The organism is Kiloniella sp. (assembly GCF_048259265.1).
GTDB lineage: Bacteria > Pseudomonadota > Alphaproteobacteria > Kiloniellales > Kiloniellaceae > Kiloniella.
Map to the genome: position 1 here is coordinate 57175 of NZ_JBLXHT010000014.1, position 42454 is coordinate 99628.

Annotated in this window: 39 protein-coding genes (1 of these 39 cut by a window edge); 25 read left to right on the top strand and 14 right to left on the bottom strand. The window is 47.1% G+C overall.

Annotated features, from left to right (window positions below; genetic code table 11):
• From xdhC to ACN0QW_RS17840, 5 genes are all read right to left on the bottom strand, one after another.
• Nucleotides 1-393, bottom strand: the 5' end (the start) of a protein-coding gene (xdhC, locus tag ACN0QW_RS17820; protein WP_417433393.1) for a xanthine dehydrogenase accessory protein XdhC. Its footprint begins 618 nt before the window's first position; 393 of the gene's 1011 nt are visible here — the first part of the coding sequence; the start codon lies at nucleotides 391-393; its stop codon lies off the left edge, out of view.
• Complete coding sequence (gene xdhB / locus ACN0QW_RS17825; protein ID WP_417433395.1) at nucleotides 393-2732, bottom strand: xanthine dehydrogenase molybdopterin binding subunit; 2340 nt, start codon at nucleotides 2730-2732, stop codon at nucleotides 393-395. The genes xdhC and xdhB overlap by 1 nt, the downstream gene beginning before the upstream one ends.
• 4 nt (nucleotides 2733-2736) lie before the next feature.
• The gene (gene xdhA / locus ACN0QW_RS17830) at nucleotides 2737-4260 is read right to left on the bottom strand and encodes a xanthine dehydrogenase small subunit (RefSeq protein ID WP_417433397.1); all 1524 of its coding nucleotides are present in this window, start codon (nucleotides 4258-4260) and stop codon (nucleotides 2737-2739) included.
• 5 nt (nucleotides 4261-4265) lie between these two features.
• On the bottom strand, nucleotides 4266-4619 hold the full coding sequence (uraH, locus tag ACN0QW_RS17835; RefSeq protein WP_417433399.1) for a hydroxyisourate hydrolase: 354 nt from the start codon (nucleotides 4617-4619) through the stop codon (nucleotides 4266-4268).
• Between the two features lie 178 nt (nucleotides 4620-4797).
• Complete coding sequence (locus ACN0QW_RS17840; protein ID WP_299377628.1) at nucleotides 4798-5730, bottom strand: LysR family transcriptional regulator; 933 nt, start codon at nucleotides 5728-5730, stop codon at nucleotides 4798-4800.
• Nucleotides 5731-5879: 149 nt separating this feature from the next.
• Here ACN0QW_RS17840 and ACN0QW_RS17845 point away from each other — a divergent pair, with 149 nt between their 5' ends.
• From ACN0QW_RS17845 to ACN0QW_RS17890, 10 genes are all read left to right on the top strand, one after another.
• Complete coding sequence (locus ACN0QW_RS17845; protein ID WP_417433402.1) at nucleotides 5880-6809, top strand: LysR family transcriptional regulator; 930 nt, start codon at nucleotides 5880-5882, stop codon at nucleotides 6807-6809.
• 107 nt (nucleotides 6810-6916) lie between these two features.
• Complete coding sequence (gene uraH, locus ACN0QW_RS17850) at nucleotides 6917-7264, top strand: hydroxyisourate hydrolase (RefSeq protein WP_417433404.1); 348 nt, start codon at nucleotides 6917-6919, stop codon at nucleotides 7262-7264.
• Between the two features lie 246 nt (nucleotides 7265-7510).
• Nucleotides 7511-8854, top strand: coding sequence for a uracil-xanthine permease family protein (locus tag ACN0QW_RS17855; protein ID WP_417433406.1), 1344 nt, complete (start codon nucleotides 7511-7513; stop codon nucleotides 8852-8854).
• Nucleotides 8855-8876: 22 nt separating this feature from the next.
• Complete coding sequence (locus ACN0QW_RS17860) at nucleotides 8877-10229, top strand: 8-oxoguanine deaminase (protein ID WP_417433408.1); 1353 nt, start codon at nucleotides 8877-8879, stop codon at nucleotides 10227-10229.
• Between the two features lie 94 nt (nucleotides 10230-10323).
• Entirely contained in the window at nucleotides 10324-11508 is a 1185-nt protein-coding gene (locus ACN0QW_RS17865) for a urate hydroxylase PuuD (RefSeq protein WP_417433410.1), read from the top strand.
• Nucleotides 11509-11568: 60 nt separating this feature from the next.
• Complete coding sequence (uraD, locus tag ACN0QW_RS17870) at nucleotides 11569-12084, top strand: 2-oxo-4-hydroxy-4-carboxy-5-ureidoimidazoline decarboxylase (protein WP_417433412.1); 516 nt, start codon at nucleotides 11569-11571, stop codon at nucleotides 12082-12084.
• On the top strand, nucleotides 12081-13022 hold the full coding sequence (gene puuE / locus ACN0QW_RS17875) for an allantoinase PuuE (protein WP_417433414.1): 942 nt from the start codon (nucleotides 12081-12083) through the stop codon (nucleotides 13020-13022). The genes uraD and puuE overlap by 4 nt, the downstream gene beginning before the upstream one ends.
• Before the next feature lie 157 nt (nucleotides 13023-13179).
• Nucleotides 13180-13803, top strand: a complete 624-nt coding sequence (locus tag ACN0QW_RS17880) for an ureidoglycolate lyase (RefSeq protein WP_417433416.1) — start codon at nucleotides 13180-13182, stop codon at nucleotides 13801-13803.
• 86 nt (nucleotides 13804-13889) lie between these two features.
• Entirely contained in the window at nucleotides 13890-16079 is a 2190-nt protein-coding gene (locus ACN0QW_RS17885) for a malate synthase G (RefSeq protein ID WP_417433417.1), read from the top strand.
• Between the two features lie 10 nt (nucleotides 16080-16089).
• Nucleotides 16090-16764, top strand: coding sequence for a hypothetical protein (locus tag ACN0QW_RS17890; protein ID WP_417433419.1), 675 nt, complete (start codon nucleotides 16090-16092; stop codon nucleotides 16762-16764).
• A 9-nt stretch (nucleotides 16765-16773) separates the two neighbouring features.
• Here the strand turns inward: ACN0QW_RS17890 and ACN0QW_RS17895 are convergent, their stop codons facing one another.
• Complete coding sequence (locus ACN0QW_RS17895) at nucleotides 16774-16890, bottom strand: hypothetical protein (RefSeq protein ID WP_417433421.1); 117 nt, start codon at nucleotides 16888-16890, stop codon at nucleotides 16774-16776.
• On the opposite strand from ACN0QW_RS17895, the gene ACN0QW_RS17900 reads away from it, so the two are divergent.
• Nucleotides 16841-16999 (top strand): hypothetical protein, encoded by a 159-nt coding sequence (locus ACN0QW_RS17900; protein ID WP_417433464.1) that lies wholly within the window; start codon nucleotides 16841-16843, stop codon nucleotides 16997-16999. The two genes, ACN0QW_RS17895 and ACN0QW_RS17900, sit on opposite strands and share 50 nt — an antisense overlap.
• A 188-nt stretch (nucleotides 17000-17187) precedes the next feature.
• On the top strand, nucleotides 17188-17874 hold the full coding sequence (locus tag ACN0QW_RS17905; protein WP_417433423.1) for a tetratricopeptide repeat protein: 687 nt from the start codon (nucleotides 17188-17190) through the stop codon (nucleotides 17872-17874).
• A 220-nt stretch (nucleotides 17875-18094) separates the two neighbouring features.
• Here ACN0QW_RS17905 and ACN0QW_RS17910 read toward each other — a convergent pair whose 3' ends face one another.
• The 5 genes from ACN0QW_RS17910 to dgcN all read right to left on the bottom strand — a co-directional run bounded on the left by ACN0QW_RS17910 (nucleotide 18095) and on the right by dgcN (nucleotide 22615).
• Nucleotides 18095-18337: a hypothetical protein gene (locus tag ACN0QW_RS17910; protein ID WP_417433425.1), complete on the bottom strand. Its 243-nt coding sequence runs from the start codon at nucleotides 18335-18337 to the stop codon at nucleotides 18095-18097.
• Between the two features lie 32 nt (nucleotides 18338-18369).
• Nucleotides 18370-19524 (bottom strand): alanine racemase, encoded by a 1155-nt coding sequence (alr, locus tag ACN0QW_RS17915; RefSeq protein ID WP_417433427.1) that lies wholly within the window; start codon nucleotides 19522-19524, stop codon nucleotides 18370-18372.
• Nucleotides 19525-19725: 201 nt separating this feature from the next.
• Nucleotides 19726-20574, bottom strand: a complete 849-nt coding sequence (locus ACN0QW_RS17920) for a D-amino-acid transaminase (RefSeq protein WP_417433429.1) — start codon at nucleotides 20572-20574, stop codon at nucleotides 19726-19728.
• A gap of 65 nt (nucleotides 20575-20639) precedes the next feature.
• Nucleotides 20640-21620, bottom strand: a complete 981-nt coding sequence (gene dgcA, locus ACN0QW_RS17925) for an N-acetyl-D-Glu racemase DgcA (RefSeq protein WP_417433431.1) — start codon at nucleotides 21618-21620, stop codon at nucleotides 20640-20642.
• Complete coding sequence (dgcN, locus tag ACN0QW_RS17930; RefSeq protein ID WP_417433433.1) at nucleotides 21617-22615, bottom strand: N-acetyltransferase DgcN; 999 nt, start codon at nucleotides 22613-22615, stop codon at nucleotides 21617-21619. Before dgcN ends, dgcA begins: the two co-directional genes overlap by 4 nt.
• Before the next feature lie 255 nt (nucleotides 22616-22870).
• On the opposite strand from dgcN, the gene ACN0QW_RS17935 reads away from it, so the two are divergent.
• Nucleotides 22871-23335, top strand: coding sequence for an Lrp/AsnC family transcriptional regulator (locus ACN0QW_RS17935; RefSeq protein ID WP_417433435.1), 465 nt, complete (start codon nucleotides 22871-22873; stop codon nucleotides 23333-23335).
• Between the two features lie 18 nt (nucleotides 23336-23353).
• On the opposite strand, the gene ACN0QW_RS17940 is transcribed toward ACN0QW_RS17935, so the two are convergent.
• Nucleotides 23354-24106 (bottom strand): substrate-binding periplasmic protein, encoded by a 753-nt coding sequence (locus ACN0QW_RS17940; RefSeq protein WP_417433437.1) that lies wholly within the window; start codon nucleotides 24104-24106, stop codon nucleotides 23354-23356.
• A 309-nt stretch (nucleotides 24107-24415) separates the two neighbouring features.
• On the opposite strand from ACN0QW_RS17940, the gene ACN0QW_RS17945 reads away from it, so the two are divergent.
• The 3 genes from ACN0QW_RS17945 to ACN0QW_RS17955 all read left to right on the top strand — a co-directional run bounded on the left by ACN0QW_RS17945 (nucleotide 24416) and on the right by ACN0QW_RS17955 (nucleotide 28216).
• Nucleotides 24416-25771 carry an NAD(P)-dependent oxidoreductase gene (locus ACN0QW_RS17945; RefSeq protein WP_417433439.1) on the top strand — a complete coding sequence of 452 codons (1356 nt, stop codon included), beginning with the start codon at nucleotides 24416-24418 and terminating at the stop codon, nucleotides 25769-25771.
• 96 nt (nucleotides 25772-25867) lie between these two features.
• Nucleotides 25868-27175: an NAD-dependent dihydropyrimidine dehydrogenase subunit PreA gene (gene preA / locus ACN0QW_RS17950; RefSeq protein WP_417433440.1), complete on the top strand. Its 1308-nt coding sequence runs from the start codon at nucleotides 25868-25870 to the stop codon at nucleotides 27173-27175.
• 90 nt (nucleotides 27176-27265) lie between these two features.
• Entirely contained in the window at nucleotides 27266-28216 is a 951-nt protein-coding gene (locus ACN0QW_RS17955) for a DMT family transporter (protein ID WP_417433442.1), read from the top strand.
• Nucleotides 28217-28342: 126 nt separating this feature from the next.
• Here ACN0QW_RS17955 and ACN0QW_RS17960 read toward each other — a convergent pair whose 3' ends face one another.
• Both ACN0QW_RS17960 and ACN0QW_RS17965 read right to left on the bottom strand, forming a co-directional pair.
• Nucleotides 28343-28978: a TetR family transcriptional regulator C-terminal domain-containing protein gene (locus tag ACN0QW_RS17960; RefSeq protein ID WP_299371640.1), complete on the bottom strand. Its 636-nt coding sequence runs from the start codon at nucleotides 28976-28978 to the stop codon at nucleotides 28343-28345.
• Nucleotides 28979-29013: 35 nt separating this feature from the next.
• Nucleotides 29014-29655, bottom strand: coding sequence for a TetR/AcrR family transcriptional regulator (locus ACN0QW_RS17965; protein ID WP_299371643.1), 642 nt, complete (start codon nucleotides 29653-29655; stop codon nucleotides 29014-29016).
• A gap of 558 nt (nucleotides 29656-30213) precedes the next feature.
• Here ACN0QW_RS17965 and ACN0QW_RS17970 point away from each other — a divergent pair.
• The 9 genes from ACN0QW_RS17970 to ACN0QW_RS18010 all read left to right on the top strand — a co-directional run bounded on the left by ACN0QW_RS17970 (nucleotide 30214) and on the right by ACN0QW_RS18010 (nucleotide 42099).
• Nucleotides 30214-31710, top strand: coding sequence for a CoA-acylating methylmalonate-semialdehyde dehydrogenase (locus ACN0QW_RS17970; protein ID WP_417433445.1), 1497 nt, complete (start codon nucleotides 30214-30216; stop codon nucleotides 31708-31710).
• A 92-nt stretch (nucleotides 31711-31802) separates the two neighbouring features.
• Nucleotides 31803-33053: a Zn-dependent hydrolase gene (locus ACN0QW_RS17975; protein ID WP_299371650.1), complete on the top strand. Its 1251-nt coding sequence runs from the start codon at nucleotides 31803-31805 to the stop codon at nucleotides 33051-33053.
• 15 nt (nucleotides 33054-33068) lie between these two features.
• Complete coding sequence (hydA, locus tag ACN0QW_RS17980; RefSeq protein WP_299371652.1) at nucleotides 33069-34523, top strand: dihydropyrimidinase; 1455 nt, start codon at nucleotides 33069-33071, stop codon at nucleotides 34521-34523.
• A gap of 252 nt (nucleotides 34524-34775) precedes the next feature.
• Entirely contained in the window at nucleotides 34776-35594 is an 819-nt protein-coding gene (locus tag ACN0QW_RS17985; protein WP_417433462.1) for an ABC transporter ATP-binding protein, read from the top strand.
• Nucleotides 35584-36513, top strand: a complete 930-nt coding sequence (locus ACN0QW_RS17990; protein WP_417433447.1) for an ABC transporter permease — start codon at nucleotides 35584-35586, stop codon at nucleotides 36511-36513. The genes ACN0QW_RS17985 and ACN0QW_RS17990 overlap by 11 nt, the downstream gene beginning before the upstream one ends.
• A complete protein-coding gene (locus ACN0QW_RS17995; RefSeq protein ID WP_417433449.1) occupies nucleotides 36510-37646 on the top strand; it encodes an ABC transporter permease in 1137 nt (378 codons plus the stop codon). The genes ACN0QW_RS17990 and ACN0QW_RS17995 overlap by 4 nt, the downstream gene beginning before the upstream one ends.
• Before the next feature lie 54 nt (nucleotides 37647-37700).
• Nucleotides 37701-38687, top strand: a complete 987-nt coding sequence (locus ACN0QW_RS18000; RefSeq protein WP_417433451.1) for an ABC transporter substrate-binding protein — start codon at nucleotides 37701-37703, stop codon at nucleotides 38685-38687.
• A gap of 255 nt (nucleotides 38688-38942) precedes the next feature.
• Nucleotides 38943-40334: a phenylacetate--CoA ligase family protein gene (locus ACN0QW_RS18005; RefSeq protein ID WP_417433453.1), complete on the top strand. Its 1392-nt coding sequence runs from the start codon at nucleotides 38943-38945 to the stop codon at nucleotides 40332-40334.
• A gap of 142 nt (nucleotides 40335-40476) precedes the next feature.
• Entirely contained in the window at nucleotides 40477-42099 is a 1623-nt protein-coding gene (locus ACN0QW_RS18010) for a bifunctional metallophosphatase/5'-nucleotidase (protein ID WP_417433455.1), read from the top strand.
• The last annotated feature ends 355 nt before the right edge of the window (nucleotides 42100-42454 follow it).

Genomic DNA, 42454 nt, shown 5'->3' on the forward strand with positions numbered 1-42454 from the left:
GACAACACGATCTGCGTTAAAACAGCCCCGTGTAGAAAAGGGTCCTGTTTCTTCCATAACCGCTAATTCTTTTACGTCACTCAGTTGTTCTTTCGTAAAAACTTCGATGAGCAACTTTACTGCTCCGCCACAACACTGCCCCAATTCTGGGCCAAGGGCATGTTGGCTGAAGTTTAGTAATGCTTTTTTGTTGCGCATGAGCTTTTGCGCGTCAGCCTGTGCGCGCCATTCAAGCGTGCCGCCGCCGATTGTGCCATGAAAGCCGCCATCTGGTCGAATAACCATGCGTGTTCCGGCTTCTCGCGGAGCAGAACCCAAGACCTCTGTCATGGTGACCATAGCGCAACAACCCACGTCTTCCAGATGTTTTGCGATGAGCGACCAGACTTTCATTATTCTTCTCCAGCCCTTTTGTCTCGTTTCTTCATATCTTGAACAGAACGAAGAATATTTTCTGGTGTGGCTGGCGTGTTTATTTGCGGCACCTGACCGGGAGAGAGTGAAGCGATGGCATTGGTTACGGCCGAGAAAACAGCCGTCGCCAACATGACAGGGGGTTCGCCAACGGCCTTTGATCTATAGATTGTATCTTCTCTGTTTCCTGTTGAATTCCATAAGTTTACACGGAAATCTTCAGGTATATCCGACGCTGTTGGGATTTTATAGGTCGATGGCGCGTGTGTTCGAAGACGTCCCTGATCGTCATAGACAAGCTCTTCAGTGGTCAGCCAGCCCATGCCCTGAACAAAACCGCCTTCGATCTGTCCTATGTCAATGGCCGGGTTCAGTGATTTTCCAACATCATGCAGAATATCGATCCGATCCACTTTCATCTCGCCAGTCAGCGTATCAATGGTAACCTCTGCGCAACAGGCACCATAGGCAAAGTAGAGGAACGGGCGGCCGTCTTTGGTATCTCTGTCCCACGTAATATGCGGTGTTGCATAGTATCCCGTTGACGATAGGGATACCCGTTCCAGAAAAGCCTGTTGTGTTAATTCCGCAAAGGCAATTTCTTGGTCACCAATTTTTACCTTGTTATGGGCAAAGCTGATGGCTGTTTTGTCAACTTGATAAAGCTTGCTCGCGAGTTCAATCAATCGCTCTTTGATGGTTTGGGCAGCTTGTTTCGCCGCCATACCGTTCATATCAGAGCCAGATGAAGCGGCTGTGGGGGCGGTATTGGGTACTTTATCCGTTTTGGTTGCCGTTATTCGGACGTGGTCCAGATCAATGCCAAATTCTTCGGCGACCACCTGGGCAACCTTGGTATAGAGACCTTGCCCCATTTCGGTGCCGCCGTGGTTCACCTGTACAGACCCATCGGTATAGACATGGACAAGGGCACCAGCTTGATTGAGGTGCTTAAGGGTAAAGGATATGCCGAATTTTACCGGATTAAGCGCGAGGCCTTTTTTGAGGAAAGGGCTTTTTTCGTTAAAGGCGGCTATTTCTTTGCGACGGTTGCGATAATCACTGGTGCTTTCCAGCTCCGACACAAGTTCATCAAGGATGTTATCCTGAACCTGCATGCCGAATGGTGTGATATTGCGATCTTCATCGCCATAGAAGTTGATCTTTCGCACGTCAAGCGGATCCATACCCAGCTTAATGGCAATGGTGTCCATCATACGTTCTGAAAAGACCATTCCCTGTGGACCACCAAAGCCACGAAACGCGGTATTGGAAACAGTATTCGTCATCACACGGCGGGACAGGATACGTGCTTGCGGATAGTAGTAGGAATTATCCGCATGAAACATGGTGCGATCATTCACGCCTAGGGACAGATCAGCAGAACAGCCACAGCGTGAATTGAATTCGACGTTTACGGCGGTTAGCTTTCCATGATCATCATATCCTGCTTGCCAGTTACAAGCTTGATCGTGACGTTTACCCGTCATGATCATATCGTCATCACGATCCAGACGCATCTTAGCCGGGCGTCCGGTGACATGGGCAACCAAGGCTGATAATGCGGCCCATTGTGCGGCCTGAGATTCCTTGCCCCCAAAAGCACCACCCATGCGGCGACATTCACACACAACAGCGGCATCATGAACGCCAAGCATTTTGGCAACGGTGTGCTGAATTTCGGTCGGATGTTGGGTTGATGAATGAACTAGTATCTCACCATCATCTCCAGGAATGGCCATAGCGATCTGACCTTCCAGATAAAAGTGTTCCTGTCCGCCAATATGGAAACTATCTGTGATTTTATTGGGGGAAGATGCAATCACTTCATCCGGCGAACCGCGTAAAAATTCGTAAGGAGGTAGGACGGATGCGTCTTTTTCAAGACCGTCTTCCACAGTCACCATAGGCGCCGTTTCTTCTATTTCGATCTTGGCCAGTCTTGCCGCTTTTCTTGCCGCTAAATGACTTTTTGCTGCGACGACAAAGATAACTTGCCCGTGAAAGAGGATGTGCCCATCCGCAAGGATCATGTCATCGCCCATTGCCGGGCTACAGTCGTTGACACCGGGAATATCTTTGGCTGTTAAAACCGCCACAACACCGGGGGCCGATTTTACGGCACTTAAATCAAGGCTTTTGATTTTACCGCAAGATGCCTGTGCATAGCCCGGGGCAAGATGAAGTGTGCCCTGTGGTTCACGAATATCGTCGATATAGAGCGCCGTTCCCTTGATGTGGCGTTCAGCACTATCGTGTTTGTTGTCTTTACCAACGGTGGCTGTTGAAACATTTGTATCAGGTGACTTATGTAGCATTTGGTTACACAGCCTCCCTTACATCAATGGCTCTTGCACCAATAACTCTTGTTTGATCGCTTTCATGGCCAATTGTCTCGTTCGAAACTTCATAAAGCGCTTTAATTAACAGACCTTTTGCTGCCTCCATTCGATAATCAGCAGACGCACGCATGTCTGAAAGCGGGGTGAAATCCTGTTCCAAGGTTTGAACTGCGGTTTCCCATGTTTCTGAAGTATTTAAGTCGATGCCTAGTAGGGCTTTCTCAGTATGCTCTGCTCGTTTGGGAGTGCCCGCCATTCCGCCATAAGCAATACGGGCCTGTGTTATTCTGTTATTATCAATGGTTATCTTGAACGCAGCGAGCAGGGCGGATATGTCTTGATCAAAGCGTTTGCTTATTTTGTAACTGCGAAAGATTTCATTCTCGGTAAGCTTTGGCACACGGATCTTGCTGACAAACTCGCCTTCTTCTCGGTCCTGCTTTCCATAGTCGATGAAGAAGTCCTCTAGATCGATCTCTCTGGTATCTGTTCCTTTTTGCAAGGATAGCTTGGCATTCAGGGCAATAAGTAACGGTGGACTGTCACCAATGGGTGATCCGTTTGCGATATTGCCACCAATGGTGCCAGATGCCCGAACCTGTGTTGATCCGATCCTGCGAATAATCTCGGTAACATCCGGATCAATAGTAGCGAGTACTTCCTGTGCATCGGCGTAGGTTACACCAGCACCAATAATAATTTCATTGGTGTCATGGGTAATTTTTTGCAGTTCAACAACGCGTCCAATATGAATGATCTTAGGAAGGTCTCTCAATTGTTTGGTAATCCACAGACCCACATCAGTTGCACCCGCGACGATCACCGCATCGGGATGTTTTTCGTAAATCAAGGCCAACGTTTTCGTGGATGCTGGCGCGGCAAAGAATTTTGCTTCATCCCCGATAAACAGATCTTCTTTGTCATCGAGTTCATTGAGTTTGGTTGTTCTTGCCTGTGCGTCTTTACGAAAGCGATCTTCAGCTTTCCCGGTACAGCTTTCCAAGGCGGCGTCAATGATAGGACGATACCCCGTACAACGACACAGATTTCCCGCGAGTTGATCGTTTATAGTGGTTCTGTCTGCTTTCATTTTCGCGTGGTAAAGCGTGAAGAGCGACATAACGATGCCGGGGGTACAGAAACCACATTGTGACCCGTGGTGGCGCAGCATTGCATCCTGAACAGGGTGGAGTTGTTGCGATCTTTTGGCCTGAGAGCCTTTAACCAGGGGTCCTTTAGAGAGATCATCGACAGTAATGATTTCCTTACCGTCCATCATACCTAGCAATTGAATGCAGCTGTTCACAGCCTGATATTGTAATTTCCCATCTTTCAGAGAACCGATTGCCACAGTACAGGCCCCACAATCGCCTTCACCGCACCCCTCTTTTGTACCGCATGATCCTTCTCTCAGTCGTAAATAATCAAGCAGGGTTTCATTGGGATCGATATTATTAAGTTCGATCAGTTCACCGTCGCGAAGGAATTTAACGTCTTGCCGCATAACTGTTAGCTCCCGCGATAGGTTGAATAGCCGAAAGGCGAAATAAGAAGGGGCACATGGTAATGAGCATCTTTGTCAGCAATTCCAAAACGGATTGGAATGATGTCAAGAAATAGGGGGTCGGGAAGGTTATCGGCTTGTGATTTTAAATAATCACCGGCCATAAATCTCAATTCGTATTGGCCGATTGTGAACTCGGCGTCGTCCAGCAATGGGCTATTGACCCGCCCATCATCGTTCGTTTGAACACGTTTCACAAAGTTACAGCTCGCACCTTCATGCTTCCAAAGTTCAATGGTCAAATTTTTTGCTGGAATACCACGGGCGGTATCCAATACATGTGTAGTCAGTCGCCCCATGCGACTTTACTCCCCTGAAAAATCACTGTTGTGAATTTACCGTCTTGTCTTGCACCGCTGGTTTCCAGCGTTTTTAACGAATACAAGCAAACGATTTTTATTATTTGAATAAGAGTATGACAGTGTTTGTGTGATCTAAAAAGAATAATGTTTAGATATCAGGGAGCTAAAAAAGGCATCAGATGATCGGGTGCTTTTTCAGATAATCGACGGCAAATTTTTCAAACATCTGGGTCGCTGGCGAAGGGGTTCTGCTTGATTGCCTGATGAGCATCAAGCGATCCATCGGCAGGTCGCGATCTGTCAGGGGCAAAAAGGTCAGAGCTCCTGATTTCAAGTGATGCTCGATGCCTATGCGCGTTTGAAAGGCGATACAGCGACCTTCCTGCGCCATTGCCGCCATAACTCGTAGTGAATTTGCTTCCAGAATTGGTTTATTTATTTCTCCCTTCATGTCGGTGCTATCTTCCATTGCCCTATCAAGGGCGTGGCGAAGGCTAAGACCTTGTGCTGGGAAGGCGTATGGGTGTTTAAAGCAATCTGCGAGACAAACCGTTTCTTGTTGGGTTAGCGGATGGTTCGGTGCCGCAATTGCGCCGACTTCAATGCTTTTTTCAAATCCAATTTCCAAACCATCCAGGGTGGACGGATTATAAGTAAAGCCGAGATCAGCATCACGCGAATGAACCATTTCCGTTACTTTGTCCGCGACGGTAACGGTCAGAAAAGTTTCAATAGAGGGATAATGTTCTGAAAATTTTGCAAGTATCTTGGGCAGTAAATTCACGGAAACTGATTCCGCCGTTGCTATCCTCACGCGCCCGCGCTGCAGGCCGCGAAGTTCATCTATAACGCCCAAAGCATCTTCATAGTCTCTCAGTGAAACCTTGGTTTGCTTAAGAAGAACATTTCCGGCTTCTGTTAGAACCATTGCCCGTCCTGTCCGTTCAAAAAGGGGCATTCCAAGCGCTTCTTCCAGCATCAGAATTTGTCTGTTTACTGCTGATGAGGCGATGTTCAGTTCCCGTGCAGCAGCTCTGATCGACCCCGCTTCAGCAGTGGCTGCAAAATAACGAAAAGCAGTAGAGACAAAAGCATTATCAATGCGCATTAAACGGTCCGATAGTTTTATTAATAGTATTCATTTATAGGTGGTTTTTGTTGTGATGGTTTTGTCTTAGGCTATAAGAAAAGAAAATATTTTCAAAGGGATTGTCTTTAATCGATCTGAGATCTCTTGCTTTACAAAGGTAATGATCATTGAAAATTGAGCGTGCACATACATTGTATTCCCCAGCTTTGCGGTACTTTGTTGCTGTGGCAGAGCATGGCTCAATTCGTGAAGCTGCTCGACAGCTCAACATTGCTTCGTCGGCTGTAAATAGGCAGATCTTGAGCCTTGAAGATGAGTTCGGCGTTCAGGTTTTTGAACGTGTCGGTCGTGGCTTGCGTATTTCCGAAGCCGGGGAATTATTACTTCAACATGCTCGAACTGTTTTGTCAGACTTTGAGGCTGTGAATGAGCAACTGGATGATTTAAGGGGGATTAAGCAAGGTATTGTTCGTATTGCATCCGTTGAATCTGTTGCTGATGCCGTTTTACCGGATTTGACGCAGAGCTTCCACGAAAACTATCCGGGCATTACCCTGGAAGTCACGATAACCAGTTCTGAAAAAGTCAGTCGCATGATTTCTTCGGCTGAAGCCCATATAGGCTTTACTTTCAATCCGCCTGATCAAGATAGTTTGCGTGAAATGGTGAGTTGGGAGCTCAAGGTTGGTGCAGTTGTTGCGCCTGAACACCCGCTCGCCAAAAAAGACAAGTGCGCTTTTGAAGATTGTTTAAGGTATCCCTTAGCATTACCAGCGGGGAACCTTTCGCTAGCCCGAATTATCGACGTACCGCTGAGCAAGTTAAAATCAAAGCCGAAGTCCTTTATCAAAGCCAATTCCCTCAGGTTTATGCGGTCCATGGCACGAAATGCAGAATACGTCAGTTTTCAAACCGTTCTGGGGATTGAGGCGGAAAGAAAAGCGGGCTTACTGGCGCATGTTGAGCTAATTGATAAAGATATTCCTTGTGATCGGCTTGTGGTTTTAACCAACGCAACGCGCCAGCTATCCCTTGCGCCCTCTATCTTTGCTGAGCATGCCGAGACCGCATTGAGAGATTATATTTCACTTAATTGATCACTTATTAGCATCAATACGATCTAAAAAGACTTCTTTTGCGTTCATGTGGACTGCGACATACTGCCTCACATAATAATGAAAAAGCACTTCAGGGTGAGGTAACTATGGGATTCTTAACTACACATGTGCTGGATACAGCATCAGGTGTCGCAGCTTCGGGGGTTCGTATAGAGCTATACCGATGTGGCGAAACTATTCCATTGCGGGATGTAACAACAAACGAAGATGGGCGTGTTGATGGCCCCATTCTCGAAAAGGTAGACTTTTCCAAAGGTAGTTACGAACTCCACTTTCATGCTGGCGATTATCTGAAAAGTAAAGGTCACGACCTACCTGACCCGGCTTTTCTTGATGTGATTGTCATTCGTTTTGGTATTGCCGAAACAGACCAGCATTATCACGTACCCCTGTTGCTATCACCTTATGGTTATTCAACCTATCGGGGGAGTTAGCTTTACCAACTCGATCCGATAGTTACCGGGGTTTGCTTTTATTGCTCATCATGTCAAAGCACACCCCTCACAAAGCCGGAATAAAATAGTTGTTTAACTTAGTTTTTGCGCAAGGCGTGAAGAGAGAAGTGTAGATAACCTACACGAGCGATGAAGCAACCCATGAGATATTGGGGAAACAAGAGTTAAGTTAAACAACTATAACAATAATAACCGGCTGGTTTATTTAACAGGGGGAAACCTGAAATGACTGAAGCAACCCACTCAAAAGATAGTGCGGAAACGGCGAATGCCGAGAATTTTAAAGATCCGAATTACTGTCCACCACTTAAAGAAGCTGTACCACTTGGCTTGCAACACGTTTTGGCAATGTTTGCGGGTAACGTCACGGTGCCAATTATTATTGCGGGTGTTGCCGGGTTATCTGGTGGGGATAAAGTATTTCTCATTCAGACGGCGATGTTTGTTGCGGGCATCGCAACGCTTATGCAGACCATCGGTATCGGGCCGATTGGGGCGCGGCTTCCGATTGTACAGGGAACAAGCTTTGCCTTTATTCCCATTATGATCCCCATTGTGAAGACAGCGGGTCTTGGTGCTCTTTTTGCGTCGGCTGCTATTGGTGGTGTTTTCCACTTTATTCTCGGGACTTTTATTGGCCGTATTCGCGGTATTCTACCCCCTTTGGTAACGGGCATCGTCGTGCTTTCTATTGGCCTGGCTCTTATTCCTGTAGGCATTAAATACGCCGCGGGTGGGGCTGGTAAAGTGCCTGACTTTGGGGCTTTACATCATATCTTCCTTGCGACGCTGGTCATTGTTGTGACCCTCGGCGTGAAGTTCATGACCAAAGGTTTCCTTTCAGCTTCGGCCGTTCTTATTGGTTTGATTGTCGGATATATCGTCGCTATCCCGATGGGAATGATTGACTTTGGTCGTGTTGCGTCCGCGGGCTGGTTTGCTGTTCCGTCATTGTTGCAGTACGGATTTGAAATCAATACAGCGGCCGTTCTGGGAATGCTTTTGGTCTCTGTGGTCAGTGCAATTGAAACTGTTGGTGATATCTCGGGTATTACAACGGGGGGTGCTGGTCGGGAAGCAACAGATAAAGAGCTTGCTGGTGGAACAATGGCGGATGGTCTGGGAACTGCTGTTGGAGCGCTTTTCGGGGCGATGCCAAATACATCTTATAGCCAAAACGTCGGGCTGGTTGCTTTAACGGGTGTGATGAGCCGACATGTGGTAACATGTGGTGCAGTCTTTCTGATTGTTGCTGGTCTGTTTCCAAAGATTGGTGCAGTGATTTCGGTGATGCCAAATGCTGTTCTGGGCGGGGCATCGATTATCATGTTTGGCATGATTGCGGGCGCAGGGCTCAAGCTGTTGTCCATGACGGCTTTAACTCGTCGTGACATGGTGATTATTGCGGTTTCTTTGGGAATAGGTCTGGGCCTTAAATCTGTGCCCGAAGCTGTAGCCACAATGCCTGAAACAGCTAAAATCTTGCTAACATCGGGTTTGGTGCCTGCTGCATTCCTGGCAATTTTCCTCAATCTGATTTTGCCTAAAGATGCTTCTGAGGAAGTGTAAACGACTTAACGAATAGAACGATATGAAAACTCTTTTGATTAAAAACGCGCGGGTTCTTGTCACAATGGACGAGAACAAAAGAGAACTCAAAGATGGGTCTCTCTTTGCTGTGGATGGTGTTATTAAAGCTGTGGGGCCTGCTAATGAACTTCCCCGCGAAGCTGACACCACGCTTGATCTCAGGGATCATATCGTTCTGCCGGGCTTGGTGAATACGCACCATCATCTTTACCAATCCCTGACCAGAACCTTTGCACAGGATGAGCCGCTTTTCCCTTGGTTACAGTCGCTTTATCCCGTGTGGTCGCACTTGACGCCGGACGCTATCAAAGTCTCGGCACAGGTCGGCATTGCCGAACTTTTGTTATCCGGTTGTACAACCACCAGTGATCATCTCTATCTTTTCCCGAATGGTAGCCGTCTGGATGATTCTATCGAAGGGGCAATGGAAATGGGTATCCGTTTTCATGCCACGCGCGGATCAATGTCGGTGGGGGAAAGTGATGGCGGTTTGCCGCCTGACAGCCTTGTGGAAAATGAGGCCGCAATTTTAAAAGACAGTCAGCGTCTTATTGAAACCTACCACGATGCATCCGAAGGATCGCGTCTTCGCATTGCCTTGGCACCTTGTTCGCCTTTTTCTGTCTCTCAGGATTTGATGCGGGAATCAGCCGTACTTGCCCGTTCTATGGGGGTGGGGCTTCACACGCATCTGGCGGAAAATGTCGAAGATATTGCGTTCAGTAAGGAAAAGTTTGGTCTGACGCCCGGTGAATATGCGCAGGAATTGGGGTGGATTGGCGATGATGTCTGGCATGCGCATTGTGTGCAGTTGAACCCGGACGAGATTTCTCTTTTCGCCCAAAGCGGGACAGGTGTTGCCCATTGCCCTTGTTCAAACATGCGGTTGGGATCTGGCATTGCCCCGGTTCGGGAAATGTATGATGCCGGGGTGAAAGTCGGTCTTGGCGTTGATGGATCAGCGTCAAACGACAGCGGACATTTGTTGGGAGAAGCAAGACAGGCGATGCTGTTACAACGTGTTAAACACGGTGCGCGCGGTATGAAAATCCGCGAAGCGATCGAAGTCGCAACTGTTGGCGGTGCGCGTGTTCTTAACCGGAATGACGTTGGTATTCTGGCACCGGGGTATCAGGCCGATTTTGCCGCTTTCAAACTGGACCCGCTTTATCATTCTGGTGCTGAATTGGACCCTGTCGCAGGCTTGATGCTCTGCACGCCAGCGAACGCAAATTACACGGCTGTTGGTGGTGAGTTACTGGTCAAGGAGGGGAAAATTACCCGACTAGATATGCAGCCTCTTTTACAAAAACACAGAAACATTGCCGTGGATCTGGCGAACAAAGCGCATTAGAACGCCCTAAAAAAAGCGTAATAGATCTCGGCAACAACGAATGACAATAACGCGCTATAGCGCGTGAAAATACGATCAGGAAGGATGAACAATCATGGAATCATTTGCAGCAGATTGGCTGAACCTGCTTTTTCGCTGGGCTCACTTGATCGCAGGTGTTGGCTGGATCGGAACATCCTTTTACTTTATCGGTCTGGATCTGTCTCTTCGTAAACGCGAAGGCTTGGACAAGGATGTTTATGGATCTGTGTGGCAGGTGCATGGCGGCGGTTTTTACAACGTCGAAAAATACCTCGTTGCGCCCAAAAAACTGCCGGATGATCTGGTCTGGTTTAAATGGGAAGCTTACCTGACATGGGTGACTGGCTTTGCGCTTTTGGTTGTTCAGTACTACTATAATGCGTCTGCCTATCTGATTGATCCGAATGTCATGGCGCTGGAACCCTGGCAGGCGATTTCAATCTCTGTTGCCAGCCTGATTGGGGGGTGGTTGATCTATGATGGCATCTGCCGTTCTCCCCTAGGGAAAAATACAGGCGTTCTGGCTGTTTGCCTCTTTATCCTGATTATGGCGGCGAGTATCCTCTTTAGTTATGTTTTCTCTGGTCGTGGCGCGTTAATTCATGTTGGTGCCTTTGTCGGTACGATTATGGCGGTGAATGTATTTGGGATTATTATTCCAAACCAAAAGAAAGTTGCCGCCGCCCTGATGCGTGGGGAAGAACCCGAAGCCCGGTTTGGCATCATGGGCAAGCAGCGGTCAGTTCATAACAACTATCTGACCTTGCCAGTTCTTTTGATGATGGTCAGCAATCACTATCCGATGCTGACGGGCCATCCACACAGTTGGTTACTGGTGGCCCTGATCCTGATTATCGGTGGGGCTGTCCGTCATTTACTGAACCGTCACGAGGCCGGGGATACTTTTAAACAGTTCGCATGGACTTTGCCCGTTGCAGGTGTCGGGGTGATCGTTGCCATGATTATGACCGCACCTGTGGAACGTGATTATGGAAGTAACACGGTTACTGATAGCATTGCGCTTGGGGTAATGGAAAAACACTGTACCAGTTGTCATGCGGCTCAACCAACTAGTGACATGGTTGACGAAGCTCCCCAAGGTATTGAGCTTGAGACAGTTGCGGATATGAAACGCTATCTCGACCGGATCAAGGCACAGGCTGTGGACAGCGATGCTATGCCGTTGGGGAATGAGACCGGCATGACAGAGGCCGAGCGTACCACGCTGGGTGCCTGGATCGCCCAAAATAAAGAGTAAAAAGATAAAGACCCAGAATAAAGAGTGAATGCTGATAACCCTTATGTACGAGAACATTAAATGACAGATAGCTATTCACTGGAAACCGTAAATGCCATGTCATCCAAAGATTTCGCTGAAACCTTTGGTGATATCGCCGAGCATTCTCCCTGGGTTGCGGAGGGGGCGGAAAGCCATCGCCCTTTCCAAAACCGGGAAGAAATGATCACCTGCTTTGCGGACGTCATGCAATCAGCTAATGAAAAAACGCAACTGGCGTTAATTCGGGCACATCCCGATCTGGCTGGAAAAGCAGCTTTGTCTGGTAACTTGACGGCGGATTCCAAAAACGAACAGGCGGGTGTCGGGCTGGATCAGTTGAGCGAAGATGAATTCAAACGCTTTACTGATCTGAACAAACGCTATCTTGATCGTTTTGGCTTTCCCTTCATCTTTGCGGTGAAGGGGGCAACCAAATTTATGATACTCGATGCCTTTGTTGAGCGTCTGGAAAATGATCAGACCAAAGAGTTTGAAACTGCCCTGCAACAGATTGCGCGTATTATACGTTTTCGGCTTGAGGACAAAGTAGGATGAGCAGTTCTGATTATTCCCCTAATGATTTAAAGATCTATCCGCGCGATCTTGTGGGCTATGGCGATGACAGACCAACCGTTACGTGGCCGGGAAAAGCCCGCGTGGCTGTACAATTTGTCCTCAATTACGAAGAGGGCGGTGAAAACTGTGTCCTGCACGGTGATCCTGCGTCGGAAACCTTTTTATCTGAGATTATCGGGGCGGCAGCCTTTGAAGGCGCCCGCCACATGTCCATGGAATCAATCTATGAATATGGATCACGCGCGGGTGTCTGGCGTATTCTGAAACTGTTCAGAGAACGCAATATCCCAATCACCCTTTTTGCCGTAGCCATGGCCATGGAACGTCACCCCGCGGTGATTGAAGCCGCCATGAAAGATGGTCATGAAATCTGTAGTCATGGCTATCGCTGGATCAACTATCACGGTATGTCGCGCGAAGAAGAACGTGAACATATGCAAAAGGCGATAGAAATCCAAAAGCGTATAACGGGCGAGCGTCCGTTGGGATGGTATACGGGACGAACATCGGAAAACACCCGTGCACTGGTCGCGGAAGAGGGCGGTTTTATCTACGATGCAGATGATTATTCTGATGATCTGCCGTTTTGGTCGCGTGTAATGGATAAGCCGCATCTGGTGGTGCCCTATACTCTGGATACCAACGACATGCGTTTTGCTTCGGCACAGGGCTTCAATACCGGGGATCACTTCTTCGCTTACCTGAAGGATGCATTTGATACGCTCTACGAAGAGGGCGCGGAAGAACCCAAGATGATGTCGATCGGATTGCATTGTCGCTTGATCGGACGTCCGGGGCGCTTTGCCGGTCTGAAGAAGTTTGTCGATTACATTCAATCACACGATCATGTCTGGTGCGCGCGCCGTATTGATATCGCCAACCACTGGATTAAAAATCATCCCGCTACGGGATCTTGATATTATTAACAAGCAAAGGTTCTCTAACGGTTTAAATTTATTTTTGCTCAAGGCGTGAAGAGAGAAGTGTAATAGAGCCTACTCGAACGATGAAACAACCCATGAAATACTGGGGAGAAAAAGTGAAGATAAATGGCTTTCGTTAGGATAAATATAGATGAGCCATTTTGAACTGGGAAAATACGCCACCAAATATGTTAACCTTGCCTCGCCAAAGAATGAGTATAAGTCAATGACATCAAAGCCATCTGAAATCTCTCTAAGTGAAACCTCCCTTATCCATTTGAGGCCAGAACCCCTGACGCAAGAGGTCTTTGCCCCCTTTGGTCAGGTTATCGAAGCGGACCACGACAAAAGCTATCTGATTAATGAAGGAACGACCCGTCGGTTTCATGATTTGGCTCAGGCAGATGTGAGGGATGGCGAGGGCGAAGCCATCCTCTCTATCTTTCGGGGAACGCCTAGGTCCTTGCCGATTGCTATTTCCATGATGGAACGACATCCGTTGGGATCGCAAGCCTTTGTGCCGATGCAGCCCGCATCGTGGCTGGTTGTGGTTTGTGAAGACGAAATCCCGACACCTGCGGGCTGTCGTGCCTTTATGGCATCGGGAAGTCAGGGAGTACAGTATGCGAAAAATATTTGGCATCATCCCTTACTGGTTCTGGAACCGACACAGGATTTCCTGATTGTGGACAGAAAAGGTCCCGCAGGGGAAGGAACAGCTAACTTGGAAGAATATTGGTTCGACGGCACAGGTGTTATTCTGAAAATTCCTTAATACGCGCTTGGTAAAGTTGCCTTATACTGGGCCGAATATAATAATTTTTACTATTCAGATTAATCATAAGACTGGAACAGATAACAATGACTGATCGCATTAAGGTCGGCGCGCTACAAATAGATAAAACGCTGCATAATTTTATGAATAACGAAGCCCTACCCGGAACAGGTATTGCCTCGGATGTTTTCTGGGCTGGTATGAATGATCTTCTGCTGGATCTTATGCCGGAAAATGCAAAGTTGCTCGCGCGACGGGCAGAACTGCAAGGCCAACTGAATGACTGGCATCGAACCCACCCCGGCCCCATTACAGATCATGCGGCGTATAAATCATTTCTGGAACAAATCGGTTATCTGGTTCCCGAAGGCGCTGATTTCACCATCGAAACAGCAAATGTGGACGAAGAAATAACCTCTGTCGCCGGACCACAGCTTGTGGTGCCTGTGATGAATGCGCGTTATGCGCTGAATGCCGCAAATGCGCGCTGGGGAAGCCTTTACGATGCGCTCTATGGCACCGATGCAATCCCTGAAACGGATGGCGCAGAAAAACAGGCTGGATTTAACCCCGTTCGCGGGCAAAAGGTCATTGACTGGGCCAAGAATTTTCTGGATCAGGCTGCGCCACTGAACGGTGGTTCTCATAAAGATGTTGTGTGTTACAAAATCGACGACGGCAAGCTGGTTGCGACACTGGAAAACGGTCAGCGTGCAACCCTTTCAGAGGAAGCTGAATACAGAGGTTATCGCGGTGATCTCAATACCGCCTTTGGTCTTTTGATCCGTCACAATGGATTACATCTCGAAATCTCTGTTGATCGTAAGCATCCCATTGGCAAGACCGATCCGGCTGGTGTTGCCGATGTTATTGTCGAGGCTGCGCTCTCAACCATTATGGATTGTGAAGATTCCGTCGCAGCGGTTGATGCCGAGGAAAAGGTTGCTGTCTATCGTAACTGGCTTGGCCTGATGCGTGGCGACCTGTCCACGGATCTGCAAAAGGGCGGCAAAACCATCACCCGTCGATTGAAAGATGATCGAACGTATCAGACAAATTCAGGTGAAAAGCTCATTTTGCAAGGGCGGAGCCTGATGTTGGTCCGCAATGTCGGCCACCTTATGACCAATCCGGCCATTCTGGTTGGGGATGACGTCCGTGAAGTTCCCGAAGGTTTGATGGATGCCATGATCACGGCGGTTATTGCCAAACACGATCTGCTGAAGTCTTCTGGTTCTAATGGCGCTTCATTACGCAACAGCCGGACAGGCTCTGTCTATATCGTAAAACCCAAAATGCACGGGCCTGACGAAGTAGCTTTTGCCGACAAGATTTTCACGAAGGTTGAAGATCTATTAGGGCTGAAACGTCATACCCTCAAAATCGGCATTATGGATGAAGAGCGCCGGACCACGCTGAATTTAAAAGAAGCAATCCGTGCCGCCAAACATCGGGTGTTCTTTATCAACACGGGATTCCTTGATCGCACAGGCGATGAAATCCACACGGCCATGGAAGCTGGTCCCATGATCCGCAAAGGCGATATGAAAAACGCCGCATGGATCAAGGCCTATGAAGACTGGAATGTAGATATCGGCCTTGCCTGTGGTCTCAGTGGCCGCGCACAGATCGGCAAAGGTATGTGGGCCATGCCGGATCTGATGGCCAATATGCTGGATCAAAAGTCCGGACACCCGCAAGCGGGCGCGAATACGGCTTGGGTTCCATCCCCCACAGCGGCAACCCTGCACGCCACCCATTATCACGATATCAACGTCTTTGACCGTCAAAAGGAACTGGCGCAAAGAGAGCGTGCTTCGCTTAACGATTTGATCTCAGTCCCTGTTGCCAAAGACACCAACTGGTCACCTGATGAGGTACAACACGAACTGGATAATAACGCCCAAGGCATTCTGGGCTATGTTGTCCGCTGGGTCGATCATGGCGTCGGCTGTTCCAAAGTCCCCGACATCAACAACGTCGGCCTGATGGAAGACCGCGCAACCTTGCGCATTTCCTCCCAACACATCGCCAACTGGCTCTACCACGGCATCTGCACCGAAACCCAGGTCATGGAAACCATGAAACGCATGGCAGGCGTCGTGGACGCGCAAAATGCAGATGACCCGGCCTACAAGCCAATGGCCGATGATTTCTCAAGCTCCATAGCCTTTCAAGCCGCCTGCGATCTCGTTATGAAAGGCGCTGTGCAGCCGTCCGGATATACCGAACCAATATTGCATGTGAAGAGGTTGGAGTTGAAAGCAAAGGCTTGATTAAGTTGTGATGGAAGATAAAGAAATTAAAGAACAATTTGAAAAACACATTGAAGAATTTGGATCAAACTACTGTGACCCATTTAATCAAATGCTATTTGCAGCTTTTGATTCTATTCCTAAGAAGATGTGTGAAAAATGGATAATTAAATCAATGTTACTTATTGATAGAGCTTATTCTGCTAATTTCTCGATGAGTATTGGTAAGGCGAAAAAGGGCACTAATGACACTAATGATAAGTCGAAAGATCCATTCGATTGGTTGCAAGGTAGAGTGGATTTAACTCCAATATACAATGTGTTTAAAGAAAATCGCAAAAAATGCGCGTCTGCAAAAGAGTTAGAGGAGATGACTTCTGTTGTCGAATGTCAGATAGAAACACTTAAAAAAGCTCTTAATTTTAAAAAGGGTCATGGACCTATTTCGTTTGTATCGAAATATGCTTTTTTTATCTCACGAAGTGCCGTTATTTATGACAATCTAGCTACAAAAGGAATAAAATCTTTAGGCTTTAATGTTGGTAATGAAGATTACAGACGATATGTTTGTGCTTTTATAAAGCTTTTGAAGGTGGTGTATCCCGACAAAAAAAAATTTACGAGTAAAGAAATTAAGGATTTAGATGGATATTTATATGAACTAGGGCGTAAATTAGAACAGGAACGTAAGTTAGAGAAATCTTGACGCGGTAGCTCAAACATACTTCCTAACCGCCCGACCACTCACTCGTGTGAAGAGTTCATAAGCAGAGGTTCCGGCCATGGCGGCGGCGTTTTCGACGGGGCTGTGGTTGCCGAATATTTCGACCATGGAGCCCGATTGTACGGGCTTCTTTGGGAACGGCTGTCAGGCCAATGATTTTTATACCTCAACCGCCTTTCAAGCCGCCTGTGATCTGCTCTTGAACGGTGTTGTGTAACCGTCCGGATATACAGAGCCAATCTTGCATGTCAAAAGGTTGGAGTTGAAAGCGGAGACTTGATATACTTCTAAAAGTTGTTCAGATTGAAAGCGGGTGAGAGTATTTTATCTCACTCGCTTTTTTAATACTTATAATTGATGATTTTGGATAGTAATGGAAGATATTTTTAATGAAAGAATAGGGGAATGAAACCAACACTTTTAACTATCTTCGCAATAGGATTTCTTCTCTGCTTCTCAAACTCCAGCAAATCTTCATCACGAGACGTCATGGACGGGTTAAGCGCTTATTCCCGTGATGAATATTCCACTGCCTTTGAGTTATTCGCAAAATTAGCAGAAATAAACGATCCTGAAGGATTGTACTATCTAGGCAGATTGTACTTTCGGGGAGAGGGCACTAAAAAAGATGACTACAAAGCCTATAAATTAATCAAAAAATCCGCTGATTTGTATTTTGTTGAAGCTGAATATTTACTCGGAATAATGTACTTTACAGGTACTGGAATAGGCACTGATAGAAAGACAGCCTTGTATTGGTTTGAGAGAGCTGGCGAACAAGGGCATACAAAGGCTCAATATCGTGCAGCAGAAATGTCTATTTCTAAAGGGCCAACTGACAGGTCGCTTAATTTGTACGAAAAAGCAGCCAAAGGTGGACATGTTGAAGCTCAATTTAAATTAGGTGGCTTATTACTTCTGTTAGCAAAAAATCAAGAAGACAGAATTAAAACGTACTACTGGTTAAAGATCGCAGCAAACAATGGACACAAAAAAGCCGCCTCTTTACTGAAAACATCCGAACAGCACCTCTCCGAAGAAGAACTTAGTGAGGCAGAAAAATTAGTTAAAGACTGGAAATATCCACAATGATCGTACTGGAAAGTGAGTAGCAATTCCCATAACTAGCTTTCTCGCATCCTCTTCGACAAAGCCTCTTTTGAAGTAGTATTTATATCTTTCAATCAAAAAATGAACCTTACAATGAACCTTAGTTTCTATAAAAAAGAAGGGGCTGACATCACAGGGGTTTGAGGGGAAGTATCGAGTACTTGAAATGATATGACCTCACACAGTATATATTCCTGAATGACTAACCTGCTCGAACTTCTATAAAATAATCGTAAAGATTAAAGTCAAAATTAAATTCAGGTATTTTACTTAAAATAAAATCCTTCTCTTTATCTGACACAGGGTAGCACCCATAAACATCATCTTCTGAGATCTCATCAAATAATACTCTAAGCTCCCTTAAATGCGTCTCTGGTAAATCAATTTCCCCTCTTAAAGTATCTCCAACTTTGTCGTAAAATCGAACAAAAACTGGTACAGTCATAATGTGCCTCTTTGCCTTAATTATTCACAATCTTATAAAGTCACATACTTCCTAACCGCCCGACCACTCACGCGTGTGAACAGTTCATAGGCAGATGTTCCAGCCATGGCGGCGGCATTTTCGACGGGGCTGTGGTTGCCGAATATTTCGACCATGGAGCCGATTGCGCGGGCTTCTTTGGGGACAGTTGTCAGATCAATGGTGATCATGTCCATTGAAACGCGACCAAGGATCGGGGCTTTGTAGCCGTTGATGGTGACTTGGTGACCTTCTTTACTATCTGGTTTGAACAGCGCACGCATAACGCCGTCTGCATAGCCGCAAAGGATCACGCCGATGGTGCTGTCTCGGTCCAGTTTTGTTGCGCCGTAACCCACGGCTTCACCAGATTTCAGGTCTTTTACCTGTGCCAAGGGTGCGGCAAAGGTGGCGACGGGTTTCAGACGTGATCCCTGATTTTCGTAATAGTGCGGATCATGCCCGTAGAGACCGATGCCCGGACGCACCAGATCAAAGTGATACTCGGTGCCGAGGAAAATTCCGGCGGTATTCGCAAGGCTGGCTGGCGTGTTCGGGAATTCGGCACGAATGCCTTTGAATGCTTCTAACTGTTGTTGATTATGCTCAGATTGCTGTTCATCTGCACAGGAAAGGTGGCTCATGATCAGCTTGAGATCCAGTTTGTTAAGCCGTGATCGGTTGCCCAGAAGGTGCTCAAGATCCTGCGCGGAAAGCCCAAGGCGATTGATCCCGGTTTCAAAGTGTAATGCAGCAGGTGCAGCGGTATCGTTGGCTGCAATCCAGAGGTCAATGCCGTCAAGATCATAGAGGCACGGGATCAGGTGATATTCCCGCAGTAAATCGGCATCAAGGCTGAGATAGGGGGACAGCACATAGATTGTTGCCTCGGGGAACAGGGCGCGTAACTTTACGCCTTCGCCGACCAGCGCAACAAAAAAGGTCTTGCAGCCTTCTGCCCAAAGGGCCTGGGCCACACGCTCTGCGCCCATGCCATAGGAATTGGCCTTGAGAACACCAGCGCAAGTGCTGCCACTCTGCTGTGCAGCATTGCGCAGGGTATTAAAATTCGAAACCAAAGCGCCGAGATCAACGGTTAACTGTGGACTGGTGCCTGAAAATTCGGCGGACGGGGATTTGGTCTGTAACTGTTTTTGGGACTGGATCATGCTGCTGGCTCTGTTTTTACTCTCGTCCCACTTATTTTATCTTCGTCGTTGCTTCATGGTACAGCTAGATGTCTCTACATTGTACTCTTTGCGCCGAGTGGAAAAGCGAGTTGGGAAGAGTATAGGGGCTGCAACAGTTGAGTGCAGCCCCTATAATTAACTTATTATGTTGTTCGTTTCTTTTAACTGGGGTCGTTATTTTTAACTGGCGAGTGCTTGCTCGATATAGAGCTGACGCAAACGCTTGGTCAACGCACCCGGCTTGCCATCCCCAATCTTCTCACCGTCCAGTGAAACAACAGGTGTCACAAAGGTGGTGGCAGAGGTCACGAAAGCCTCGGCGGCATTGCGTACTTCATCCAGTGTAAAGGGACGTTCTTCCACTTCCATATCAGCTTCGTTGGCAAGTTCAAGAACCGAGCGACGGGTAATGCCGTGCAGGATTTCATTCCCCAAATGACGGGTAATGATCTTGCCTTCCTTGCTGATGATATAGGCGTTGTTGGAACTGCCTTCGGTTACAAAGCCATCTTCGTACATCCACGCATCGTCAGCGCCCGCGACAACGGCGGCTTGTTTGGCAAGGGCAGGGGCCAGAAGGCCAACTGTCTTGATATCCCGACGCTGCCAGCGAATATCTTCGACAGAGATCACAGACAGACCACGTTCCGCAGCCGGGCTGTTCAACAGATTCTTTTCCTGTGTGAACATCACCAGTGATGGCGTGGCGTCTTTCGGAAAGGCAAAGTCACGATCTGCGGCACCCCTAGTGATTTGCAGATATAACCCGCCTTCTTTCAGACCGTTTTGTTTGATCAGTTGGTTTTGAATGGTCACGATGTCATCCATAGAAACCGGACTGGTCATCTGTAGCTCATCCAATGAACGTTGAAGGCGGACAAGATGCGCTTCGTTGTCGATCAAACGGCCTTCCAAGACGGTTGAAACTTCATAAACGCCATCGGCAAAAAGAAATCCGCGATCAAAGACGGAAATCGTGGCATCTTCTTCGGGTAGGAAAGACCCGTTTACATAAACTGTTCTGCTCATATCTTTTATTCCAAATTTTGGCCCTGTAGGGTCTTAATCCGAGAGGAGTTTAACCCTATAGGGCTTTAGCCCCAGAGTGCTTTTTCAGGCGGGGCAATTTCAACACCCGTGAAAACCAGACCGGGTTCACAATCTTCTGCCAACAACAACGGCGCATCCAGATCAACAACCTTGCTGCCCTGGGCCACAACCATCGCCGGGGCCATGGCAAGGGAAGACCCCAGCATACAACCCGTCATAATTTCAAAGCCGAGCTTTTCTGCTTCGAGTTTCATGGCGAGGGCTTCGGTCAGGCCGCCGGTTTTATCCAGCTTGATGTTGATCATGTCGTACTTGCCAACCAGTTTGGGCAAGGACGCACGATCGTGACAGGATTCATCGGCGCAGATGGTGATCGGACGATCCAGTTCCTTGAGCAGATCGTCATCACCCGCAGGAAAAGGCTGTTCGATCATTTCAACGCCCAGCTTGACCAGTTCAGGTACAATTGCGTTGTACACCTCTTTGGTCCAGGCTTCGTTGGCATCAACGACGATACGGGCTGTTGGATGGCCTTTGCGCACAGCGGCAACACGGGCCAGATCTCCTTCGCCGCCCAATTTGAGCTTTAGAAGCGGCTTGTCCTGATTGTCACGGGCGTCCTGTTCCATAGTTTCAGGATCGGATAGGGACAGAGTATAAACGGTTGTTGCGGGTTCCATAGGAATACCAGCAATTTCCCACGCCCGTTTGCCTGTCTTTTTGGCTTCCAGATCCCAAAGCGCTGCATCAACGGCAAAGCGTCCAGCACCTGCGGGCATTGCGGTTTGCAGTTCTGTGCGTGTCATGCCCGCTTCGAGCGCGGGCAGGATTTCATTGATCTGTGCGGTGACAGATTCAACGGACTCACCATATCTGGGGTAAGGAACGCATTCGCCCTGTGCCTTTATGCCGTCTTCTTCAATGTAAACATTGAGAACGACAGCTTCGGTTTTTGAGCCACGGGAAATGGTAAAAGACCCGCGGATCGGCCAAGGCGTTGAAGAGATGGTTACTTTACGGCTCATGACAGGTTGTCCACGATGGCGGCAACCCCTGTGCGTACAGGGTCAACAGTCGGCAGGCCGAACTCTTCTTCTGTTTTGGCCAGATAGGCTTTTGCTTCTTCGTCGCTTAGCTTTGATGTGTTCACAGCAATACCGACAAACTTAGCATTTTTGTTGGTCAACTTGGCAGCGGCAAGGTTTGCCTCCATGCATTCTTTGATGGATGGCAAACCAAAGTCTGGCAGGCCGCGCATATGGGTACGTGTTGGTTCGTGGCAAAGGACCAATGCATCAGGCTGTGACCCGTGAATCAGGCCGAGTGTCACGCCAGCGAACGAGGCATGGAACAGGGAACCCTGACCTTCGATGATATCCCAGTGATCGTCATTATTGGCTGGTGCGTGTGTTTCAACAGAACCGGAAATAAAATCAGCAGCCACAGCATCAACGGAAACACCATCACCCGTGATCAGGATACCGGTTTGACCTGTGGCGCGGAAGTCAGCTTTAACGCCACGGGCACGCAGTTCTTTTTCAATGGCGAGGGTGGAATACATTTTACCACAAGAACAGTCAGTGCCCACAGCAAGCAGGCGTTTGCCAGAACGTTTTGTTCCTGCGGCAACTGGATAACTGCGGGAAGGGTGGCGCACGTCATGGATTTCACGGCCAAGACGTTTTGCGGCTTCTGCTAGTTCGGGAACATCGGCAAGTTTATTGTGAAGACCTGCGGCCAGATCAAGGCCGGATTCCATGGCTTCGATCAGGGCAGCTACCCACGTTGCATCGATAACACCACCCCGGTTGGCAACACCGACAACCATGCTTTTCGCGCCATTAGCAACGGCTTGTGCAGGTGTCATGTCGGTCAGCCCCAGATCAGCGTTACAGCCATCAAGACGTAATTGTCCGACACAGTTTTCCGGACGCCAGTCTTTAATACCTTGGGCTACCTTGGCGGCAAGGGGATCAGCGGCATTGCCGAGGAAAAGAAGGTAAGGTGTTTTAATGCTCATACTTGTTACTCCCGCATTGCATCTTGTTTGGGATGCAAGGTTATTGTTTTTGTGCTCTGGTGTCTGTCCGTTGATGACAGTCAGCGCGGTTTCTGGAAGCTATTTTGTATAGTCTTACCAGTTTGGATCAGTTTTGGTCAATTTTGCGAATATTATGACAAGATTGAACTCGAAATGTTTCCTAAATTTTAGTATATGTGATTTTAATTTTGGAATATAATTTCATATTATAATTAAAACGCAGGAAATTATTCGATGGACAAGATTGACGCGAAAATTCTTACAGCTATACAGAAGGATTGCAGAATACCAATCGCCGCACTGGCTGACGAGGTGGGGTTATCACCTTCGGCGTGTCATCGGCGCGTTAAGCTTTTGGAAGCTGGGGGGCAGATTGCGGGGTATGTCGCACGCTTAGATCCCAAGGCTTTGGGCTATTCCATCGAGATATTTATGGAAATAACGCTGACTTCGCAAAGTGAAGAAGCTTTTGATAAGTTCGAGACGGCGGTAAAGGCCACGCCAGAAATATCTGAATGTTATTTTATGGCGGGGCAAGCGGATTACTTAATGCGGATCGTCGCGAAGAATGTTGCGGACTATGAACGTATCCATAGGTCGGCTCTGTCCCGGCTACCGGGGGTGGCCCATATGCAATCTAACTTTACCTTAAGGACAGTCCGTCCATGGCGGGGATATCCTGTGGGGGACAATCTTTAAATCTACTGGCTCACAACGTTACTGATACTTGTCGTGTATGCGTGCCATTGTGCCATCATCATGCATGTCTTGGATGGCTTGCCCGATTTTTGAGAGAAGGGTTAAATGCTTTGATTTTCGTGACACAGCAAAATAAAGCGGAACCTCGACATTGGGGGAATAGGTCGCTTTTTCTAGTTTGGACTTAAAGCCTTTGGTCAGAACTTCATAGGATGCATTAGGATCTGTGCCGACATAGGTGTCAATTCGATTTGAACTGAGCATGGGCAGAAGTCGTTGCTCCTTTGCAACGTCAACTTTTTGAATCGCTGTGTCTGTATTAAAGGGATCAAAATAGTGTGACTCGAATACATGCCCAACTCTCAATTTATAAAGGTCATCATAGCTTTTAAGAATATCTGATTCGCCTTTTCTGACATAAAATACGACCGATACCGTAGAATAGGACGGTGTGGAATATGCCAGATATTTTTCGCGTTCAGCATTCATGGCAATCCCGGAAAAGAGATCCAAAGCGCCGCTTTCCAGTTCCAATAGGCATCGTTTAAAGGGACAAACTCTTGGCTGTAAGCTTATGCCTAAACGCTTTTCAAGTTCTAAGCCTATATCATAGTTAATCCCATAAATTTGAGGCTGTTCTGTCATCCCATAGGGGGGCCAATGGGAAAATCCGTACCTGATTATCTCGTTCGCAATAACAGGTTTCTGAAGCAGTAAAGAACACAATAAAAGGCTCAGAATACTTAATGCGCGATATATACTTCTAGTCATGAACATTTGGTTTTGCCTTAGACTGTCAGCAAGCAACTGGATTTTAGCAAAGAAGTGTTAATCATCAGATAATGTAATTTAAGGCCATGATCGACCATAATGCAGATTTTAAATTTCCTATTTATCTTGTTGTAAATAATAATAAAACTATGATTGTTGTGTTAAAAAATTTATCAAATGATAAAAAAAATTGACGGACGTTGTTATTTTACCTTAGAATTATACCAAACAGGGATAGATACCACCCCATAAGAGGGCGGATCTAACGTCAAAAGTATAATAACTATATATACGTCAGGGAGATTTTGGATGAGTACCAACGCCGGTAGTCGGCCCGATATCCAGTCTAGTCGTCTTGAAGACGAAGACTATAGCAAGAACTTTAGCGATATCCATCCGCCACTTAATAAACACGAAGCCTTTGTCGAAGCAGACCGCTGTTATTTCTGTTATGACGCCCCGTGTACTGTCGCATGCCCGACTTCTATCGATATTCCCATGTTCATCCGTCAAATTTCTGCTGATAATCCCAAAGGATCAGCAAAGACAATTTTTGAACAGAATATCCTTGGTGGTATGTGTGCCCGTGTCTGTCCAACAGAAACTTTATGCGAACAGGCGTGCGTCCGTGAAGAAGCAGAGGGCAAGCCCGTTAAAATTGGTTTGCTACAACGTTATGCAACAGATCATCTTCTCGAAGATGGGGACAAGATCTTTAAGCGTGCAGCCCTGACAGGTAAGCGTGTTGCCGTTGTCGGTGCTGGCCCGGCGGGACTTTCTTGTGCGCACCGTTTGGCGATGCATGGGCATGATGTGGTGGTGTACGATGCCCGCGAAAAGGCTGGTGGCCTGAACGAATATGGCATTGCTGCTTATAAGTCTGTCAATGATTTTGCCCAAAAGGAAGTTGAATTCCTGCTTTCTATCGGCGGTATTACAATTGAAAACGGCAATCGCCTTGGCGAGACAATCTCCCTTGCTGATCTAAGACAGAATTTCGATGCTGTCTTCTTAGGCATGGGCCTTGCGGGAATTAATGCTCTGCGTGCCGAAGGTGAAGACCTTGATGGTGTTCTCGATGCGGTTTCCTATATTGCTGATCTTCGTCAGGCACAGGATCTGTCGAAAATCTCTGTTGGTCGCAAAGTTGTTGTTATTGGCGGCGGTATGACCGCGATTGATGTCGCTGTTCAAACCAAGCTGCTCGGTGCTGAGGACGTAACCATTCTTTACCGTCGTGGCAAAGAACAGATGAATGCCAGTGAATACGAGCAGGAATTGGCACAAACCAACGGTGTTACCATTCGACATTGGGTCAAGCCAAATAAACTGATCGGCGATAATGGCAAAGTTGTTGCCATTGAATGTGAATATACTGAAAACAAAAACGGTTCTTTGTCTGGTACTGGCGAAACACTGACCTTAGAAGCCGACATGGTGTTCAAAGCAATTGGTCAGAACTTTGTCGCGGCGCCGTTGAACGGATCTGCCGAAGCAATTGAACTGGATAGTGGTCGTATCAAGGTGGATGACAATCGCCATACCAGCCTAGGCAATGTCTGGGCCGGGGGGGATTGTATTGCGGGTGGTGAAGATCTCACCGTCGCAGCAGTAGAGGACGGAAAGGTTGCTGCCGAAGCAATCAATGACGTGCTGAGCGCTTAACATAGTCGCTGGTTACTGCTTATCCCTATGGGAATATCAACGGTTTCATTGACTATTCCCGCTTTTACGACACTCCTTAATTTAAGGAACAAGAATATGGCTGATATTAGTTGCAATTTCCTCGGTATTAAATCTCCGAACCCCTATTGGTTGGCGTCTGCGCCACCGACGGACAAAGAATATAACGTCGTTCGTGCCTTCGAAGCTGGTTGGGGCGGCGTGGTCTGGAAAACCTTGGGTGAAGGCGATCCGGTTGTGAACGTCAATGGTCCGCGTTACGGTGCAATCCACGGACCTGATCGTCGCCTGTTGGGGCTTAATAATATTGAGCTGATCACAGACCGTTCGCTTGAGACTAATTTGGAAGAAATTACGCGGGTCAAAAAGAACTGGCCTGACAGAGCATTGATTGTCTCTTTGATGGTTCCATGCGAAGAGCAAAGCTGGATTGACATTCTAAAACGCGTTGAAGAAACAGGGTGTGATGGCATCGAGTTGAACTTTGGGTGTCCGCACGGCATGTCAGAGCGTGGAATGGGGGCTGCTGTTGGTCAGGTTCCTGAATATGTTGAGATGGTAACCCGGTGGTGTAAAACGCATTCTGATCTTCCGGTTATTGTTAAACTAACACCGAATATCTCTGATATACGTCAATCTGCACGGGCTGCTCATCGCGGCGGTGCCGATGCGGTTTCTCTGATTAATACCATTAATTCGATTGTATCTGTTGATCTTGATGCAATGGCACCTAATCCCACAGTTGATGGCAAGGGAACCCACGGTGGGTATTGCGGACCTGCTGTAAAGCCAATTGCGCTTAGCATGGTTTCCGAAATTGCCCGTGATCCTGAAACACAGGGATTACCTATTTCGGGTATTGGTGGCGTTACCACCTGGAAAGATGCAGCCGAGTTTATGGCGCTGGGGTCTGGTTCTGTACAGGTTTGTACCGCAGCAATGACCTATGGCTTTAAGATCATCGAAGAACTGAATGCCGGATTATCCAATTGGATGGACGAGCAAGGCTATGACAAGTTGGATGACTTTGTTGGCCGCGCTGTTCCGAATGTGACCGACTGGCAGTATCTGAACTTGAACTATATTGCCAAAGCTAAGATCGATCAGGATGCCTGTATTAAATGTGGCCGTTGTCATATTGCTTGTGAAGATACGTCGCATCAGGCCATTACTTCAATGGTTGATGGTGTGCGTAAATTCGAAGTGATTGATGAAGAATGTGTTGGCTGTAACCTCTGCGTCAGTGTGTGCCCTGTGGAAGATTGTATTACCATGGAGCAGATGACCGAAGGCAGTGATCCGCGGACCAACAAGCCTATCGATCACGATTATGCAAACTGGACAACACATCCAAATAACCCGTCTGCGGCTAAAGCAGCAGAATAGATCTGGTAATTTTTATCTGACGCGTTATCTTTCGCGGCCTGATTTGTTTCGGGCTAGAAAAGAATTATCGAGCCATTAAAGGAAGATAGCGTGTCAGTCAGATCTAACCCGGAAGCGTCAGCGCTAACCTCAAACTCTGATAATCAGACATCAAATAATCGAACAGCGCATGGTGCCATGTTGCTGTTCATCTTTTTTGTTAGCACTTCTTTTCCTGTCGGATCAGCGATAACGCATGCTCTTGATCCAAGTGCCCTGACATTTCTACGGTTTGTTATTGCGTCCAGCGCTTTTGGTCTATTGTTGTTGGTCAAAAAACAATGGCCGTGGCAGAAATCGGGGCCGGGGCCGCTTTTACTTCTCAAATACTTTTGGCTCGGTTTTCTGCTTGTTGTGTTTTTTATCACCATGTTCGAAGGTCTTCGTTGGGGAAGTGCGGTTAACCTAGGGGCCGTCTTTACTCTTATTCCAATGATGACTGCTGTTATTGCCTTCTTTTTGTTGGGCCAAAGAACAACTATTCGTTTGTGGGGTGGCCTGATTATCGCAGCTCTTGGGGCGATCTGGATTGTTTTCGGGGGTAGCATCGATAATCTGCTTAACTTTTCCCTTGGTAAGGGGGAACTAATTTTCCTCGTTGGATGTTTTAGTTACAGTGCCTATTCGCCGTTTGTCCGCAAATATCATGGTGGCGAAAACCTTTTGGTTCTGACGTTCTGGACCCTTATTGCTGGTATGATCTTGCTGGGCATCTATGGGTTTGATCAGATTCAAACAAGCCCTTGGGGGCAGCTTGATTGGACTATTTATGCGGCGATTGTTTATCTTGCGATATGCAACACAGCTTTTTCTTTTTATCTGCTGAAATTTGCAAGTTTTCGACTGCCCGCAGCTAAGGTAATGGCCTATACTTTTTTGACCCCTGCGATTGTCCTTGTCATTCAAAGCATCATTTCTGGTTCTGTACCTGATATTAAACTGATTATTGGTGTGGTTATTACAGCATCTGCAATGATTTTCTTACAACGAAGTGCTGACTGACGGCTAGGGCTCGACACCAGAAAATAACCCCAGAAAATAACCCCAGAAAACGATTTCAGGAAGTGGTACCAGAGATCCAGCCCTAGAAAACGTGATAATGCGATGGATGAGGCGTTCTCGTCGGTCTTACCTAGGTTTGATGCCTTCAAAAAAGACGGTGCTAATTGTCTGCCCGGCCTTTTCGTAATAGTCAGGTTGATCAACGTCGTCGCCCAATATCGCCCGCATCTGTATTTTGAAATCGGCATAGTGCTGGGTTGTTGCCCAGATCATAAAGATAAGGTGATAGGGGTCAACCTTGGTCAACTTGCCTGCCTTGACCCAGTGGTGAATGACCGCAGCTTTTTCATCGACCAGATTTTTGAGTGATCCTTTGAGGACGTGCTCAATCATTGGGGCTCCATGAAGGATTTCATTAGCAAAAAGTCTCGATGCCGTTGGGTCATTCTGGGACATCTTTAATTTTAAGCTCGTGTATTTGCCAATTTCTTCTATGGGGTCGCCATCTGGATCAAGTTCTGTAAGCGGAGTTAGCCATTCATCCAGTGTCCGTTCCAGAACAGAAATATAGATATCTTCTTTACGTCGGAAATAATAAAGCAGGTTTGGCTTTGACATTTCCGCTTTTTGCGCAATCTGGTCGATGGTTGTGCCCCGAAAACCAAAGGTGGCAAAAATATCGAGGGCAGCTTCCAGAATTTTCGCCTCGTTTTTGGCTTGTATACGGGTTCGTTTTTTTGTCTGACCGGCTCTTGGGTGCATGACCGCTAACTTCTTTTTTCTTTTAAAGGATTAACTTATCGGGCTCCGATACCCTTGAGGACAATCTCTATAGCATTGTCTTTTGCAGTTTGGTACTGCTTATCGCTTAAGGGCTTTCCCCCGTTCAAGGTTTCAATCTGGTGATTAAAATCGGCATAATGCTGTGTTGTTGACCAGATCATGTAGAGTAGGTAATGCGGATCTACTGGATTAATGCGACCCTGATCTATCCACCGTTGAATGACAGACACCCTTGATTCCGTCCAGTCCTTCAGGGTTGTTTCCAGGTAATCCTGAATAACGGGGGCGCGGCGTATAATTTCGTTAGCCCACACCTTTGATCCCATAGGGTTTTCACGGGATATATCCATTTTCTTTTCGATATAACGGGTCAGGGCTTCGACGGGTTCGTCACAGTCGTCAAATGAATCTGCGGCCTGTAGCCATATGTTGAAAATGTTATCAACAACCCGTCGATAAAGCGCTTGTTTGGTTGGAAAGTAGTAGTGCAGATTGGCTTTTGGGATTTTCGCCCGCTCAGCAATCATGCTTGTCGTTGCTCCTTGAAAACCATACTCGGCAAAAACACTCTCAGCGGCCTTAAGAATTATCTTCTCTTTTTCTTGCCGTATACTAGCCTTAGAGTTTGATTTTATTGCTCTTTCCGTTTTTATCATTTTGTTTCCTGCCGTGTTGTCCCGGCGGGATCCGGCATGTGTTTTTAGTGTTGACCAAATGGTCAGGATTTAGTAGCGTTAATTTGACCAAATGGTCAGAAATTTAAGAAAAATACGCTTAAATATTGACCATAAAGTAAATAATTATAAAGGCAGGTTAAACAACTGCCAAAATAAAAACAAGGCCGGGGATATTAAGACACCGGTAGTACAGGGAGTATAGGTACATGCATAAAATAGGTGGCAACAACTGATCTGATTGAACTTCATACCAAAGATATCTTGTTTGTGGAGTTATCTTTAATTCAAACAACAAAAGCGTAAAAATTTAAAAAGAATTTAAAGCGATTTTACGTTGTTTGGGCTGCTTACCTTTTTGTGACGCCATAACAGGTCATCGTTGTTGGCGTAAAACATTTCCTTATCCTTCACCCCCGTTGTCCTACGGCCTTTTGTCATAGGTTGCTTTTTGGGTTGCGAATTTGCACGCAAATGAAAAGCAATAAGTTGAAATTAAAGTAAGCGTTCTTGCGCTTGACTAATTTATGGGTGGTGAAAATGGAACGGATCAGTAATGCAATTGCGGGCGAAAGACGCCTTTCTTCCAGTACGCGAAGCTCTCAAATTTTTAACCCGGCAACGGGCGAACAGATTGCAGAGCTTCCTCTCTCAACTGTTGATGAGGTAAACCAAGCAGTTGCTTCTGCCAAAGCTGTCGCAAAAGAGTGGGGGGCAACGCCGCCGTTAAAACGGGCGCGTTATATGTTCCGATTTAAAGAGCTTCTGGATGCACATGCTGGTGACATAGCGCGTGAAATCAGCCGCGAACATGGCAAGACACATGATGATGCCTTGGGCGAAGTTGCACGCGGTATCGAAGTTGTCGAATTTGCCTGTGGTATTCCTCAGCTTTTAAAAGGCGAGTTCAGCCGGAATGTTGGTCCGCAGGTTGATAGCTATTCTGATCGACAGCCTCTTGGGGTTGTTGCGGGAATTACGCCCTTTAACTTCCCAGGGATGGTGCCGCTTTGGATGTACCCAATTGCTATTGCTGCTGGGAATACCTTTGTGCTTAAGCCGTCAGAACGTGATCCATCGGCACCGATGTTGATTTGGGATCTCTTTAAAAAAGCTGGTTTCCCGGATGGTGTCTTGAACGTCGTCCATGGCGATAAAGAAGCAGTTGATACCCTTTTGGATCATCCTGATGTGAAGGCAATTTCTTTTGTCGGGTCAACTCCGATTGCAGAATATGTTTATTCGCGTGGAACGGCAAAAGGCAAACGTGTTCAGGCCCTTGGCGGTGCTAAAAACCATATGATCATCATGCCTGATGCGGACATGAATAAAGCTGCTGATGCCTTGATGGGCGCAGGATATGGTTCTGCTGGTGAGCGTTGCATGGCAATTTCTGTCGCTGTACCCGTGGGCGAAGAAACGGCGGACAAACTGATTGAAATCCTCAAGCCACGCGTCGAAAGTATGCGGATCGGGCCGAGTACAGATTCCGATGCTGATATGGGGCCTGTGATAACTAAAGCCCATCAGGAAAAGGTACTTGGCTATATTGACCAAGGCGTTGATCAGGGTGCTGAGCTAGTTGTTGATGGTCGTAATTTCAAATTACAGGGCTATGAAGACGGTTACTTCGTCGGGGGAACACTTTTTGATCGTGTTACTGATGATATGACAATCTACAAAGAAGAAATCTTTGGCCCTGTTCTGTCTGTTCTACGTGCAAAGGATTATGATCACGCTGTGGATCTTATCAACAAGCACGAATACGGAAACGGGACAGCAATCTTTACGCGTGATGGTGATGCTGCGCGGTCATTCGCAGATGATATCGAAGTCGGCATGGTTGGTGTGAACGTGCCAATCCCTGTACCTGTTGCCTACCATTCCTTTGGTGGGTGGAAGCGGTCGCTCTTTGGTGATCATTCAATCTACGGTCCCGAGGGTGTGCGTTTCTATACAAGGCTTAAAACGGTAACGACACGCTGGCCTGCTGGCATCAAAGAAGGGGCGGTCTTTACCTTCCCGAATATGGATTAAAATATCAAGGCATCGGGAAGAACGAACAACTTCATCCCGATGCCTTTTTTAGAGATAACGAATTATAAGAAAATACTTTCAGGGAGCTTATCATGAGCAAACCAGCCGATAATATGCATATCAATTCTCCTAGACTGTGGGATTCATTGATGGAGATGGCAAAGATTGGGCCCGGCGTTCGCGGGGGAAACAATCGCCAGACCTTAACCGATGAAGATGCCGAAGGACGTCACCTGTTTAAACGCTGGTGCGAAGAAGCAGGCATGACCGTTGGGATTGATAGTATGGGCAACATGTTTGCCCGTCACGAAGGAACGGACCCAAGTCTGTTGCCTGTGATGGTGGGCTCTCATCTTGATACACAGCCAACAGGCGGAAAGTATGACGGTGTGCTCGGTGTTCTTGCTGGTCTGGAAATCATTCGCAGCTTGAATGATATGGGCATAAAGACCAAACGTGCGATCGAGGTTGTGAACTGGACCAACGAAGAGGGCACGCGTTTTGCCCCTGCGATGCTGGCATCCGGGGTTTTTGCGGGTGTTCATACGCAGGATTGGGCCTATGACCGGGAAGATGCCGAAGGTTTGAAGTTTGGTGACGAACTTAAACGGATTGGCTTTGTTGGGGATGAACCTGTGGGGGAACGTAAGCTCCACGCGATGTTCGAACTTCATATCGAGCAAGGGCCAATTCTGGAAGATGAGAATGTTGATATTGGTGTGGTCACCCATGGTCAGGGCCTCAACTGGTTACAGGTGACCTTAACGGGCAAGGAAAGCCATACCGGATCAACACCGATGCCAAAGCGTGTGAATGCAGGTCTGGGTGCTGCGCGTATTACCGAGTTGGTAAACGATATTGCGCTGCGTTATGCGCCCCATGCTGTGGGTGCCGTTGGTCATATGGATGTCTATCCTAATTCCCGTAACATCATTCCGGGCAAGGCTGTCTTTACCATAGATTTCCGTCATCCGAATAAGGATGTGATCACTGCGATGGAACAGGCCCTGCGTTTTGAAGGCCGCGAGATTATCGAAGAAATTGGGCTGACAATGGAAATTGAACAGGCTGGTGCTTTTGATCCCGTTACCTTTGACGAAGGTTGTGTCTCTGCTGTTCGTAATGCGGCTGTGCGTCTTGGCTATTCTCACCGTGATATTGTCTCTGGGGCTGGACACGATGCTTGTTGGGTTAATCGTGTTGCGCCAACTGCAATGGTTATGTGCCCTTGTGTAGATGGGCTTAGCCATAACGAAGACGAAGAAATTTCGCCTGAATGGGCTGGTGCCGGGGCTGATGTGTTGTTCCATGCTGTCGTCGAAACTGCTGAAATCGTAGAATAGGGAAAGGGTGAAGTCATGAGTAAAGTCATCAAAGGCGGTACAGTTGTTACCGCAGATTTATCTTACGAAGCAGATGTTTTGGTCGAAGGCGGAAAGATCACCGAAATCGGGCAAAACCTTTCCGGTAATGAAACGTTGGATGCTACAGGGTGTTACATTATGCCCGGTGGTATTGATCCACACGTGCATCTTGAAATGCCGTTCATGGGGACGCACTCTGCCGATAATTTCGAAAGTGGTACGCGGGCTGGTCTCGCAGGGGGTACAACCATGGTGGTTGATTTTTGCCTTCCTGCACCGGGCCAGTCCCTGATGGAAGCATTGGCAATTTGGCAACAAAAATCAGGCGCAGCCTGTGCAGATTATTCGTATCACATGGCGGTAACCTGGTGGGACGAAAAAGTCTTTAATGAAATGGAAGAAGTCGTTGGTCGCGGAATCAATACTTTCAAGCATTTCATGGCTTATAAAGGAGCCTTGATGGTTGATGATGATGAGATGTTTGCATCTTTTCAGCGTTGTTCAGCCCTAGGGGCGATGCCTCTGGTTCATGCTGAAAATGGAGATGTGGTTGCGACATTACAACAACGTCTTTTAGCCGAAGGAAATAACGGTCCTGAGGCTCATTCCTATTCCAGACCGCCAGAGGTCGAAGGCGAAGCAGCTAACCGTGCCATTATGATTGCGGATATGGCTGGGGTGCCACTTTACATTGTTCATACGTCTTGTGAACAGGCACATGAAGCCATTCGTCGGGCGCGTCAAAAGGGAATGCGTGTTTTTGGTGAACCGCTTATCCAGCATCTGACCTTGGATGACAGTGAATACGCGCACCCGGATTGGGATCATTCTGCGCAACGTGTCATGTCGCCACCTTTCCGTAATAAACAACATCAGGATAGTCTCTGGGCTGGCCTGCAATCCGGATCGCTTCAGGTTGTGGCGACGGATCATTGCGCCTTTACGGCTGAACAAAAACGCTTTGGCATTGGGGACTTTACCAAAATTCCAAACGGCACGGGTGGTTTGGAAGATCGTATGCCAATGCTTTGGACGCACGGGGTTCAAACTGGTCGCCTGACAATGAATGAATTTGTGGCTGTGACGTCAACAAACATCGCCAAGATCCTGAACATGTATCCTAAAAAAGGTGCTGTGATGGTCGGGGCCGATGCTGATTTGGTTGTTTGGGATCCTAAGCGTTCTAAAACAATTACGGCGAAGAACCAGCAATCTGTCATCGAATACAATGTTTTTGAAGGCAAAGAAGTTACTGGTTTGCCACGCTTTACCCTGACACGCGGCAAGGTTTCTGTCGAAGAAAGCACCGTTAAAGCTGAACCGGGTCATGGCGAATTCGTTGCGCGTGATTCTTATCCTGCCGTCAACAAAGCACTTTCCAAGTGGAAAGAAATCACAGCACCGCGTAAGGTAGAACGCAAAGCTGAAAATATGCCTGCTGGTGTATAGATTTTCTCGTTCTTTTGTAGCGAAAAATACTGGCTGAATTGATTTCAGCGATAAAATAAGGGGTGGCGCAGTTCAATTCTGCGCCACTTCAAAGCAAGAACGATAACTGTCACTAAAGACAGAGTTCTATACACAGGGAGTTATGCCATGCTGCAATCTACAGCCATAAATATAAATGGGAATGCAACTGGCGCCGCCACAGGTTCCTCACAGGGATCAAACGGGCAGGCAGAAAAGATGGATACAAATGGGATGAAACCAGAGACAATGACTGCTGAACAGGGGCAAAGTGCCAACTCTGTTGTTAATATCAAAGGGTTGTCACTTACTTTTGAGACAAATGATGGCCCCGTTCATGCGTTATCTGATATTGATCTTACCATTAATCAGGGCGATTTCGTTTCCTTTATTGGGCCTTCCGGGTGCGGTAAAACGACTTTGCTCAGGGCCGTTGCTGATTTGGAACAGCCTACTGGTGGTGAACTCTTGGTTAATGGCGTTAGCGCACGCGATGCCCGACTTAACCGAGATTATGGATATGTTTTTCAGGCACCCGCCCTTTACCCATGGCGAACAATCGCGGGTAATATTTCTTTGCCGCTAGAGGTAATGGGAATTCCAAAATCAGAGCGGCAGGATCGAATTGCGCGCAATATGGAACTCGTAAATCTTTCAGGATTTGACAAGAAATATCCATGGCAACTTTCGGGTGGTATGCAGCAACGGGCTTCGATCGCGCGTGCGCTTTCATTCGATCCCGAACTTCTGTTGATGGATGAGCCTTTTGGCGCGTTGGATGAAATTGTCCGAGACCACCTGAACGAACAGCTTTTAAGGTTGTGGGACAAAACGGATAAGACGGTTCTGTTTGTGACCCACTCTATCCCCGAAGCGGTTTTTCTGTCTTCAAAAATTGTGGTGATGTCCCCAAGACCGGGGCGCATTTACGATGTTATTGACTGCAATCTTCCTCGCGATCGCGGACTTGAAATTCGCGAGACACCAGAGTTCTTGGAAATTGCCCATCGTGTCCGTGAAGGTCTGAAAGAAGGGCATAGCTATGACGACTGATGCTCTTATTTCTTCCGGTGTGTCCGGGGGGCAGGGGCTTTGGTCTCGGTTAATGTCTGGGAAAACGGGTCCTGTCCTCGTGATTGTTATGGCAATTATTGCCATTTGGTATTTCTCGGCTGTTATGTTGAACAGCCCCTTTCAGGAGGATATCTACAAGCGCAATAACGTTGAATGGACAACCAGCCAACTTGTCAGTGATACCTTGGCACAAGAACGTCCTGTCTTACCCGCACCACATCAAGTTGTCGTTGAACTGTACAAGACTACAATTCTTAAAAAGGTCACGTCAAAACGGTCTCTCGTTTATCACAGCTGGATAACACTATCGACCACGTTGCTTGGTTTTGTTATCGGAACAGGATTAGGGATTTTGCTTGCTGTCGGTATTGTCCATAATCGAAGTCTTGAAAAAAGCCTGATGCCTTGGATTATTTCATCTCAAACGATCCCTATTCTGGCGATTGCACCGATGATTATTGTGGTGCTTAATGCCATTGGAATTCAGGGCATTTTGCCCAAGGCCTTTATTGCGACATACCTGAGCTTCTTTCCCATAACAGTTGGTATTGTTAAGGGTCTTCGTTCACCAGAGGTTATTCATCTTGATCTTATGAGGACCTATAACGCATCCGACTGGGATCTTTTCTGGAAACTACGTTGGCCGTCTTCGGTACCTTATCTGTTCACTGGAATGAAGGTTGCGATTGCCACTAGTCTTGTCGGGGCAATTGTCGGTGAACTACCGACAGGTGCCGTCGAAGGGTTAGGGGCAAGATTGCTGGCCGGGTCCTATTACGGTCAAACTGTTCAAATCTGGTCGGCCTTGATTGCGGCGGCCTTATTGGCAGCGGGTTTGGTTGCTTTGGTTGGTATATCCAATAAGATTGTCCTAAAGAAAATGGGGATGGTACAATGATTAGCTTTCGACAATCACTTGCTGTTCTGAGCGGCATGCTCTCTCTTCTTGCTCTGCTTTTCTTCCCTCTTGGTGAAATAAATGGTGAAGCCATTTCTTTGTGGGATGATAGCGGGCTTACTGCTTTTGCCGTTGTTTCTTTATTGGCTTCTATAGCCGTAATTCTTAATCTTCTAAGGGGATTAATTGCTGATTTGGTGATGGTGATCCTGCCTCATGTCGGGGCGTGGATCATGCTGGCACGACTTGATGTTGCCGATCAAAACCTAACATCCGGTTTCTGGTGTTTGGTGTTATCAGCGTGGTTGATGGCGTGGGTTTTGGTTGATCAACTGTCAGCAAAGAAAACAAAAACACCTACGGCAAAACGCTTTTACAATATTGTTGTGCCTGTATTGTTTGGTGTCTGGTTGTTATTACTTTGGGAGCTTGTTGTCCGCGGATTTCAAGTGCCAACAGTGCTTTTGCCGCCTCCAAGCATGATTGGGGCACGGTTTATGGCTTCGACAGATATCCTATGGGCCGATTTCCAACAAACATTCCTAAAGGCTGTTTTAATTGGATATGTTCTCGGGTGTGGAAGTGCATTTATCACTGCTATTCTGATTGACCGAAGTCCTTTCTTACAACGTGGATTGCTGCCGATTGGTAACTTGGTTAGTGCTTTGCCGATTATTGGGGTTGCTCCCATTATGGTGATGTGGTTCGGGTTTGATTGGCAGTCAAAGGCAGCAGTGGTCATCATCATGACCTTCTTTCCCATGCTGGTAAATACAGTGGCTGGTTTGTCTATTACGTCGTCCATCGAAAAAGACATGATGAAAACCTATGCCGCAAGTTATTGGCAAAGTTTGATCAAGCTTCGTTTACCTTCGGCGTTACCCTTTATATTCAACGCCTTGAAAATTAACTCTACCCTTGCCATGATTGGGGCCATTGTTGCCGAATTTTTCGGTACACCGATTGTTGGTATGGGGTTTCGTATTTCAACCGAAGTGGGCCGTATGAACGTCGATATGGTCTGGGCTGAGATTGCAGTAGCTGCGCTTGCCGGTACTGCTTTTTATGGAATCATGAACGTTATTGAACGGGCATGTACATTTTGGCATCCGTCCTTTCGAAGCAGTCGTTAATCCGCTGGATTATTCTGTTTTGCTGAGATGGAACCACAACAGGGAGATATAATAATGAAGAAACTGTTATTGGGTGCTGCTGCGCTGGCTTTTGGGGTTGCTGGTGGAGTTGCTCAAGCTGCGGATACTGTCAATCTGCAACTTAAGTGGGTAACACAGGCACAATTCGCGGGCTATTATGTTGCCAAAGACAAAGGCTTTTATGACGATGCTGATCTGGATGTGAATATCAAGCCAGGTGGTCCCGATATTGCGCCGCCACAGGTTATTGCAGGTGGTGGTGCTGATGTTGTGGTTGATTGGATGCCATCGGCGCTTGCTTCTCGTGAAAAGGGAGTGCCATTAGTAAATATAGCACAACCATTTAAAACATCAGGTATGATGCTGACGTGCCTAAAGGAAACAGGCGTAACGTCCCCGGATGATTTCAAAGGCAGAACTCTTGGCGTATGGTTCTTCGGAAATGAATATCCTTTCCTGAGCTGGATGTCGAAACTGCAAATACCGACCAGTGGTGGGGCTGAAGGTGTTTCCGTTTTAAAGCAGGGTTTCAACGTCGATCCACTTCTGCAGAAGCAGGCTGATTGTGTTTCTACAATGACTTATAACGAATATTGGCAGATTATTGATGCTGGCATTCCTGAATCAGAACTTGTTGTTTTCAAATATGAAGAACAGGGTGTTGCGACACAGGAAGATGGTCTTTATGTGCTTGAGGAAAATCTGAAAGATCCTGCTTTCGTCGATAAAATGGCACGTTTCGTCGCGGCCAGTATGAAGGGCTGGGACTATGCACGTGAAAACCCAGAAGAAGCAGCTGAAATTGTTTTGGAAAATGACGCAACTGGTGCACAGACCGAAAAGCATCAGGTTCGTATGATGAAGGAAATCAATAAGTTGACGGCTGGTTCTGATGGCAAGCTCGATCCTGCTGACTATGAGCGTACAGTTAGCACGCTTCTGAGTGGTGGATCAGATCCGGTCATCACCAAGAAACCTGAAGGCGCTTGGACTCATGTTGTGGTCGATGCCATCAAATAAAGGTAATTTGGCAATCTGACTTTGATTGCCACGTTTCATTTTTAATAACTGATCACTTTGGGTCGGATATTATAATAACAGGCCATTCGAATTTCGGATGGCCTGTTTGTTTTGTGAAACAGTATGTTTTGCCCAAGACCCTGACGATGTCTTGGAATGCTTGTATTCCCAGGATTTATTTTACTGTATGATGCTCTGAATAAGGATCAAACTTTGTTATGTATCGCTTAGGTGGGAGCCATTATGGGAGAGGATTTGCCGAATTTTAATTGGCTGGAGAGTTATCAATTAATCAGTGCTGTGCCTCTTCTTGAGTTTCCAAAGTTGGGGAATTCAATGAACATGGCCATAACTGTCGCTTTGACGCAGATGGAAAACAGTCAATGGTGGCCCGAAGAACAAATAGAAGAAGCTCAGTTTGGGCAACTTTTTCAACTTTTAAAATACGCAATTAAAACAGTTCCCTATTACAAGGATTTTCCTGTGCCTAACTCGCCGCAGGAATTACAGTGTACTTGGCAAGATTTACCTATTCTTGAGCGGGGTAACATCGTGGGGGAAGGGGGCGACCTTCTTTCAAAATTTCCCCCAAACAGCCACGGTAAAATTAAAACGCAATATACGTCTGGGTCGACGGGCCAGCCCATTGCCGTTAAAAACACACAGTTAAGCCGGGTGTTCTGGCGGGCCTTTACCACAAGAGATCATATTTGGCATGGCAGAAACCCAGCTTGGAAGCTGGGACATATTCGGATCGCAAAAAAAGGAGTGGCCGAGTACCCAGGAACCGTTGGGAAAGGATGGGGTGCGCTTAAAGGTAAAGACGCCTTGATTGAAACAGGGCCAATCGCAGGGCTTAATATCAACGCTAAAGTCGAAGAACAGGCTGAATGGCTGTTGCGGAATGAGCCAGATTTCCTGATCACCTATCCCAGTGTTGTTCAAAAATTGGCAGAACATTGCTTGAAACAAGGGATACGCCCGACCAACCTTAAACAGATCGAGACAATTTCAGAGGTTCTGACTGATAAAGTTCGTCATCTTGTTGACCTGGCTTTCGGGGTCAAGATTGTTGATCTGTATTCCACGCGCGAACTGGGGTATTTGGGGTTACAATGCCCTAAAAACAATCATTACCATGTTCAAAGTGAAGGGATTTATCTGGAGGTTGTTGACGAACAGGGGCATGCCTGTCCTGCGGGTGTTCCGGGAAAAATTGTTGTGACGCCTTTGCATAATTTTGCCATGCCTCTTATTCGCTATGCTGTAGGGGATTACGGCGTTATTGGCGACCCTTGTTCCTGTGGACGTGGCCTGCCTGTTCTCAAATCGATCCTAGGTCGAGAGCGAAACCGGTTACGGCAACCAGATGGCGAATATCGATGGATTGGCTTATCTGCAATGGCTTATGGTGAAATGTTGGCAATTGCACCTATCCGTGAATATCAGATTGTTCAGGTGTCTCTGGATGAATTGATCCTTAATGTTGCTGTGGATGTTGACTTGTCGACTGACCAGATAAAAACACTTTCCCTGTGGGCGCAAAAATCATTGCCCTTTGCTGGGAAAGTGACGGTGATCGGGCATGACGAACTGAAACGATCCGCGAATGGAAAATTGGAATTGTTTCAAAGTTTAATTGAATAATATCGCTGACGAATCTTGGTTTTTGACAAGGTTTATTCAGCACAGTTCCAAGTCCATATTTTCGTAATTATCAGTGGACTGATCTTGAAAAGGCTTTTACTCTTTCTCGCTTATAACAAGAATAACTTTTTGGGAGTTTAAGATGTTAAAGCACCTCTCCGGAGCGGCGGCTATTGCAACTGGGCTATGTCTGATGACAGCCCCTGTGCAGGCTGATTATTCTTTAAACATTCTGCATATTAATGATTTACATTCACGCATTCTACCTGTGAACAAGTATGATTCCACTTGTGGGGAAGAAGATCTTGCCGAAGGTAAGTGCTTTGGCGGTTTTGCCCGGGTATCTAAGACATTGAACGATCGTCGTTCTGCCCTGGAAGCCAAAGGCGGTAACGTATTGGTTCTTGATGCCGGCGACCAGTTTCAGGGATCATTGTTCTATACCAACTACAAAGGTCAGGCCGCGGTTGAGCTCATGAACATGACTGGTTTTGACGTCATGACCATTGGTAACCATGAATTTGATGACGGACCGGAAGTATTTTTACAGTTTATTGAAAAAGCAAACTTTCCGATCATCGGGGCCAATACGATTGCCGCACCGGGGTCCGCGCTTCGTGGTAAATACGGTACTTCTATCGTTTTGGAACGCGGTGGTGAAAAGATCGGTGTCATTGGCGCACTCGCCGAAGATACGGATGAAACATCCAGTCCCGGTGATAGTATTACCTTCTTTGATACAGCAAATGCCGTGCAGCCTATTGTTGATCAAATGCAGGCTCAGGGTGTTAACAAGATTATTTTACTAAGTCATTTGGGTGTTCCTCGTGATAAGCAAGTCGCAAAGCAGTTGACGGGTGTAGATGTGATTGTCGGTGGCCACAGTCACACCTTGCTTTCCAATTCAAATGATCGTGCCGAAGGACCTTACCCCGTTGTCGAGACCGCCCCTGATGGCAAAAAGGTTCCTATTGTTCAGGCCTATGCTTATTCCAAGTTTATGGGTGAACTTAACTTAACTTTTGATGACGACGGTAACCTGAAAGGCTGGAGCGGGGATACTGTTCTGCTGGATCAGTCCTATCCCGAAGATGCCAAGATGCAAGCGCGCATTACTGAATTGAATAAGCCATTGGCTGAAATTCAAAAACGCGAAGTAGGGTCTGCATCAAGTGTGATTGACGGATCAAGATCTGTTTGTCGTGCAGGAGAATGCGCAATGGCTAACATGGTTGCTGATTCAATACTTGCACGCGTGAATTCAACGGGTGGCGATGCAATTATTGCACTACAAAACGGTGGTGGCGTTCGTGCCTCTATTGATGCTGGCCCTGTGACGATGGGCGAAGTTCTTACTGTGCTGCCTTTCCAGAATACCATAGCGACTTTCAAGCTTAAGGGCGCACACTTTATCGAAGCGCTTGAAAATGGACTGTCAAAAGTAGAAGAAGGTGCAGGACGTTTCCCACAGCTAGCTGGTGCCCGTTATACTTGGGACCCAAAAGCAGAGCCGGGGTCGCGTGTTGTTTCCGTCGAAGTTGGTAATGAGAAAGATGGCTTTGTTGCTCTGGATGAAAATAAGATCTATAGCATGGTAACAAACAACTATGTTCGTAACGGTGGTGACGGATACAGCGTTTTGGCAGATCACGCTATTGATGCTTATGATTATGGACCAAGTCTGGAAGATGCACTTGCTGAATATATTACAGCAAACAGCCCGGTAGAGGGTACGATCTCTGGACGTGTTACTGCTAAAAAGTAAGGATGCTGCCTAAAAAATTACAACAACTCTTGTTGATGTGATTAACTTACAAAGGCTCTGCAACACGCAGAGCCTTTGTCGTTTATATCGTATAGTTGCGATCTTATTATTGAGTACAAGGATATTGTCTTTTCTCAAAAACAAAACCCCGCTAAATGACGGGGTTTTGTGTCTACTACGTGGATTGGCTTGAGCTTATTTAGGCCCGTTTGCGTCTGTTGCGGCGTTCACCGCGTGCACTGACCTGACCTTCAGGGGCTGGCTCGCGGTATTTAGCAATCCACTTCAGGCAATCCTGATCTTTTGCAAGCAGAACGTCAGAAGCACGGATACCGGCCAGTTCTTCTTCGTGTAA

What these genes read in the sequence shown, in the direction of transcription:
- ACN0QW_RS17840 (WP_299377628.1), bottom strand. Translation starts at nt 5,730, where the DNA reads ATGCGCATTGATAATGCTTTTGTCTCTACTGCTTTTCGTTATTTTGCA.
- dgcA (WP_417433431.1), bottom strand. Translation starts at nt 21,620, where the DNA reads ATGAGCCGTAAAGTAACCATCTCTTCAACGCCTTGGCCGATCCGCGGG.
- hydA (WP_299371652.1), top strand. Translation starts at nt 33,069, where the DNA reads ATGAGTAAAGTCATCAAAGGCGGTACAGTTGTTACCGCAGATTTATCT.
- ACN0QW_RS18000 (WP_417433451.1), top strand. Translation starts at nt 37,701, where the DNA reads ATGAAGAAACTGTTATTGGGTGCTGCTGCGCTGGCTTTTGGGGTTGCT.
- ACN0QW_RS17900 (WP_417433464.1), top strand. Translation starts at nt 16,841, where the DNA reads ATGGCGGCGGCGTTTTCGACGGGGCTGTGGTTGCCGAATATTTCGACC.
- uraH (WP_417433399.1), bottom strand. Translation starts at nt 4,619, where the DNA reads ATGGGGCGACTGACTACACATGTATTGGATACCGCCCGTGGTATTCCA.
- ACN0QW_RS17865 (WP_417433410.1), top strand. Translation starts at nt 10,324, where the DNA reads ATGGAATCATTTGCAGCAGATTGGCTGAACCTGCTTTTTCGCTGGGCT.
- xdhB (WP_417433395.1), bottom strand. Translation starts at nt 2,732, where the DNA reads ATGCTACATAAGTCACCTGATACAAATGTTTCAACAGCCACCGTTGGT.
- ACN0QW_RS17990 (WP_417433447.1), top strand. Translation starts at nt 35,584, where the DNA reads ATGACGACTGATGCTCTTATTTCTTCCGGTGTGTCCGGGGGGCAGGGG.
- puuE (WP_417433414.1), top strand. Translation starts at nt 12,081, where the DNA reads ATGAGCAGTTCTGATTATTCCCCTAATGATTTAAAGATCTATCCGCGC.
- ACN0QW_RS17920 (WP_417433429.1), bottom strand. Translation starts at nt 20,574, where the DNA reads ATGAGCAGAACAGTTTATGTAAACGGGTCTTTCCTACCCGAAGAAGAT.
- ACN0QW_RS17945 (WP_417433439.1), top strand. Translation starts at nt 24,416, where the DNA reads ATGAGTACCAACGCCGGTAGTCGGCCCGATATCCAGTCTAGTCGTCTT.
- ACN0QW_RS17890 (WP_417433419.1), top strand. Translation starts at nt 16,090, where the DNA reads ATGGAAGATAAAGAAATTAAAGAACAATTTGAAAAACACATTGAAGAA.
- ACN0QW_RS17960 (WP_299371640.1), bottom strand. Translation starts at nt 28,978, where the DNA reads ATGCACCCAAGAGCCGGTCAGACAAAAAAACGAACCCGTATACAAGCC.
- ACN0QW_RS17895 (WP_417433421.1), bottom strand. Translation starts at nt 16,890, where the DNA reads ATGGTCGAAATATTCGGCAACCACAGCCCCGTCGAAAACGCCGCCGCC.
- ACN0QW_RS17860 (WP_417433408.1), top strand. Translation starts at nt 8,877, where the DNA reads ATGAAAACTCTTTTGATTAAAAACGCGCGGGTTCTTGTCACAATGGAC.
- ACN0QW_RS17905 (WP_417433423.1), top strand. Translation starts at nt 17,188, where the DNA reads ATGAAACCAACACTTTTAACTATCTTCGCAATAGGATTTCTTCTCTGC.
- ACN0QW_RS17935 (WP_417433435.1), top strand. Translation starts at nt 22,871, where the DNA reads ATGGACAAGATTGACGCGAAAATTCTTACAGCTATACAGAAGGATTGC.
- ACN0QW_RS17940 (WP_417433437.1), bottom strand. Translation starts at nt 24,106, where the DNA reads ATGACTAGAAGTATATATCGCGCATTAAGTATTCTGAGCCTTTTATTG.
- xdhA (WP_417433397.1), bottom strand. Translation starts at nt 4,260, where the DNA reads ATGCGGCAAGACGTTAAATTCCTTCGCGACGGTGAACTGATCGAACTT.
- ACN0QW_RS17910 (WP_417433425.1), bottom strand. Translation starts at nt 18,337, where the DNA reads ATGACTGTACCAGTTTTTGTTCGATTTTACGACAAAGTTGGAGATACT.
- ACN0QW_RS17975 (WP_299371650.1), top strand. Translation starts at nt 31,803, where the DNA reads ATGAGCAAACCAGCCGATAATATGCATATCAATTCTCCTAGACTGTGG.
- ACN0QW_RS17880 (WP_417433416.1), top strand. Translation starts at nt 13,180, where the DNA reads ATGAGCCATTTTGAACTGGGAAAATACGCCACCAAATATGTTAACCTT.
- ACN0QW_RS17855 (WP_417433406.1), top strand. Translation starts at nt 7,511, where the DNA reads ATGACTGAAGCAACCCACTCAAAAGATAGTGCGGAAACGGCGAATGCC.
- ACN0QW_RS17965 (WP_299371643.1), bottom strand. Translation starts at nt 29,655, where the DNA reads ATGATAAAAACGGAAAGAGCAATAAAATCAAACTCTAAGGCTAGTATA.
- ACN0QW_RS17995 (WP_417433449.1), top strand. Translation starts at nt 36,510, where the DNA reads ATGATTAGCTTTCGACAATCACTTGCTGTTCTGAGCGGCATGCTCTCT.
- ACN0QW_RS17970 (WP_417433445.1), top strand. Translation starts at nt 30,214, where the DNA reads ATGGAACGGATCAGTAATGCAATTGCGGGCGAAAGACGCCTTTCTTCC.
- dgcN (WP_417433433.1), bottom strand. Translation starts at nt 22,615, where the DNA reads ATGAGCATTAAAACACCTTACCTTCTTTTCCTCGGCAATGCCGCTGAT.
- alr (WP_417433427.1), bottom strand. Translation starts at nt 19,524, where the DNA reads ATGATCCAGTCCCAAAAACAGTTACAGACCAAATCCCCGTCCGCCGAA.
- uraH (WP_417433404.1), top strand. Translation starts at nt 6,917, where the DNA reads ATGGGATTCTTAACTACACATGTGCTGGATACAGCATCAGGTGTCGCA.
- ACN0QW_RS17885 (WP_417433417.1), top strand. Translation starts at nt 13,890, where the DNA reads ATGACTGATCGCATTAAGGTCGGCGCGCTACAAATAGATAAAACGCTG.
- ACN0QW_RS17985 (WP_417433462.1), top strand. Translation starts at nt 34,776, where the DNA reads ATGAAACCAGAGACAATGACTGCTGAACAGGGGCAAAGTGCCAACTCT.
- uraD (WP_417433412.1), top strand. Translation starts at nt 11,569, where the DNA reads ATGACAGATAGCTATTCACTGGAAACCGTAAATGCCATGTCATCCAAA.
- preA (WP_417433440.1), top strand. Translation starts at nt 25,868, where the DNA reads ATGGCTGATATTAGTTGCAATTTCCTCGGTATTAAATCTCCGAACCCC.
- ACN0QW_RS18010 (WP_417433455.1), top strand. Translation starts at nt 40,477, where the DNA reads ATGTTAAAGCACCTCTCCGGAGCGGCGGCTATTGCAACTGGGCTATGT.